Source organism: Escherichia sp. E4736, from assembly GCF_005781225.1.
Taxonomy (GTDB): Bacteria; Pseudomonadota; Gammaproteobacteria; order Enterobacterales; family Enterobacteriaceae; genus Escherichia.
In genome coordinates this window covers 173,015-230,685 of sequence record NZ_VATT01000018.1, presented here as the reverse complement: position 1 = coordinate 230,685, position 57,671 = coordinate 173,015, and the positions used below count along the sequence as shown (strand labels likewise).

General features: G+C 51.6%; 55 protein-coding genes, 1 tRNA gene and 2 pseudogenes (2 of these 58 running past the window's edge). 34 read left to right on the top strand and 24 right to left on the bottom strand.

The features are described 5' to 3' along the window. Positions 1–932, top strand: partial view of a hydroxycarboxylate dehydrogenase HcxA gene (gene hcxA, locus FEK46_RS14705; protein WP_135559954.1) — the 3' portion only. The gene continues 157 nt to the left of window position 1, outside the view; 932 of the gene's 1,089 nt are visible here — the last part of the coding sequence; the start codon falls outside the window, past its left edge; it ends in the stop codon at positions 930–932. 9 nt (positions 933–941) lie between these two features. Here the strand turns inward: hcxA and FEK46_RS14700 are convergent, their stop codons facing one another. The 7 genes from FEK46_RS14700 to entC form a co-directional block, all read right to left on the bottom strand. Beyond that, complete coding sequence (locus tag FEK46_RS14700) at positions 942–1,139, bottom strand: YbdD/YjiX family protein (protein ID WP_000460431.1); 198 nt, start codon at positions 1,137–1,139, stop codon at positions 942–944. Positions 1,140–1,251: 112 nt separating this feature from the next. Beyond that, positions 1,252–3,357, bottom strand: a complete 2,106-nt coding sequence (cstA, locus tag FEK46_RS14695; protein ID WP_135559955.1) for a pyruvate/proton symporter CstA — start codon at positions 3,355–3,357, stop codon at positions 1,252–1,254. Between the two features lie 180 nt (positions 3,358–3,537). Then, positions 3,538–3,951, bottom strand: a complete 414-nt coding sequence (gene entH / locus FEK46_RS14690; protein WP_135559956.1) for a proofreading thioesterase EntH — start codon at positions 3,949–3,951, stop codon at positions 3,538–3,540. A 2-nt stretch (positions 3,952–3,953) separates the two neighbouring features. Next, positions 3,954–4,700: a 2,3-dihydro-2,3-dihydroxybenzoate dehydrogenase EntA gene (gene entA / locus FEK46_RS14685; protein ID WP_000347633.1), complete on the bottom strand. Its 747-nt coding sequence runs from the start codon at positions 4,698–4,700 to the stop codon at positions 3,954–3,956. Then, positions 4,700–5,557: an enterobactin biosynthesis bifunctional isochorismatase/aryl carrier protein EntB gene (gene entB / locus FEK46_RS14680; RefSeq protein WP_135559957.1), complete on the bottom strand. Its 858-nt coding sequence runs from the start codon at positions 5,555–5,557 to the stop codon at positions 4,700–4,702. Before entB ends, entA begins: the two co-directional genes overlap by 1 nt. A 13-nt stretch (positions 5,558–5,570) precedes the next feature. Next, the gene (gene entE, locus FEK46_RS14675) at positions 5,571–7,181 is read right to left on the bottom strand and encodes a (2,3-dihydroxybenzoyl)adenylate synthase EntE (RefSeq protein ID WP_130206435.1); all 1,611 of its coding nucleotides are present in this window, start codon (positions 7,179–7,181) and stop codon (positions 5,571–5,573) included. A gap of 9 nt (positions 7,182–7,190) precedes the next feature. Continuing rightward, the gene (entC, locus tag FEK46_RS14670) at positions 7,191–8,366 is read right to left on the bottom strand and encodes an isochorismate synthase EntC (protein ID WP_135559958.1); all 1,176 of its coding nucleotides are present in this window, start codon (positions 8,364–8,366) and stop codon (positions 7,191–7,193) included. A 188-nt stretch (positions 8,367–8,554) separates the two neighbouring features. Between entC and fepB the strand changes: the two genes are divergently transcribed. Then, complete coding sequence (gene fepB, locus FEK46_RS14665) at positions 8,555–9,511, top strand: Fe2+-enterobactin ABC transporter substrate-binding protein (RefSeq protein ID WP_130258593.1); 957 nt, start codon at positions 8,555–8,557, stop codon at positions 9,509–9,511. Between the two features lie 3 nt (positions 9,512–9,514). Here the strand turns inward: fepB and entS are convergent, their stop codons facing one another. Next, the gene (entS, locus tag FEK46_RS14660) at positions 9,515–10,765 is read right to left on the bottom strand and encodes an enterobactin transporter EntS (protein WP_135559959.1); all 1,251 of its coding nucleotides are present in this window, start codon (positions 10,763–10,765) and stop codon (positions 9,515–9,517) included. Between the two features lie 110 nt (positions 10,766–10,875). Here entS and fepD point away from each other — a divergent pair, with 110 nt between their 5' ends. The 3 genes from fepD to fepC are packed head-to-tail and all read left to right on the top strand — an operon-like array spanning position 10,876 to position 13,681. Further along, on the top strand, positions 10,876–11,880 hold the full coding sequence (gene fepD, locus FEK46_RS14655) for a Fe(3+)-siderophore ABC transporter permease (RefSeq protein ID WP_130206427.1): 1,005 nt from the start codon (positions 10,876–10,878) through the stop codon (positions 11,878–11,880). Beyond that, positions 11,877–12,869 carry an iron-enterobactin ABC transporter permease gene (gene fepG, locus FEK46_RS14650; RefSeq protein ID WP_130206425.1) on the top strand — a complete coding sequence of 331 codons (993 nt, stop codon included), beginning with the start codon at positions 11,877–11,879 and terminating at the stop codon, positions 12,867–12,869. The genes fepD and fepG overlap by 4 nt, the downstream gene beginning before the upstream one ends. Continuing rightward, entirely contained in the window at positions 12,866–13,681 is an 816-nt protein-coding gene (gene fepC / locus FEK46_RS14645) for an iron-enterobactin ABC transporter ATP-binding protein (protein ID WP_130260253.1), read from the top strand. The genes fepG and fepC overlap by 4 nt, the downstream gene beginning before the upstream one ends. Here fepC and wzz(fepE) read toward each other — a convergent pair. The 4 genes from wzz(fepE) to fes form a co-directional block, all read right to left on the bottom strand. Next, complete coding sequence (wzz(fepE), locus tag FEK46_RS14640) at positions 13,678–14,811, bottom strand: LPS O-antigen length regulator Wzz(fepE) (RefSeq protein ID WP_135559960.1); 1,134 nt, start codon at positions 14,809–14,811, stop codon at positions 13,678–13,680. The two genes, fepC and wzz(fepE), sit on opposite strands and share 4 nt — an antisense overlap. A gap of 216 nt (positions 14,812–15,027) precedes the next feature. After that, complete coding sequence (entF, locus tag FEK46_RS14635) at positions 15,028–18,909, bottom strand: enterobactin non-ribosomal peptide synthetase EntF (protein WP_135559961.1); 3,882 nt, start codon at positions 18,907–18,909, stop codon at positions 15,028–15,030. Next, positions 18,906–19,124, bottom strand: coding sequence for an enterobactin biosynthesis protein YbdZ (ybdZ, locus tag FEK46_RS14630; protein ID WP_000885787.1), 219 nt, complete (start codon positions 19,122–19,124; stop codon positions 18,906–18,908). Before ybdZ ends, entF begins: the two co-directional genes overlap by 4 nt. A gap of 2 nt (positions 19,125–19,126) precedes the next feature. Then, positions 19,127–20,329, bottom strand: a complete 1,203-nt coding sequence (gene fes, locus FEK46_RS14625; protein ID WP_135559962.1) for an enterochelin esterase — start codon at positions 20,327–20,329, stop codon at positions 19,127–19,129. Positions 20,330–20,571: 242 nt separating this feature from the next. Between fes and fepA the strand changes: the two genes are divergently transcribed. After that, on the top strand, positions 20,572–22,812 hold the full coding sequence (gene fepA / locus FEK46_RS14620) for a siderophore enterobactin receptor FepA (RefSeq protein ID WP_130260257.1): 2,241 nt from the start codon (positions 20,572–20,574) through the stop codon (positions 22,810–22,812). Positions 22,813–22,985: 173 nt separating this feature from the next. Further along, positions 22,986–23,606, top strand: coding sequence for an enterobactin synthase subunit EntD (gene entD, locus FEK46_RS14615; protein WP_135559963.1), 621 nt, complete (start codon positions 22,986–22,988; stop codon positions 23,604–23,606). Between the two features lie 121 nt (positions 23,607–23,727). Here the strand turns inward: entD and hokE (FEK46_RS23410) are convergent, their stop codons facing one another. Beyond that, positions 23,728–23,880: a type I toxin-antitoxin system toxin HokE gene (gene hokE, locus FEK46_RS23410; protein ID WP_000956465.1), complete on the bottom strand. Its 153-nt coding sequence runs from the start codon at positions 23,878–23,880 to the stop codon at positions 23,728–23,730. A gap of 350 nt (positions 23,881–24,230) precedes the next feature. Next, positions 24,231–24,383: a type I toxin-antitoxin system toxin HokE gene (hokE, locus tag FEK46_RS14605; protein WP_000956465.1), complete on the bottom strand. Its 153-nt coding sequence runs from the start codon at positions 24,381–24,383 to the stop codon at positions 24,231–24,233. Here hokE (FEK46_RS14605) and FEK46_RS23990 point away from each other — a divergent pair. Next, positions 24,352–24,603, top strand: a pseudogene (locus FEK46_RS23990) (hypothetical protein); the annotation flags it as partial. The gene hokE (FEK46_RS14605) and the pseudogene FEK46_RS23990 sit on opposite strands and share 32 nt — an antisense overlap. Before the next feature lie 4 nt (positions 24,604–24,607). Here the strand turns inward: FEK46_RS23990 and FEK46_RS14595 are convergent. Beyond that, on the bottom strand, positions 24,608–25,312 hold the full coding sequence (locus FEK46_RS14595) for a GNAT family protein (RefSeq protein WP_135559964.1): 705 nt from the start codon (positions 25,310–25,312) through the stop codon (positions 24,608–24,610). A gap of 141 nt (positions 25,313–25,453) precedes the next feature. On the opposite strand from FEK46_RS14595, the gene FEK46_RS14590 reads away from it, so the two are divergent. The 5 genes from FEK46_RS14590 (at position 25,454) to ybdG (ending at position 29,572) form a co-directional block, all read left to right on the top strand. After that, positions 25,454–26,572 (top strand): YbdK family carboxylate-amine ligase, encoded by a 1,119-nt coding sequence (locus FEK46_RS14590; protein ID WP_135559965.1) that lies wholly within the window; start codon positions 25,454–25,456, stop codon positions 26,570–26,572. A 65-nt stretch (positions 26,573–26,637) separates the two neighbouring features. Continuing rightward, positions 26,638–26,868: a DUF1158 domain-containing protein gene (locus FEK46_RS14585; RefSeq protein ID WP_135559966.1), complete on the top strand. Its 231-nt coding sequence runs from the start codon at positions 26,638–26,640 to the stop codon at positions 26,866–26,868. 82 nt (positions 26,869–26,950) lie between these two features. Further along, positions 26,951–27,319, top strand: a complete 369-nt coding sequence (locus tag FEK46_RS14580; RefSeq protein ID WP_135559967.1) for an MmcQ/YjbR family DNA-binding protein — start codon at positions 26,951–26,953, stop codon at positions 27,317–27,319. A 93-nt stretch (positions 27,320–27,412) separates the two neighbouring features. Beyond that, on the top strand, positions 27,413–28,066 hold the full coding sequence (nfsB, locus tag FEK46_RS14575; RefSeq protein WP_135559968.1) for an oxygen-insensitive NAD(P)H nitroreductase: 654 nt from the start codon (positions 27,413–27,415) through the stop codon (positions 28,064–28,066). 258 nt (positions 28,067–28,324) lie between these two features. Further along, positions 28,325–29,572, top strand: coding sequence for a mechanosensitive ion channel YbdG (ybdG, locus tag FEK46_RS14570; RefSeq protein ID WP_130206401.1), 1,248 nt, complete (start codon positions 28,325–28,327; stop codon positions 29,570–29,572). A gap of 96 nt (positions 29,573–29,668) precedes the next feature. Here the strand turns inward: ybdG and pheP are convergent, their stop codons facing one another. From pheP to cusC, 5 genes are all read right to left on the bottom strand, one after another. Beyond that, complete coding sequence (gene pheP, locus FEK46_RS14565) at positions 29,669–31,051, bottom strand: phenylalanine transporter (protein WP_112006421.1); 1,383 nt, start codon at positions 31,049–31,051, stop codon at positions 29,669–29,671. Between the two features lie 112 nt (positions 31,052–31,163). Next, a complete protein-coding gene (gene cusA / locus FEK46_RS14560; RefSeq protein WP_135559969.1) occupies positions 31,164–34,307 on the bottom strand; it encodes a Cu(+)/Ag(+) efflux RND transporter permease subunit CusA in 3,144 nt (1,047 codons plus the stop codon). Positions 34,308–34,318: 11 nt separating this feature from the next. Next, the gene (gene cusB, locus FEK46_RS14555; protein WP_135559970.1) at positions 34,319–35,542 is read right to left on the bottom strand and encodes a Cu(+)/Ag(+) efflux RND transporter periplasmic adaptor subunit CusB; all 1,224 of its coding nucleotides are present in this window, start codon (positions 35,540–35,542) and stop codon (positions 34,319–34,321) included. A 15-nt stretch (positions 35,543–35,557) separates the two neighbouring features. Beyond that, a complete protein-coding gene (gene cusF, locus FEK46_RS14550; RefSeq protein WP_000709870.1) occupies positions 35,558–35,890 on the bottom strand; it encodes a Cu(+)/Ag(+) efflux RND transporter periplasmic metallochaperone CusF in 333 nt (110 codons plus the stop codon). 157 nt (positions 35,891–36,047) lie between these two features. Continuing rightward, a complete protein-coding gene (gene cusC / locus FEK46_RS14545) occupies positions 36,048–37,421 on the bottom strand; it encodes a Cu(+)/Ag(+) efflux RND transporter outer membrane channel CusC (protein WP_135559971.1) in 1,374 nt (457 codons plus the stop codon). A 156-nt stretch (positions 37,422–37,577) separates the two neighbouring features. Between cusC and cusR the strand changes: the two genes are divergently transcribed. The 7 genes from cusR (at position 37,578) to FEK46_RS14510 (ending at position 42,583) form a co-directional block, all read left to right on the top strand. Then, entirely contained in the window at positions 37,578–38,261 is a 684-nt protein-coding gene (gene cusR, locus FEK46_RS14540; RefSeq protein WP_000770953.1) for a copper response regulator transcription factor CusR, read from the top strand. After that, positions 38,251–39,699 (top strand): Cu(+)/Ag(+) sensor histidine kinase CusS, encoded by a 1,449-nt coding sequence (gene cusS / locus FEK46_RS14535; RefSeq protein WP_135559972.1) that lies wholly within the window; start codon positions 38,251–38,253, stop codon positions 39,697–39,699. Before cusR ends, cusS begins: the two co-directional genes overlap by 11 nt. Positions 39,700–39,927: 228 nt before the next feature. Beyond that, positions 39,928–40,404 (top strand): hypothetical protein, encoded by a 477-nt coding sequence (locus FEK46_RS14530; protein WP_135559973.1) that lies wholly within the window; start codon positions 39,928–39,930, stop codon positions 40,402–40,404. Positions 40,405–40,557: 153 nt separating this feature from the next. Beyond that, on the top strand, positions 40,558–41,013 hold the full coding sequence (locus tag FEK46_RS23725) for a hypothetical protein (RefSeq protein WP_240731122.1): 456 nt from the start codon (positions 40,558–40,560) through the stop codon (positions 41,011–41,013). Between the two features lie 94 nt (positions 41,014–41,107). Continuing rightward, positions 41,108–41,653, top strand: coding sequence for a hypothetical protein (locus tag FEK46_RS23720; protein ID WP_240731121.1), 546 nt, complete (start codon positions 41,108–41,110; stop codon positions 41,651–41,653). A 27-nt stretch (positions 41,654–41,680) separates the two neighbouring features. Then, positions 41,681–42,127 carry a hypothetical protein gene (locus FEK46_RS14515; RefSeq protein ID WP_135559974.1) on the top strand — a complete coding sequence of 149 codons (447 nt, stop codon included), beginning with the start codon at positions 41,681–41,683 and terminating at the stop codon, positions 42,125–42,127. Between the two features lie 27 nt (positions 42,128–42,154). Then, on the top strand, positions 42,155–42,583 hold the full coding sequence (locus FEK46_RS14510; protein WP_135559975.1) for a hypothetical protein: 429 nt from the start codon (positions 42,155–42,157) through the stop codon (positions 42,581–42,583). A 219-nt stretch (positions 42,584–42,802) separates the two neighbouring features. Here the strand turns inward: FEK46_RS14510 and FEK46_RS23405 are convergent, their stop codons facing one another. Further along, positions 42,803–42,973 (bottom strand): hypothetical protein, encoded by a 171-nt coding sequence (locus tag FEK46_RS23405; RefSeq protein ID WP_165488979.1) that lies wholly within the window; start codon positions 42,971–42,973, stop codon positions 42,803–42,805. 541 nt (positions 42,974–43,514) lie between these two features. Here FEK46_RS23405 and nrfB point away from each other — a divergent pair. The 4 genes from nrfB (at position 43,515) to FEK46_RS14485 (ending at position 50,507) form a co-directional block, all read left to right on the top strand. Further along, positions 43,515–45,752: a cyclic di-3',5'-guanylate-activated glycosyltransferase NrfB gene (gene nrfB, locus FEK46_RS14500; protein WP_130206385.1), complete on the top strand. Its 2,238-nt coding sequence runs from the start codon at positions 43,515–43,517 to the stop codon at positions 45,750–45,752. Beyond that, positions 45,739–48,711, top strand: a complete 2,973-nt coding sequence (gene nfrA, locus FEK46_RS14495; RefSeq protein WP_135559976.1) for a bacteriophage adsorption protein NfrA — start codon at positions 45,739–45,741, stop codon at positions 48,709–48,711. Before nrfB ends, nfrA begins: the two co-directional genes overlap by 14 nt. Continuing rightward, positions 48,712–49,602, top strand: a complete 891-nt coding sequence (locus tag FEK46_RS14490) for a DUF4434 family protein (RefSeq protein ID WP_131161009.1) — start codon at positions 48,712–48,714, stop codon at positions 49,600–49,602. A 227-nt stretch (positions 49,603–49,829) separates the two neighbouring features. Further along, positions 49,830–50,507, top strand: a complete 678-nt coding sequence (locus FEK46_RS14485) for a hypothetical protein (protein ID WP_131161008.1) — start codon at positions 49,830–49,832, stop codon at positions 50,505–50,507. A gap of 103 nt (positions 50,508–50,610) precedes the next feature. On the opposite strand, the gene emrE is transcribed toward FEK46_RS14485, so the two are convergent. After that, the gene (emrE, locus tag FEK46_RS14480; protein WP_001070440.1) at positions 50,611–50,943 is read right to left on the bottom strand and encodes a multidrug efflux SMR transporter EmrE; all 333 of its coding nucleotides are present in this window, start codon (positions 50,941–50,943) and stop codon (positions 50,611–50,613) included. 93 nt (positions 50,944–51,036) lie between these two features. On the opposite strand from emrE, the pseudogene FEK46_RS14475 reads away from it, so the two are divergent. Then, positions 51,037–51,180: pseudogene (locus FEK46_RS14475) on the top strand (integrase); the annotation flags it as partial. 42 nt (positions 51,181–51,222) lie between these two features. On the opposite strand, the gene FEK46_RS14470 reads toward FEK46_RS14475, so the two are convergent. Next, positions 51,223–51,299 (bottom strand) — tRNA-Arg (locus tag FEK46_RS14470). Between the two features lie 57 nt (positions 51,300–51,356). On the opposite strand from FEK46_RS14470, the gene FEK46_RS14465 reads away from it, so the two are divergent. The 4 genes from FEK46_RS14465 to FEK46_RS14450 all read left to right on the top strand — a co-directional run bounded on the left by FEK46_RS14465 (position 51,357) and on the right by FEK46_RS14450 (position 53,380). Next, entirely contained in the window at positions 51,357–51,599 is a 243-nt protein-coding gene (locus FEK46_RS14465; protein ID WP_130206377.1) for a hypothetical protein, read from the top strand. Positions 51,600–51,670: 71 nt separating this feature from the next. Then, positions 51,671–52,537: a bifunctional methylenetetrahydrofolate dehydrogenase/methenyltetrahydrofolate cyclohydrolase FolD gene (gene folD / locus FEK46_RS14460; RefSeq protein WP_135559977.1), complete on the top strand. Its 867-nt coding sequence runs from the start codon at positions 51,671–51,673 to the stop codon at positions 52,535–52,537. Position 52,538: 1 nt separating this feature from the next. After that, the gene (ybcJ, locus tag FEK46_RS14455) at positions 52,539–52,751 is read left to right on the top strand and encodes a ribosome-associated protein YbcJ (RefSeq protein ID WP_000190288.1); all 213 of its coding nucleotides are present in this window, start codon (positions 52,539–52,541) and stop codon (positions 52,749–52,751) included. 107 nt (positions 52,752–52,858) lie between these two features. Then, entirely contained in the window at positions 52,859–53,380 is a 522-nt protein-coding gene (locus FEK46_RS14450; protein WP_131161007.1) for a metal-dependent hydrolase, read from the top strand. A 35-nt stretch (positions 53,381–53,415) separates the two neighbouring features. Here FEK46_RS14450 and cysS read toward each other — a convergent pair whose 3' ends face one another. Continuing rightward, entirely contained in the window at positions 53,416–54,801 is a 1,386-nt protein-coding gene (cysS, locus tag FEK46_RS14445) for a cysteine--tRNA ligase (RefSeq protein ID WP_000912345.1), read from the bottom strand. A gap of 173 nt (positions 54,802–54,974) precedes the next feature. Between cysS and ppiB the strand changes: the two genes are divergently transcribed. The 5 genes from ppiB to purK all read left to right on the top strand — a co-directional run. Continuing rightward, entirely contained in the window at positions 54,975–55,469 is a 495-nt protein-coding gene (gene ppiB / locus FEK46_RS14440) for a peptidylprolyl isomerase B (RefSeq protein ID WP_000256002.1), read from the top strand. A 2-nt stretch (positions 55,470–55,471) separates the two neighbouring features. After that, a complete protein-coding gene (gene lpxH, locus FEK46_RS14435; RefSeq protein WP_135559978.1) occupies positions 55,472–56,194 on the top strand; it encodes a UDP-2,3-diacylglucosamine diphosphatase in 723 nt (240 codons plus the stop codon). 111 nt (positions 56,195–56,305) lie between these two features. After that, on the top strand, positions 56,306–56,635 hold the full coding sequence (locus FEK46_RS14430) for a hypothetical protein (protein WP_135559979.1): 330 nt from the start codon (positions 56,306–56,308) through the stop codon (positions 56,633–56,635). A 95-nt stretch (positions 56,636–56,730) separates the two neighbouring features. Then, a complete protein-coding gene (gene purE / locus FEK46_RS14425; protein WP_001295318.1) occupies positions 56,731–57,240 on the top strand; it encodes a 5-(carboxyamino)imidazole ribonucleotide mutase in 510 nt (169 codons plus the stop codon). Next, positions 57,237–57,671, top strand: the 5' end (the start) of a protein-coding gene (purK, locus tag FEK46_RS14420) for a 5-(carboxyamino)imidazole ribonucleotide synthase (protein ID WP_000815528.1). Its footprint extends 633 nt past the window's final position; 435 of the gene's 1,068 nt are visible here — the first part of the coding sequence; the start codon lies at positions 57,237–57,239; its stop codon lies off the right edge, out of view. The genes purE and purK overlap by 4 nt, the downstream gene beginning before the upstream one ends.

The following is a 57,671-nucleotide window of genomic DNA, read 5'->3' as shown; positions in this document are numbered from 1 at the left end:
TTCCGCCAGCGTTTGGGCTGCCAGGGGCAAAGCATATTTTGTTTCGCGGTCATTGCAGCGAAAGCGATGTACAACAACTGGCGGCTGAGTCCGGTGACGATCGCAGCGTGGTGATTGGCGTCGGGGGCGGTGCACTGCTCGACACCGCGAAAGCCCTCGCCCGCCGTCTCGGTCTGCCGTTTGTTGCCGTTCCGACGATCGCCACTACCTGCGCAGCCTGGACACCGCTCTCCGTCTGGTATAACGATGCCGGACAGGCGCTGCATTATGAGATTTTCGACGACGCCAATTTTATGGTGCTGGTGGAACCGGAGATTATCCTCAATGCACCGCAACAATATCTGCTGGCGGGGATCGGTGACACGCTGGCGAAATGGTATGAAGCGGTAGTACTGGCCCCGCAACCAGAAACGTTGCCGCTAACCGTGCGTCTGGGGATTAATAACGCGCAGGCCATTCGCGACGTCTTGTTAAACAGTAGCGAGCAGGCGCTTGCCGATCAGCAAAATCAGCAGTTAACACAATCATTTTGCGATGTGGTGGATGCCATTATTGCCGGAGGCGGAATGGTCGGTGGTCTGGGCGATCGTTTTACGCGTGTGGCGGCGGCCCATGCCGCGCACAACGGTCTGACTGTACTGCCGCAAACCGAGAAGTTTCTCCACGGCACCAAAGTTGCCTACGGTATTCTGGTGCAAAGCGCCTTGCTGGGCCAGGATGATGTGCTGGCGCAATTAACCGGGGCGTATCAGCGTTTTCATCTGCCGACTACGCTGGCGGAGTTGGAAGTGGATATCAATAATCAGGCGGAGATCGACAAAGTGATTACCCACACCTTACGTCCGGTGGAATCCATTCATTACCTGCCAGTCACGCTGACACCTGATACCTTGCGTGCAGCGTTCGAAAAAGTGGAATCGTTTAAAGCCTGACATACAAATTTAGCAGCAGCGCGCGCCGCCTTTTCCACCGTAGCGCGCGTCCTGCCGCTCACGGAAAAACTCCTCGTAGGTCATCGGCGTTTGATCAGGATGGTTAACCCGCATATGTTCGACATAGTTGTCGTAATCAGGCATACCGATCATCAGCTTCGCCGCCTGACCTAAATATTTTCCGGCTTTTGCCAGTGAATCAAACATCTAAACCTCCGGTAATACAAATGCCCTCCTGAATTATGAGGGCTTAATTGCTTTCAACACGCTCGGGCTGAGAGTAAGGGGAACGCTCGGCACATCCCCCCTCACTCTGACTTTAGTGCGCGCCTTTTGCCTGCGCCACGATCTCTTCGATATTTTCCGGCATTGGCTCATACGGCGTTTCTTTCGCCGTTGGCTTCGGATCTTTCAATGCCGCCAGTGCCGTCTTAATCGAGAACAGTGCCAGAACCACCACGACCACCATAAAGAAGATGGTTAACCCAGCATCCAGACGGTTGTTGAACACCAGTTGCGCCAGTTGTGACTCAGTATACTGCGACGGAATATTGCCGCTGTCGATCATTGCCTGGAACTTGTTAGCAATCGCCAGGAAGCCGACTTTCGCATCCGGGCTAAACGCTTTCTGCCAGCCTGCGGTCAGGGTACAAATCAGCAACCAGGCCGTTGGTACCAGCGCCACCCAGGCGTAACGTTGACGTTTCATTTTGAACAGCACTACGGCACAGAGCATCAGCGCCATCCCTGCCAGCATCTGGTTGGCTATACCAAACAGCGGCCACAGAGTGTTAATACCGCCCAGCGGATCGACCACCCCTTGATGGAGGAAGTAGCCCCACGCCAGCACGCACAGCGCCGTTGCCAGCAGGTTAGCAGGCAGTGAATCGGTCCGTTTCAGGCCCGGAGAAACTACGCCCAGCAGATCCTGCAACATAAAGCGCGCAGCACGCGTACCTGCATCTACTGCAGTCAGAATAAACAGTGCTTCAAACAGAATGGCGAAGTGATACCAGAACGCCACATCCATCATGCCGCCCAGCGCGCCGTGCAGAATGTAGGCCATCCCCACCGCCAACGTCGGCGCACCGCCCGCACGGGAAATGATCGACTGTTCACCCACTTCGCTGGCAATCTGGTTTAGCGTATCCGGGGTAATCGCAAAGCCCCAGCTACTCACCACCTGCGCCGCAGAAGCGACCACATCCGTCGTTCCTGCCGGAGCCAGCACCGCCATCGGGCTGTTCATGGCGAAGTACACACCTGGATCGATGATACAGGCAGAAACCAGCGCCATAATCGCCACGAAGGATTCCATTAACATTCCGCCGTAGCCGATAAAACACGCCTGCCCTTCGTTCGCCAGCATCTTCGGCGTGGTACCGGAAGAGATCAGCGCATGGAAGCCAGACACCGCGCCACAGGCGATGGTGATAAACAGGAACGGGAACAGGTTACCAGTCCATACCGGGCCAGTACCATCAACAAATTTAGTCAACGCAGGCATGGTCAGCGTCGGGCGCATAATCAAAATGCCTACCGCCAGACCGACGATAGTCCCGATTTTCAGGAAGGTAGAGAGGTAGTCACGCGGAGCCAGCAGCAACCACACCGGCAGCACCGCCGCCACAAAACCGTAACCCACCAGCATCCAGGTCAGCTGCACGCCGGTAAAGTCAAAGTACGGTGCCCAGGTCGGGCTTTCTGCCACCCAGCCGCCAGAGATAATGGCGAAAATCAGGAACACCAGGCCAATCACCGACACTTCGCCAATACGCCCCGGACGCAGATAGCGCAGGTAGATCCCCATAAACAGCGCCAGCGGAATGGTGAACGCAACGGTATACGTTCCCCACGGGCTATGAGTCAGGGCTTTCACCACGATCATCGCCAGCACCGCCAGGATAATGACCATGATCATAAAGCAGGCTACCAGCGCAATCACCCCAGCAGTTGGTCCCATCTCTTCTTTGACCAGTTCACCCAGCGAGCGACCGTCGCGGCGCGTGGAAACAAACAGCACCATAAAGTCCTGCACTGCACCAGCGAGAACCACCCCGGCTAGCAGCCAGATCATCCCTGGCAGGTAACCCATTTGCGCCGCCAGTACCGGCCCCACCAGCGGGCCAGCTCCGGCAATGGCCGCAAAATGGTGACCGAACAGCACTTTTTTATCTGTCGGTACATAGTCCAGCCCGTCGTTATGGCGCACCGCTGGCGTCATACGCGTCGGGTCAACCGCCAGCACATTTTTGGCGATATACAGACCATAAAAACGGTAAGCGATCAGATAGACACAGACCGACGCCACCACAATCCACAGTGCGTTGATCTGTTCCCCACGATTTAAAGCAATGTATCCCAGAGCAAATGCTCCCATTACAGAGAGCACTGTCGAGACGAGGTATTTCCCTGATTTGTTCATAGTTGTTATCCGTGTGCGTGTCCATAGAGATGTTACATTTTGTTTCTATAACATCTTTGTGCAATTTAACAACACAGCAACCATGTAAATCGGAGTTGAAACCAATATTTAACTTCACAATGTTAACTCGATCACTCCGTTAACTGAGTTTTCCAACAATCTCATTTAATTCTGTCGGGCTCATCCCAAAACTGCCGTACCCAGCCGACAAGTGCAGCAACGCCGCCCCTGTTCATCGAAAACGACGATTTCCCAACTCTGATTTTGCCGCCCAAGATGCAACGGCTGGCAGACGCCGCGTACCTTGCCTTCAGACACCGGGCGATGATGGGTGGCGTTAAGTTCCGTGCCCACCACACACTGTCCGTCGCGGGTCATCATAAATCCGGCCATCGATCCCAGCGTTTCCGCCAGCGCTGCCGACGCGCCGCCATGCAGCAGGCCAAACGGCTGATGAGTATGGGTATCAACCGGCATTTCGGCTTCCAGCACATCATCGCCCAGACGGGTATACACAATTCCCAGATGCGCCACCATTGTGTTATCGCTGGTGGCGTTCAGTTCGTCGAGCGTTAAATGGCGTTTCCAGATCATGCTTATGCCCCCAGCGTTGAGCCGCCATCTACCACGATATCCTGTAGGGTGATATGGCTGGCGAGATCGGAAGCGAGGAACAAAATCGTGTTGGCGATCTCTTGTGGACGGGCGATTTTCCCCAGCGGAATGCCGAGTTTAAACTGCTCGCCAAAGCCGCGAATACGCTGCTCTTCGGCGTCATCGCTCACCCACAGCGTGCGTTGCATATCGGTGTCGGTTGAACCCGGCGAAACCACATTACAGCGCACACCGCTACCCGCCAGTTCCAGTCCGACGCTCAACGCCAGGCTTTTCAGCGCCGCTTTCGACGCGCCATAAGCACTCATGCCAATACGCGGCGTGTGCGCAGCGTCGGACGCCACAGTGACAATCGCCCCGCCCCGTTGGCGACGAAACTGATTCATGGTCTGCTGGAACAGGTTAAACGCACCGCCGACATTGACCGCAAAAGTCTGTTGCCAGTCTTCCTTACTGAGCTGATCGGTCGCGCCCATGCGCAAAATTCCCGCCGCATTAACCAGCACGTCCAGTCGCTCCGTTTCAGCTAACAGTCGCTGACATACCTGCGCCACCTGCGCAGCATCGGCAACATCCATTACTTCGGTCGCAAAGGGATATTGCTCCTGAGCGAACGCTTGATCAAAACCTGTAACTTTTGCTCCCGCTTCAACAAACGCCAGCGCCGTGGCGTAGCCGATACCTTTCCCCGCGCCGGTTACCCAAACATTTTTACCGCTGAAATCCATTATTTCACCTCGCGGGAGAGTAGCTTCCACCAGGCGTCGATGGTCGGGTTTTTCGCCAGCATGACAAAATCGATATCGCCATGCACTTTGCGCCAGCGCGCCGCCAGCGCCATCATGCGCACCGAATCCAGACCGTAGTCGATCAAGTTGTCGTCATCGAACGGCTCGTCGGACTCGTCCAGCAACGGCAGGATCACCTCACGCAGCGCCGCTTTGCTGGCGGGGATAGGTGCTGGCAGTAATTCTTCGGTCATCACCACCCGGCCAGAACGTCCGGCCACATATTTCAGCGACATCAAATGCTCGTCACGGCTGAAATCGGCCAGCGCATCCGCCACCATAAACGGTTTAATATCGCGCATAAATGCGTCGGTTGCGGTGGTCATACAGCCAATGTGGGCATATACCCCGGTAATAATCAGCTGGTTACGCTCACTCTCTTTGAGCATTTGCTCCAGCGGAGAACGATGAAACGCGCTGTAGCGCCACTTCACCAGCACCGTGTCGTCGGCATCTGGCGTCAGGCGATCCACCACCTTTTGCTGTTCCGGCGAGCGGGTCAGGCCCGGCCCCCACATATCATTCAACAGCGCCCGATCTTCATCGCTCTGATCTTTCGGCTGGGCAGTGTAATAAACCGGAATATTGTGCTGTTTGCAGTAGTCGCGCAGCGCCGCAATATTGGCGATCACCTGCTCCATCATCGGGCAGTTCTCACCCCAGAAGCTGACAAAATAGTCCTGCATATCATGGATTAACAACGCGGCACGTTGCGGTTCAAAGGCCCAGTCGACTTTATTCTGCGGAATATCGTGAGACTCCGGCAGCGCGTAAGCCTGTAATTTTGGAATAGCCATCGTGTTCTCTCCTTCAGGCTGAAGCGCGTGACGCCAGCCACTGACGTAATTGTTTTTTATCGACTTTCCCGACCGCCGTCAGCGGAAGTGAATCTACACACTCCACGCGATCCGGTAATTTAAATTCGGCAATACCCTGTTCGCGCAGGAAACGACGCACCTGCACCGCGCGCAGCGGCTCTTTTACCACCAGATAAGCACAGCTTTTTTCGCCCATCAGCTCATCTTCCATACTGACCAGTGCGGCGTAGATCACCGCCGGATGGCGCAGCAGCAGGTTTTCGATCTCTTCGGCAGCGATCTTCTCGCCGCCACGGTTGATCTGATCTTTCTCGCGCCCCTGCACGGTGATGTAACCCTCTGGATCAATAGAGATCAGATCTCCGGAACAGTAAAAACCGTTGGCATCAAAGGCGCTGGCATTGTGCTGCGGGCTTTTGTAATAACCGCGGAAGGTATACGGCCCGCGCGTCATCAGGCGTCCAACTTCCCCTTGCGGCAGTGGATTTCCATCGGCATCGGCAACCCACACTTCATCGTCCGGGCACATTGGGTAGCCCTGGGTATGGATAATTTTCTCCGCGCTATCATCAAGTCGGGTGTAGTTCACCAGCCCTTCCGCCATGCCGAATACCTGCTGTAACTGGCAGCCAATCTCTGCGGGAATACGCGCCGCAAGCGTGGCAGAAAGACGTGCGCCACCAACCTGTAACAGTTTCAGCGAGGCAAGCTGCGCCCGGCTTTCGCCTTCAGCCAGTGCCTGCAACCACAGGCTGACTGCCGGTGGCACCAGCGCGGTGACGTTAACCTGATGTTTTTCAATCAATGGAAAGCAAAGCGTGGCGCTGGGATCGGCCGCCAGAACGACAGTGCCGCCAGCAAGAAATACCCCCAGCGATCCCGGCGAACTCATGGCGTAGTTATGAGCCGCCGGGATCGCGCACAGGTAGCGCGTCTGTTGTGTGAACTGACAAATCTCGACGCTACGGCGCACGCTGTAGTAGTAGTCGTTATGGGTACGCGGGATCAGTTTCGGTGTGCCGGTAGTGCCGCCGGAAAGCTGGAAATAGGCCACTTCATCAGCAGGTGATGGCGTGGCAGTAAAATCCTCTGCCGGATGGTTAATCGCATCCTGCAAGTTATGCTCACCGCTGTCGTTGTGCAGTTGCACCACGCGAATGGAGGAATGTTCTGTGACGAAAGTATTGAGGAAATCATCCCCGCTAAACAGCGCATGTTGGCGATCGGCAATCAGCAATGTGGGTTCAATCTGGCTGGCATAGGCGTTCAGTTCACTACGCTGATGGCTGAACAGCGCCAGCACCGGCGCAACGCCCAGTTTCAGCAGCGCGAAAAAGGTAATATAAAGTTCAGCGACGTTACCCAGTTGTACCAGCGCGGTTTCACCAGGTTTAATGCCCTGACGGCGCAAACTACAGGCGAGGTTATCCGCCGCCTGATTCAGCTCCCGGTAACTCAACTGCCGCTCGCCGTCGATAACCGCGATGCTGTCACTCGCAGCGTGGCGAGTCAGAATGTCGGTCAGCGGCAAATCCTGCCAGTAACCTTTTTCCCGATAGCGACGGGCAAACTCTTCCGGCCAGCGGGTGAATGGAATGCTCATCCTCGCTCCTTAATGCAATCCAAAAACGTTCAACATGGTAGAAAGTTTGACGCCTGTTTCGCGCCACTCACCCAACGGTGACGACGCAGGCACAATCCCCGCTCCGGCAAACAGACGCACCTGATTTTCCCGCAGCTTCGCGCAGCGGATAGTCACCACCCACTCGCCGTTACCTTCGCTGTCACACCAACCCACAATGCCGCCAAACAGCTCGCGGTCGAACGGCTCCAGATCAGCAATAACCTGGGTCGCGGCCTGATGAGGGAAACCACTCAGCGCGGGGGTCGGATGCAGCAGGCAGGCCAGAGTCAGTGCGTTTTCTTGCGAATTCGCTTTACCTTCAAAGGGAGTTGCGAGATGCCACAGCGTCGGCGTGGTGATCAATTGTGGAGAGGAGGGAACGTGTAACTCACTACTGCGTTCGCGCAGTACCTCTTTCATCGCCTGAGTCACTAGTTCATGTTCATGGCGATCTTTTTCTGACGCCAGCAGACGATTACCCGCTTCGCGATCGAGCACGTCATCCGGCTGACGACGCGCGGAACCGGCTAACGGAATAGAGCTAAAACGCTCGCCGTCTTTGCGCAGCAGCAGTTCCGGGCTGGCCCCGAGCAGAACGCCACCATCAGCCAACGGCACATGAAAGTTGTAACTAACCGGGTTTTGCGCAATCAACCGTTCCAGCAATACGCCGCTATCAATGGCGGCGTCAGTGGTGATATCAATCAACCGTGACAACACCACTTTGTCGACCTGCGGCGTGGCGGTAAGTGCGGCGGCGCGGGCAACCATCTGTTCAAACGTGGCTTGTTCCGGAATTGCCTGGCGTTCCACCACATTCAGCGACTGGCTGCGGGTGAAACGGCGTGCGGAAGCTTGTTTTTCCTGACGGGAGAACGACTGCCAGGATTCGGGAATATACAGCGATGAAGGCTGACGTGGATCGAAGGGAATCGCCCCGACCATCACCGGATTTTTGATGCCCTGCGCTTTGGCATCGGCAAACAGCGCGGCGAGTTTTTGCTGGAAGGGACTGTCGGGCGAATCCCCATTCACAGCCGGTTCATCGAAGCGGGCGAAACATCCTGACGTCGTAAAACTGCGGTACGGCGACATAAAGAAAAAGCGATTGGGCGCAAGTGTTGCCATGGTCTGCTGTACTTCCTCAGCCAGTGACGTATCCATATCATCCTCCACAAAATGATAAAGGCTTTAATAATGATTATCATTTATATTTTCGGTCGCTAACCTAAAAGCAAACGCGCACTATGTCAACTCTTGAGGTAACGCAATCTGCAACTCGGGGTTGCATCTGGTTGTCGTTACAATGAAAATGAGAAGCATTAACTTCATTAATAACAGGACGCTGATTTGTGAGACTCGCCCCGCTCTACCGCACCGCTCTTCTACTAACAGGCTTTTTACTTTCAGGAATATCCGCAGTGCAGGCCGCCGACTGGCCGCGTCAGGTGACTGACAGCCGCGGCACTCATATGCTGGAAAGCCAGCCACAGCGCATCGTCTCAACCAGCGTCACGCTGACGGGTTCGTTGCTGGCGATTGATGCCCCAGTGATTGCCAGCGGCGCGACCACGCCAAATAACCGCGTCGCGGATGACCAGGGCTTTTTACGCCAGTGGAGCAAGGTGGCGAAAGAACGCAAACTGCAACGGCTCTATATCGGCGAACCGAGCGCCGAAGCCGTTGCCGCGCAAATGCCGGATCTGATTTTAATTAGCGCAACAGGCGGGGATTCGGCGCTGGCGCTGTATGATCAGCTTTCCACCATCGCCCCGACATTAATCATCAATTACGACGACAAAAGCTGGCAGTCGCTGTTAACGCAACTTGGCGAAATTACCGGGCATGAGAAGCAAGCGGCAGAGCGGATTGCACAGTTTGATAAGCAACTGGCGGCGGCGAAAGAGCAAATCAAATTACCGCCGCAGCCGGTCACTGCCATTGTCTATACCGCCGCTGCACACAGTGCCAATCTCTGGACGCCGGAATCAGCACAAGGGCAGATGCTGGAACAACTCGGCTTTACGCTGGCGAAGTTGCCCGCAGGGTTAAACGCCAGCCAAAGCCAGGGCAAACGCCATGACATCATTCAGCTTGGTGGGGAAAATCTGGCTGCTGGGTTAAACGGTGAATCGCTATTCCTGTTCGCCGGAGATCAGAAAGACGCCGATGCGATTTATGCTAATCCGCTGCTCGCGCACCTGCCTGCAGTACAAAACAAGCAAGTTTATGCGCTGGGAACCGAGACGTTCCGTCTGGATTACTACAGCGCCATGCAAGTGCTGGAACGACTTAAGGCGCTGTTTTAAGCATTAACTGTCGGACGCTGTCACCTGCGGCGGCGTCTGGCGAAAACGTCGCAACTCCACCAGCACCAGCAATAACAACACGCCGATAATCAACAAACCAAAACCGCTCGCGCTTGCGGAAGCAACCGGTGTCATCATCGCTCCCAAACCGCCCAGCAGCGCCGCGCCTATGGCATCGCCCGTCACGTTTTGCGCCGTCCACAAACCGTTAATCCGCCCTAACATCGCTTCCGGGGTTTGCGTTTGCAGCATTGTATATTGCAGCAACGAACTAACCGCGCTCAGCCAGCCGAACAGCGCCAGACAAACCACGCCTAAAATCCACATCGGCATCAGGCCAAACAGACCAATGGCGAGGAACGATCCCAGCGTGGAGAGCAGCATCAATAACCCTGGTCGCGCGCTATGCGCCAGCTTCCCGCTGGTTAATGCGCCGATAGCCGCGCCGAGCGGGATCGCCGCATAGAGAAAACCAATCTGTGCCGCCGACATCTGCCAGTTGGTAGCCAGCGCCGGATACAGTACCCGCACCGCGCTCGCCATCGTCAATAAACCACCCAGCAGCGCAATGCCGCCCACCAGCGGACTGGCGAGCAGAAAACGAAATCCTGCCAGTAATGATTTCAACGGATGCTCACGCGGCTGCGGTGGCGGTGGCAACGCCGGAAGGCTTAACAACGGTAGCAAGGTAATAAACGTGCCCGCCGCCGCCAGCCCGTAGTTCCAGGCTACGCCGCCAGTCGCCAGCAGTAAACCGCCCATCATGGGCGAAATCACCGATCCCAGCCGCACGGTCAACATGGTGATCGCCCCGGCCTGCATTAAATTTTCACGCCCTACCAGTGCAGGTGTCGCCGCCAGTAGCGCCGTAACGCCAAGTGACGCGAAAAAGCCATCCCATAATCCGAGTAAATAGATTGCCAGCAAAGACGGCTCCGGCAGCAGCGCGTTCAGGCACAGTCCAATGAAGCCAATGCCACAGGTGCCGCGCGCCAGCAGAATCACTTTTTTGCGCTCATAGCGATCCGCCAGCACGCCGCCGACCATCAAACCGACAAACATCGCGCCGCCGGTCAGCGTCACCGAAAGCCCCACCTGCCAGGTAGAATGCGTCATCATCTGGATCTGCACCGGCACCGCGACGCCGAGCAAACCCAGAGAAACAATAGAGATAAAACGAGCGAGGAATACTGCGCGAAACGCCGGGTGCGTTTTCAACAGGCTGAGGTTAAGCAGCCAGGATTGTTTATTCATTACAATGCCTTGCCATCAAATATTTTAAATACCTATTCTTAGGCTGCACATGCTAACATATCCAAATAAGATCGATAACGATAATTAATTTCATTATCATGGAAGTTCGTATGTCTGGTTCTGTTGCCGTGACACGCGCCATTGCCGTGCCCGGATTGCTGTTATTACTGATTATCGCGACGGCATTAAGCCTGCTCATTGGGGCAAAATCACTCCCCGCTTCCGTAGTGCTGGAGGCCCTCTCCGGCACCTGCCAGAGCGCCGACTGCACTATCGTGCTCGACGCGCGACTGCCGCGTACCCTGGCCGGATTGCTGGCGGGCAGTGCGCTTGGGCTTGCCGGGGCGTTAATGCAAACCCTCACCCGAAACCCACTTGCCGACCCCGGTTTACTTGGCGTGAATGCCGGAGCCAGCTTTGCCATTGTGCTGGGTGCGGCGCTGTTTGGTTACTCATCCGCGCAGGAACAACTGGCGATGGCCTTCGCCGGGGCGTTGGTGGCCTCGTTGATTGTAGCCTTTACCGGCAGCCAGGGCGGCGGGCAATTAAGTCCGGTGCGTTTAACCCTGGCGGGCGTGGCGCTGGCGGCGGTACTGGAAGGACTGACCAGCGGCATCGCCCTGCTTAATCCTGACGTCTACGATCAACTGCGTTTCTGGCAAGCCGGTTCGCTGGATATTCGTAATCTACACACTTTAAAAGTGGTGCTGATCCCGGTGCTGATCGCCGGAGCAACTGCGCTATTACTGAGTCGCGCACTGAACAGTTTAAGCCTTGGCAGCGACACCGCGACGGCGCTGGGCAGTCGCGTGGCACGCACACAGTTGATTGGTCTGCTGGCGATTACCGTGCTTTGTGGTAGTGCGACGGCGGTAGTTGGCCCGATTGCCTTTATTGGCCTGATGATGCCGCATATGGCGCGTTGGCTGGTAGGTGCCGATCATCGCTGGTCGCTGCCCGTCACGCTACTCGCTACCCCTGCCCTGTTGCTGTTTGCCGATATCATCGGGCGTGTGATTGTGCCCGGCGAGCTGCGCGTTTCTGTGGTCAGTGCCTTTATTGGTGCTCCGGTGCTGATCTTCCTCGTGCGACGTAAAACACGAGGTGGCGCATGATTTACGTCTCTCGCCGATTAATCATCACCTGCTTACTGCTGATTACCGCCTGCGTGGTGGCGAGTGTCTGGGGATTACGCAGCGGTGCCGTCACGCTGGAAACCTCGCAGGTATTCGCCGCGCTGATGGGTGATGCGCCGCGCAGTATGACGATGGTGGTCACCGAATGGCGTTTACCACGCGTGCTGATGGCGTTGTTAATTGGCGCGGCGCTGGGCGTCAGCGGCGCGATTTTTCAGTCGTTGATGCGTAACCCACTCGGCAGCCCTGACGTAATGGGCTTTAACACCGGAGCGTGGAGCGGCGTGCTGGTGGCGATGGTGCTGTTTGGTCAGGACCTGACGGCTATCGCGCTGGCAGCAATGGCAGGGGGTATTGTCACGTCACTGCTGGTCTGGCTGCTTGCCTGGCGTAACGGCATCGACACCTTTCGGTTGATTATTATCGGCATCGGCGTCCGCGCCATGTTGGTGGCCTTTAATACCTGGCTGCTGCTGAAAGCGTCTTTAGAAACGGCGCTAACCGCAGGATTATGGAATGCCGGATCGCTCAACGGCCTGACGTGGGCAAAAACCTCGCCTTCCGCGCCCATCATTATATTGATGCTCATTGCCGCCGCCTTACTGGTACGGCGAATGCGCTTGCTGGAGATGGGCGATGACACCGCCTGCGCGCTGGGCGTCAGTGTCGAACGTTCGCGTCTGTTAATGATGCTGGTGGCGGTGGTGCTTACCGCTGCGGCAACGGCGCTTGCCGGGCCGATTTCCTTTATTGCTTTAGTCGCGCCGCACATTGCCCGACGCATTAGCGGCACCGCTCGCTGGGGGCTGACCCAGGCGGCGCTGTGCGGGGCGTTGTTACTGCTGGCGGCCGATCTCTGCGCTCAACAACTGTTTATGCCGTATCAACTTCCGGTTGGTGTCGTTACCGTCAGCCTCGGCGGTATTTACCTTATCGTCTTGTTAATTCAGGAGTCTCGCAAAAAATGACCGAATCAGTAGCCCGTTTGCGCGGCGAACAGTTAACCCTCGGATATGGCAAATATACCGTTGCGGAAAATTTGACTGTAGAAATTCCTGATGGTCACTTCACGGCAATTATCGGGCCAAATGGCTGCGGTAAATCCACGTTACTGCGTACCCTAAGCCGCCTGATGACACCTGCTCACGGGCATGTCTGGCTGGATGGCGAGCACATTCAACATTACGCCAGTAAAGAAGTTGCACGCCGGATTGGTCTACTAGCGCAAAATGCTACCACGCCGGGAGATATCACCGTGCAGGAGCTGGTAGCACGCGGGCGTTACCCGCATCAACCGCTGTTTACCCGCTGGCGCAAAGAAGATGAAGAAGCGGTAACGAATGCGATGCAGGCCACGGGAATAACTCATCTGGCGGATCAAAGCGTGGATACCCTCTCCGGCGGACAACGCCAGCGAGCGTGGATCGCGATGGTGCTGGCCCAGGAAACGGCGATTATGCTGCTCGATGAACCCACGACCTGGCTGGATATCAGTCATCAGATTGATTTGTTGGAACTGTTAAGCGAACTGAACCGTGAGAAAGGCTATACCCTGGCGGCAGTGCTGCACGATCTTAATCAGGCCTGTCGTTACGCCAGCCATTTGATTGCATTGCGGGAAGGGAAAATTGTTGCTCAGGGAGCGCCGAAGGAGATTGTCACTGCTGAATTGATCGAGCGCATTTACGGTCTGCGCTGCATGATTATTGACGATCCGGTAGCCGGAACGCCGCTCGTGGTGCCGCTCGGACGAACGGCACCTTCAACCGCGAAGATTTAAACTAAGTGGTCTGCCATCATGGCATCCTGTTTTCTGGATGCCATCGCATGGCGCAACAGCACGCCACTACAAGCCACCATACCGCCGATCAACGCGGAAAGGATCACAATAATCACCTTACCCGGACCGTCTTTTTTCACCGGCAATGACGGACGCAACTGATATTTAAACGGCGTAAAATCAACATCGTTGACATTTGCTTTTGTTAATTGTTCTACAAGATACTGACGATTACGTAATTCACCGTTCAGTTCCGCAACGTCAGTAACCGCTTTTTCAATTTCCAGTTTGCGTTCAATACCGTCTGCGCCGAGAGAAATAGAAAAATCAGGGTCATCTTTTACTGCCTGACCATTACTGTAAACAGGTTTTTTAATGCCTGCTGCATTAGCAATATCGAGTGAATAATTGAGCCGCTGAATGTTTGCGTCAAGTTGGTTTTTCGTTTTAATGCGATCCTGCGCCAGCTTTTCTTTTTCAAACTGGGTTCTGATTTCCAGCTTATTACGCACATTTTCTAGCGACTCTTTCACCACCAACGCAGAGATATAATCGATATACCCGGCCAACACTTTCTGTGCCTCTTCACTGGTTGGCGCGGTAAAACTTAGCGTCCAGGAGGTATACAATGACGGTTCATCTTTTTTCTTACTGGCATTGTCATCCACCGCTTTCATTTTTTCGCTCAATGCGACAATTGCGCGATGCAAATCTAGTTCGTCGATTTTCGCCTCTTTCAATTGGTCCATCACATAAGGTGATGAACGCAAGTATTCTTCCAGCAAGCTAACAGACTGAAACTTCTTGATAAACAGGTTAAATGCTTCTGTACGATCAATTTTGATATCCAGATCCAGTACCCGAAGGTTAGTAAATGTTTTCTCCAGATCTTGCCATTGCACAGGTTCTGCCGGCGTTATAACCGCCGCACTGGTCCATTTTTGCGGTAGGATAAATGACACCAGCAACCCGATACAGGCAAAGGCAAAAACGACAGCCATGATCTGTTTTTTTGCGTGCCATAAAACTTCGATAAGATTAAGTAAATCAATTTCATTATTACCGGCTGGTGCCAGATGATAATCGGGAAAATGCGAGTCGCTTTCCTGCTTAATATTCAGTGTTGACATACGGTATAACCTGAAAATGAGTCCAATGAGGGTAAATTTCCACGGCGCACACTTTACCAGTTGGTGAGAATTATCCGAAGCTGAACTTTGTAAATTCCACGCAGCAAACGCAATGTTTGGCGCATTTTCAGACAAGCCACTCAGTAAATATTAATACGATAAATAACAAAATCCATAATTATTTATCGTAATTATGGATTTGCATTTAAGATAAAGTTATTTATTTAGCGCAGCACGAATAATTGGTCCAATTTTTTCAAATGCGATTGGAGAAATAATATCCACATGCGCGCAATCCTGGCGATAAATATCCAGCTTTGCTATCCACGGCGACCAGGCGCGTTCGGGGCTCATACCTTCCTGAAGTGTACGCTCCGCAACAAACAGCGTCGCTTTGCCATCAAACGGTTCACTATGGGCGGTGGTTAATAGCCGCACTGCATCGGCATAATTGCCTTCAATGGTGGTAAACAACTCCGTTGACGCGCCTCCCTGCTGGGCCGCCAGAAAGGCTTCGCGCTCGCGGTTAATCTCCGCCAGCACTTCCGGATCCAGACCATTGGCTTCTTTTTCCTGCCAGTTTTGCGTTTCTGGCGGCCAGGTATCCAGCAAGCCAAGAAATGCCACCTGTTCGCCACGGGCACGCAGCCGCGCCGCAATACCCTGCGCCAGCGTACCGCCCAGCGAATACCCCAGCAGGTAATAAGGACCGTGCGGTTGTTGCTCAAGTAACGTTGCCAGATGCGCTTCGCAGACTTCATCCAGATTTTCCGCCGTCTGCATGGGTCCATAAGGGCGCGGCGACTGAATACCGATAATCGACCATTGTGGATCGAGATAACGCGAGAGCACGCTAAACTGCCAGGCAAAACCGGATGCCGGATGGAAACAAAACAGCGTCGGGCCATTACCTTCACGCAACGGCAGAATGGTTTCAAATCCCATGCGCCAGGAGCTGTCTTCTTCACCATCAATAATCGTTGCCAGTTTGGCGACGGTTGACGCGACCATCACCTGCCCCGGCGTCACCTGGCGAGCAAACTGCCGACTTAACTGCGCTGCCAGTTTCATTGCCAGTAGTGAATGACCGCCAAGCGCAAAGAAATCAGCATCGGCATCCTGCACGTCACAACCCAGCAACGACGCGAATGCCGCGGCGATAATCGTTTCACTGCCCGCTTTCGGTGTGCGTCCCGGCGCTTGTGCCTTCAGTTCAGGCAACGGTAAGGCTTTGCGATCCAGTTTGCCATTGGCGTTAAGTGGTAACTTTGGAAGTTGCAGCAGAACCACGGGCACCATATGCGGTGGCAATGTTTCGCGAAGCTGCGCCTGCAATGCGCTGGTATCCAGCGGCAGGCCTGATTGCGACACCAGATAGCCCACCAGTTGACGCGCATCACCACCAGTGGCTGCCGCCTGGTTAATCACACAGGCATGAGTAACGGCCTGTTCGACATCCGGCAGCGCCTGCATCACGCGGTCGATTTCGCCCAGTTCGATACGCTGCCCGCGAATTTTTAGCTGATCGTCACTGCGCCCGAGGTACTCCACCGCGCCGTTATCCAGCCAGCGGGCAACGTCTCCAGTACGGTACATCCGTTCACCTGGGGCAAAAGGATCGGCAATAAAGCGGCTGGCGGTCAGATCGGGTCGCCCAAGATACCCCTGCGCCAGTTGAATGCCGGTGAGATAGAGATCTCCTGCCACACCCGGCGGCACCGGATGCATCATCGCATCGAGAATGCGCAGGCCCGTGTTCCACACCGGATAACCAATCGGCACGCTGCTGCCGCGCACCTGTGCCAGTTCCTCGCCAAAAGCCGGATACCAGCTGACATCTACCGCCGCTTCCGTCGGGCCATACAGATTATGTAACGGCGCACCGGTTAACTGCTGCCATTCGCGGCATAAATCAGCCGGTAAGGCTTCACCGCTACAGAAAACCTGTTTCAACGTCGCGCAACTTTGGCGAGCGGTTTGTGGTGTCAGCGAAGCAACAAACGCCGCCAGCATCGACGGCACAAAGTGCGTGGTCGTTACGCCATATTGGGCAAAGAATTGCTGCATAGCGAGCGGGTCGCGGTGCGCTTCCGGTTCAGCCATCACCAGTTTCGCCCCGGCAATAAACGGCCAGAAAAACTCCCACACCGAGACATCAAAACTGCACGGCGTTTTTTGGGCAACGACATCTTCGCCCGTGAGCGGGTAATGATTTTGCATCCAAAGCAGGCGGTTAACGATAGCCGTCTGCCCGACCATTACCCCTTTTGGCCTGCCAGTGGAACCGGAGGTGAAGATGATATAAGCCGTGTGGTGCGGTTGTGAAAGTTGCAGCGGCGCACTGCTCTGTGCGGTAAGCGGGGCGTTATAGCAAAGGCTGGTTAAATCTGGAACATCAGCAAAGCGCGGCAGTTGATCGTCGGTGGTGATTAACAGCGACGGACGCGCATCTTCCAGCATCATTTTCAGGCGATCGTCCGGATAGCCGGTATCCAGCGGTAGCCAGGCTGCACCAGCCTCAACAATTGCATGTAGCGCCAGGGTCAAAAAGACCGAGCGCGGTAATGCCACCGCCACGCTGTCGCCTGGTTTAACGCCGCGCTTACGCAGCAGATTCGCCAGCGCCACCACCTGCTCGCGCATTTCCCGATAGCTAAACTGGTAACGCGCATCAACCAGCGCCGGAGCATCCGGTGTTTTTGCCGCTTGTTCTGCCACCAGCGCGCTCAGCGTGGTTTCTGGAATCTCAACCTGAGTGGCGTTGATCTGCGCCAGCTGCGCATACTCACCTGGCAGCATAATATCGACATCGCCGCACAACAGAGCTGGATCCGCGGCGAACTGGGCGATCAGCATTTTCAGGCGTTCAGCATGCTGGATTAACGTTGGCTCATCGTAACGCTGTTTATTGGCGAGGATCTCAATACTCAAATCACCGTGTTCATCCGGGAACAGCGCCAGTTCAAGGTCATTAACCGGACCGGTTGCCAGGGTATGGGTTTGCGCCTGAACACCAGGAATATCCAGTTGATAATCAAATACCTTGATATTGAGTACCGGACCGAACAACGGTTCCTCTCCCACCGCGCGTCCGCTGTCACGGACAATCTGTTCTGCATCGTAACGTTGATGGCGACGCATTTTTTTCAGTTGAGCCGCCAGTCGGGTTGCCAGTTCCGGCAGCGTTTCTTGCGCCGCAATGTGAATACCCAACGGCAAAACGTTGAGCACGGGTCCGGTCGCCGTCAACGCTGCCGATCCCAGGCGGCGCATAAAGATAAATCCGGCGGCGTAGTCCATGCGGTTGCACAATCGCCCCAGCCACAAAGCCGCCAGCGCAAGGGCTAAATCGGTACGCTGCACACCTGAAAGTTGCGTAGCCAGCTGGCGGAATTCCCCGTCGGTAAATTCCAGTTTCAGGCGTAAAATATCTGCCGAAGCGCTGCGCCCCGGTAAAGGTGCCGGAGAAAGTGACGCGGGCGGCGGCAGTTGACGACGCTGTTCCGCCCAGAATGCCGCATCACGCTGCCAGGCCTCGCTTTCACGGTATTGCTGGTACTCTTCCACCACATCAGCGAAAGGCGTAAACGGCGAAGCAGGCGTTGGTTCGCCACGCAGCCATGCGCGGTAAATGTTGGCGATCTGGCGGGTAATGGCCGGGAAACTGAAGCCATCGACCAGCAAATGGTGATAACGCTGATACCAGTACCAGCGGTTATACGCCACCTGTATCAGCTGATGAAAGACCAGTGGTTTGCCGCTATCGACGCGCAGATTTTGTTGCAAATCTGCCTGCATTAATGCCTGCGCAGTACCGTGCGGATCAATGTTGGTTCTCAGGTCGATAATTTCTGGCAGTTCGAACGTCAGCGCATCATCGACCCACTGCCAGACTTCGCCGTTATCTTCCGTAAAACGCATCCGCAACGTATCTGCTTGCGCTAATCCGGCAACCACCGCGCGGGCCAGTAATGACGCATCAACCTCTCCGGTTAACTCAACGTAATGCGCCACGCTCCAGGCGGAGGGTAAATCCGACAGTTTTTCTGCCATCCAGATGCCGGGCTGTGCAGCGACCAAAGGTAAATGCTGGCTCATTGCGCCTCCTGCAACTGGGTGAAATTCGCCGGTGTCAGAGTACGCCAGTGGGCTTCCAGCCACTGCTGGCAGGACGCCTGTGACTGCGGCTGACACACAACGTCCCAGCCTGCCGGTAACGCGCATTGTTGCGGCCACAGACTGAATTGCCCCTGCGCATTGCGCAAAATGTAAAACGCTCCCTGTGGATCATCGAAGGGATTACTGAATGCCATATTCAACTCCTGTCATGGAAAAGCGGTTGCCAGAGGTCGATTAGCCCCTGCATCAAGCCACCGCGCCAACAAAGCGCATCATGTCCGCCGTCAACCTGACGCCAGAAAATGGATTCTTTTATGGGGTGTAATTGCGCATACAGCGCCTGATTGGCCCGCATGATCATCGGCTCGCGAATACCCGCTTCCAGCACAATGCGCAGACCTTCGGCGCTAACTTCACCAGCTTTTAGCTGTTCAAGTAACACGCCCTCTTGCTGCCCGCCCCGATGCGGCCACCAGTACGATCCTGACTGGCTTAATACACAACCAAAGCGTTCAGGCCAGTGCAGTCCGGCATACAGCGCGGAAAGCCCACCAAAACTTTGCCCGGCGACCACGGTGCAATCGGCACGATCGCTAAAAGGGGCAATAGCTTTCACCAGGGGTAATAACTCTTGCTGTACTGCCAGCCAGAAATCGGCATTACACGGCAGTTCGTGGGCGCGGTGCGTGGTGTCGATAGCGTCGATCAACACATACACGGCGGGAGGAAGTTGCTGACGATGGGTCAGCGAAGTCAGCACAGGCCAGACAGGCATACTTTGCGCCCAAAATTCGCCATCAAGCAAAACTGCCAGCGGGCGTTCTCCTGCTGTTACATCTCCGGTGGTAAAAATCCATACACGGCGTGAATTTCCCAGACTTTCACTTTTCCAGATAATTTCTTTAGCAGGCGTTTCTGGCGCTTGCGGACAATCCCAACCCGGTTGCAGGGGCGCTTGCGGCATTTCGAGTGCAGAAACAGCGTGCCCTCGCCCGCCTTTCCAGCTTTGTGGATTCAGCGGATCGGCTATCGCCTGAGGTAATAGTTTTCGCCAGCCTTCACGCAATTCGAGGCGATCGGGGGATGGTGCAGAAAAAATGTCATCGCGTTCGCTGGGAACAAAACAGTAGCTGCCGCGCCATTCGGCATTGAGTTGTGTCGTCCACTGCCAGACATCGGTACCTGCAATTCGCTGCATCGACTGGGGGCGGCTATTTTGATGGTGATCGGTGACGCCAGTGATGTAGACCCATACGCGCTTTATCGTCGAGTAGTCTTCAGAACCTTGTGGATCACGCCACCAGAAAGTGACCTCAAACATTTCGTCATTAAGACGCTGCCATTCAGGGCCATGTTTCGACTGCCACCAGCTATCACTTCCCACTTTTAACGCCGCCACATCATAACCTTATGTTTATTGTGAGTTTTTTCATTGATTGCAGAAATATATTGATAATATTATTGATAACTATTTGCATTTGCAATAGCGTAATGGCGCGCCGTGGGAAGCGCGGACATTTATTAACCAACTGCACTGCGTGTCTTTCAGGATCAAAGGTTTTCGCGGTAGCGGGATGCGTCGTGTTGATGACGACCATGCTCGACAGTTGCAATTCGTGGCAAAAATGCAGGAATAAAACAATGAACAAGAAGATTCATTCCCTGGCCTTGTTGGTCAATCTGGGGATTTATGGGGTAGCACAGGCACAAGAGCCAACCGATACTCCTGTTTCACATGACGATACCATTGTCGTTACCGCCGCCGAGCAGAACTTGCAAGCGCCTGGCGTTTCGACCATCACCGCAGATGAAATCCGCAAAAACCCGGTTGCCCGCGATGTGTCGGAAATCATCCGTACCATGCCAGGCGTTAACCTGACCGGCAACTCCACCAGTGGTCAGCGTGGTAACAACCGCCAGATTGATATTCGCGGCATGGGGCCGGAAAACACGCTGATTTTGATTGACGGCAAGCCGGTCAGCAGCCGTAACTCGGTGCGTCAGGGCTGGCGTGGCGAACGCGATACCCGTGGTGATACCTCCTGGGTGCCGCCAGAGATGATTGAACGTATTGAAGTTCTGCGTGGTCCGGCAGCTGCGCGTTATGGTAACGGCGCGGCGGGCGGCGTGGTTAACATCATTACCAAAAAAGGCAGCGGTGAGTGGCATGGCTCCTGGGATGCTTATTTCAACGCCCCAGAACATAAAGAGGAAGGTGCCACCAAACGTACCAACTTCAGCCTGACCGGTCCGCTGGGAGATGAATTCAGCTTCCGTCTATATGGCAACCTCGACAAAACCCAGGCCGACGCGTGGGATATTAACCAGGGGCATCAGTCCGCGCGTGCCGGTACATATGCGGATACGCTGCCAGCTGGGCGCGAAGGGGTGATCAACAAGGATATTAATGGCGTAGTTCGCTGGGACTTCGCACCTCTGCAATCACTTGAACTGGAAGCGGGCTACAGCCGCCAGGGCAACCTGTATGCGGGCGACACACAGAACACCAACTCCGATTCCTATACCCGCTCGAAATATGGTGATGAAACCAACCGCTTGTATCGCCAGAACTACTCACTGACCTGGAACGGCGGCTGGGATAACGGTGTGACCACCAGCAACTGGGTACAGTACGAACACACGCGTAACTCGCGTATTCCGGAAGGTCTGGCGGGCGGCACCGAAGGGAAATTTAACGAAAAAGCGACACAGGATTTCGTCGATATCGATCTTGATGACGTGATGTTGCACAGCGAAGTTAACCTGCCGATTGATTTCCTTGTTAACCAAACGCTGACGCTGGGTACGGAGTGGAATCAGCAGCGGATGAAGGACTTGAGTTCCAACACACAGGCGCTGACCGGAACGAATACCGGTGGTGCTATTGATGGCGTGAGCGCCACCGACCGTAGCCCATATTCAAAAGCAGAAATTTTCTCGTTGTTTGCCGAAAACAACATGGAGCTGACTGACAGCACCATCGTAACGCCGGGGCTGCGTTTCGATCATCACAGCATTGTTGGCGATAACTGGAGTCCGGCGCTGAACATATCGCAAGGTTTAGGCGATGACTTCACGCTGAAAATGGGCATTGCCCGCGCCTATAAAGCGCCGAGCCTGTACCAGACCAACCCGAACTACATTCTCTACAGTAAAGGTCAGGGCTGTTACGCCAGCGCGGGCGGCTGCTATCTGCAGGGGAACGATGACCTGAAAGCGGAAACCAGTATCAACAAAGAGATTGGTCTGGAGTTCAAACGCGACGGCTGGCTGGCGGGCGTCACCTGGTTCCGTAACGATTATCGCAATAAGATTGAAGCGGGCTATGTGGCTGTAGGGCAAAATGCGGCTGGCACCGATCTCTATCAATGGGATAACGTGCCGAAAGCGGTAGTTGAAGGTCTGGAAGGATCGTTAAACGTACCGGTTAGCGAAACGGTCATGTGGACTAATAACATCACTTATATGCTGAAGAGTGAAAACAAAACCACGGGCGACCGTTTGTCGATCATCCCGGAATATACGTTGAACTCAACGCTGAGCTGGCAGGCACGGGAAGATTTGTCGATGCAAACGACCTTCACCTGGTACGGCAAGCAGCAACCGAAGAAGTACAACTATAAAGGTCAGCCAGCGGTTGGCCCGGAAACCAAAGAAATCAGTCCTTACAGCATTGTGGGTCTGAGCGCGACCTGGGATGTGACGAAAAACGTCAGTCTGACCGGCGGCGTGGATAACCTGTTCGACAAGCGTTTGTGGCGTGCGGGTAATGCCCAGACCACAGGCGATCTGGCAGGCGCCAACTATATCGCAGGTGCCGGAGCGTATACCTATAACGAGCCGGGACGTACGTGGTATATGAGCGTTAACACTCACTTCTGATGCTAACGTCAGATTGTTGACAAAGCGCGCGTCGTTCATGCCGGATGCGGCGTGAACGCCTTATCCGGCCTACAAAATCTTGCCAATTCAATATATTGCAGGACCACGTAGGCCTGATAAGCGTAGCGCATCAGGCAGTTTTGCGTTTGTCATCAGTCTCTAATATGGTCGACATGAAAACTACGCATACCTCCCTCCCCTTTGCCGGACATACGCTGCATTTTGTTGAGTTTGATCCGGCGAGTTTTCGCGAGCAGGATTTACTCTGGCTGCCGCACTACGCGCAACTGCAAAACGCTGGACGGAAACGCAAAGCCGAACATTTGGCCGGGCGGATCGCTGCTGTTTATGCGTTGCGGGAATATGGCTATAAAGGTGTACCCGCAATCGGCGAGCTACGCCAACCTGTGTGGCCTGCGGAGGTATACGGCAGTATTAGCCACTGCGGGACTACGGCATTAGCCGTGGTATCCCGTCAACCGATTGGCGTGGATATTGAAGAAATTTTTTCTGCGCAAACAGCGGCAGAATTGACAGACAACATTATTACGCCAGCGGAACACGAGCGACTCGCAGACTGCAGTTTAGCCTTTTCTCTGGCGCTGACACTGGCATTTTCCGCCAAAGAGAGTGCATTTAAGGCAAACAAGATACAGGCCGCTCCAGGTTTTCTGGATTATCAGATAATTAGCTGGAATAAACAGCGGATCATCATTCGACGAGAGGATGAGCAGTTTGCTGTGCACTGGCAGCTTAAACAAAAGATAGTCATAACGCTGTGCCAACACGATTAATTGACAACATCTGGTACGGTTCGCCCGCAGCCATCACTGACCGCGGGCGAAAGTGTAAAGCAGGTGCCTTACCACCCTGACCTGACAACCGGATATGCGGGGATTGCTCCCCGCACAACGGCTACTTCTTCGGTTCGTAAGCGAGAACAGCCTTAAACTCAATATTACGTTCCTTTACCGTGAACTCACACAGCGAGTCTCCGACCAGAAGCGTAAATCCCAGCACCGTTAAACACAGCACTATGACTGCCACAAGGGCATATTTCGTCAGCATGTTTATATTGCCTCCATGCGAAGAAGGGACTACCATCCGAGTTGTTGAGGTTCGGAGTGGCAGCCCCAGGGTTGATAGAAATATCTCCTGGGGCTTCATCTTTCCAGACCTCAGAGTAAACCTGAAACCGGAAAGCTTCAGGCACCCGCAGTTATCTTACCCTTCCTTAGCAAAATTACTGTTTATTTATACAGTAAGTTCTGTTTCGGACTTCTGTCGGCAAAACTGATCATTGCCCTTAAAACGAAATAGCCCGCAGCCATCACTGACCGCGGGCGAAAGTGTAAAGCAGGTGCCTTACCATCCTGACCTGACAACCGGATATGCGGGGATTGCTCCCCGCACAACGGCTACTTCTTCGGTTCGTAAGCGAGAACAGCCTTAAACTCAATATTACGTTCCTTTACGGTGAACTCACACAGCGAGTCTCCGACCAGAAGCGTAAATCCCAGCACCGTTAAACACAGCACTATGACTGCCACAAGGGCATATTTCGTCAGCATGTTTATATTGCCTCCATGCGAAGAAGGGACTACCATCCAAATTGTTCAGGTTTGGGTAGGTAGCCCCAGGGTTGATAGAAATATCGTCCTGGGGCTTCATCTTTCCAGACCTCAGAGTAAACCTGAAACCGGAAAGCTTCAGGCACCCGCAGTTATCTTACCCTTCCTTAGCAAAATAGCTGTTTATTTATACAGTAAATCCTGTTTCGGACTTCTGTCATTCATTATCCGATCCGCAACTGGGCCAGGCTTTTTTTCTGCCCTCCCAGCTCGTCAAAATTCTCCTCCGCCAGCCAGCTCTGCAGCACCTTGCCACATTGCGGCCATTCGCTATCAATAATCGATAACCAGTCGCTGTCACGGTTACGCCCTTTGCGCACGATTTTCTGCCGGAAACGACCTTCAAAAACAAAACCTAAACGTTCAGCAGCGCGGCGTGATGCCAGATTAAGCGAATCACATTTCCACTCCACGCGCCGATAATTATGAGCAAAGGCGCATTGCAAAAGTAACCAGATCGCTTCTGTACCGAGCACGCTATTTTTCATTAGCGGAGACCAGGTAACATGGCCGATTTCAACCGAACCATGTTCGCGTTCGATTGCCATAAAACAGACCAGCCCAACGGCCCGCGCAGAACGATTATCAACCACGGCAAAGGGCACCAGTGAAAGATCATTCACTTTGCCAGCAATCCATGACTCGGTAGCAACAACACTTGCCGGACGACTGCTGGCAAGCCACGTCCAGTCACGCTCGTCTGGCGCCTGAGCATATGCATCAAACAGATCGCCTGCGTGACGTTGCGCGTCTAGTGGCTCCAGTCGACACCATTGTCCTTCCAGTAAATGACGCGGTAAAACCGCTGCACCTTGCCAGTCCGGCAGCGCATCGCCGACCGTCTGTCCATATTGATTAATTTCCGGCACGACCTTCCCCTTTTGCTGATGTTTTAAACTGTTATATCAGTTCGCAATCACAACAAGAAAGAAACATTCCAGAACTTCCGCATCTCGCCCAGCCGCTCCCACTTCTATACTGAATAGAAAACGCCAACATAAGAGAAACCTATGCCATTACCCGATTTTCATGTTTCTGAACCTTTTACCCTCGGTATTGAACTGGAAATGCAGGTGGTTAATCCGCCGGGCTATGACTTAAGCCAGGACTCTTCAACGCTGATTGACGCGGTTAAAAATGAGATCACTGCCGGAGAGGTAAAGCACGATATCACCGAAAGTATGCTGGAGCTGGCGACGGATGTTTGCCGTGATATTAACCAGGCTGCCGGGCAATTTTCAGCGATGCAGAAAGTCGTATTGCAGGCAGCCGCAGACCATCATCTGGAAATTTGTGGCGGTGGCACGCACCCGTTTCAGAAATGGCAGCGTCAGGAGGTATGCGATAACGAACGCTATCAACGAACGCTGGAAAACTTTGGCTATCTCATCCAGCAAGCGACAGTTTTTGGTCAGCATGTCCATGTTGGCTGCGCCAGTGGCGATGACGCTATTTATTTGCTGCACGGCTTGTCACGGTTTGTGCCGCACTTCATCGCCCTTTCCGCCGCGTCGCCATATATGCAGGGAACGGATACGCGTTTTGCTTCCTCACGGCCCAATATTTTTTCCGCCTTTCCCGATAATGGCCCGATGCCGTGGGTCAGTAACTGGCAACAATTTGAAGCCCTGTTTCGCTGCCTGAGTTACACCACGATGATCGACAGCATTAAAGATTTGCACTGGGATATTCGCCCCAGTCCTCATTTTGGCACGGTGGAGGTTCGGGTGATGGATACTCCGTTAACCCTTAGCCATGCGGTAAATATGGCAGGATTGATTCAGGCTACCGCCCACTGGTTACTGACGGAACGCCCGTTCAAACATCAGGAGAAAGATTACCTGCTGTATAAATTCAACCGTTTCCAGGCCTGCCGTTATGGTCTGGAAGGCGTCATTACCGATCCGCACACCGGCGATCGTCGGCCTCTAACGGAAGACACCTTGCGTTTACTGGAAAAAATCGCCCCTTCCGCACATAAAATTGGCGCGTCGAGTGCGATTGAGGCCCTGCATCGCCAGGTTGCCAGCGGCCTGAATGAAGCACAATTGATGCGCGATTTCGTCGCCGATGGCGGCTCGCTGATTGGGTTGGTGAAAAAGCATTGTGAGATCTGGGCCGGTGACTAAGCCGGGAATTGCCTTACAGAAGAATATACCTGACAATGGTGTTTTAACTTACATTTAACAATGTTATGAAACACCCTTTAGAAACCTTGACCACCGCAGCAGGCATCTTGCTGATGGCTTTTCTCTCTTGCCTGCTGCTGCCCGCCCCCGCACTGGGGCTGACGCTGGCACAAAAACTGGTGACCTCGTTCCATTTGATGGATCTTAGCCAGCTTTACACTTTATTGTTTTGCCTGTGGTTTTTAGTGCTGGGCGCTATTGAGTATTTTGTTCTGCGCTTTATCTGGCGACGCTAGTTCTCGCTGGCGGATTAAACGTCGATTATCGTCGTGCTTCGCGGCATACTTTGCTTATTCTCCTTCGCCTAAAGGAACGTTTATGGATAAGCAATCACTGCACGAAACGGCGAAACGCCAGGCCCTTGAGTTACCCTTTGTCGAGCTTTGCTGGCCGTTTGGCCCGGAGTTTGATGTGTTTAAAATTGGCGGCAAGATTTTTATGTTGTCGTCAGAACTGCGCGGCGTTCCCTTTATCAATTTGAAGTCCGATCCACAAAAATCCCTGTTAAATCAGCAGATATATCCAAGCATTAAGCCTGGGTATCACATGAATAAAAAGCACTGGATTTCGGTCTATCCCGGCGAAGAAATCTCCGAAGCGTTACTTCGCGATCTGATCAACGATTCATGGAATTTAGTGGTTGATGGCTTAGCTAAACGCGATCAAAAAAGGCTGCGCCCTGGCTAAAACGTAAATCTATAGCGCATTTTTCTCGCTTACCATTTCTCGTTGAACCTTGTAATCTGCTGGCACGCAAAATTACTTACACATGGAGTCTTTATGGATATCATTTCTGTCGCCTTGAAGCGTCATTCCACTAAGGCATTTGATGCCAGCAAAAAACTTACCCCGGAACAGGCCGAGCAGATCAAAACTCTACTGCAATACAGCCCATCCAGCACCAACTCCCAGCCGTGGCATTTTATTGTTGCCAGCACTGAGGAAGGCAAAGCGCGTGTTGCCAAATCCGCCGCCGGTAATTACGTGTTCAACGAGCGTAAAATGCTTGATGCCTCGCACGTCGTGGTGTTCTGCGCGAAAACTGCGATGGACGATGCCTGGCTGAAGCTGGTTGTTGACCAGGAAGATGCCGATGGCCGCTTTGCGACGCCGGAAGCGAAAGCCGCGAACGATAAAGGTCGCAAATTCTTCGCCGATATGCATCGTAAAGATCTGCATGATGATGCAGAGTGGATGGCAAAACAGGTTTATCTCAACGTCGGTAATTTCCTGCTCGGCGTGGCGGCTCTGGGTCTGGACGCGGTACCCATCGAAGGTTTTGACGCCGCGATCCTCGATGATGAATTTGGTCTGAAAGAGAAAGGCTATACCAGTCTGGTGGTTGTTCCGGTAGGTCATCACAGCGTTGAAGATTTTAACGCGACGCTGCCGAAATCTCGTCTGCCACAAAGTATCACCGTAACCGAAGTGTAATTATCCTGACAGCCGGGAACCCATCCCGGCTCAGATTGCTAACAAAGTGCGCTTTGTTTATGCCGGATGCGGCGTGACCGCCTTATCCTGCCTACAAGTTCGTCCAGTTCATTCAAGGTAGGCATGATAAGCGTAGCGCATCAGGCAATTTTATATTTGCCATCAGCTCTCGCAGGAAATTCCCTCATCAGATTTTCCTGATTTGCATAACCCCCTTTCAGCCGTCATCATAGGCCGCTGTTGTATATAGGAGATGTTATGCAGGATTTAATATCCCAGGTTGAAGATTTAGCGGGTATTGAGTTTGATCACACCACCTCGATGGTGATGATTTTCGGTATTATTTTTCTGACCGCCGTTGTAGTGCATATTATTTTGCACTGGGTGGTACTACGTACCTTCGAAAAACGTGCCATCGCCAGCTCACGGCTGTGGCTGCAAATCATTACCCAAAATAAACTCTTCCACCGTTTAGCTTTTACCCTCCAGGGGATTATCGTCAATATTCAGGCGGTATTCTGGCTGCAAAAAGGCACTGAAGCAGCTGATATTCTGACCACCTGCGCGCAGTTGTGGATCATGATGTATGCGCTGCTTTCAGTCTTCTCGTTGCTGGATGTTATTTTGAATCTGGCGCAGAAATTCCCGGCGGCAAAGCAGTTGCCGTTAAAAGGGATATTTCAGGGGATTAAACTGATCGGCGCGATTCTGGTCGGCATTTTGATGATCTCACTGCTGATTGGTCAGTCACCGGCGATTCTGATCAGTGGTCTTGGCGCGATGGCCGCCGTGCTGATGTTAGTGTTTAAAGATCCGATTCTTGGTCTGGTTGCAGGTATTCAGCTTTCCGCGAACGATATGTTGAAACTGGGCGACTGGCTGGAAATGCCAAAATACGGCGCGGATGGCGCAGTAATTGATATTGGTTTAACCACCGTCAAAGTGCGCAACTGGGACAATACTATTACCACTATTCCCACCTGGTCGCTGGTATCTGACTCTTTTAAAAACTGGAGCGGGATGTCAGCATCCGGTGGGCGACGTATTAAGCGCAGTATCAGTATTGATGTCACCAGTATTCGTTTTCTTGATGAAACTGAAATGCAGCGGCTGAATAAAGCGCATTTGTTAAAGCCTTATTTAACCAGCCGCCATCAGGAAATTAATGAGTGGAATCGCCAGCAAGGTTCTACGGAGTCGGTATTAAACCTGCGCCGAATGACCAATATTGGAACCTTTCGTGCCTATCTGAACGAATATCTGCGTAACCATCCGCGGATTCGTAAAGATATGACCTTAATGGTGCGCCAGTTAGCTCCGGGCGATAACGGTTTACCGCTTGAGATCTACGCGTTTACTAATACCGTGGTATGGCTGGAATATGAAAGCATTCAGGCTGATATATTCGACCACATATTTGCGATCGTCGAAGAGTTTGGTCTGCGACTTCATCAGTCGCCAACCAGCAATGATATTCGCTCCCTGGCGGACGCATTTAAGCAGTAATTAAAAAACCGCTCTCATCGAATGGATGAGAGCGGCTTCAGATTGTTGTCATCGTGTTGTCGGATGCAGCGTGAATGCCTTATCCAATCGGCACTATTATTTCGCTTTCCGACGCAGCGTTTTAAACGCCACAAACAGGAATACAATCCACACCGGCAGCAGAATTGCCGACAAGCGCATATCATCCATCGTGCACATCAGCAGCAAAATCATGCCGAGAAAGGCAATGCAGAGATAGTTGCCGAACGGATAAAGCAGCGCCTTAAACTGTGTTTCACGCCCCTGACGTCGCATCGCCGCGCGAAAACGCAGATGCGCCAGACAGATCATAATCCAGTTCAACAGCAGCGTTGCCACCACCAGCGCCATCAGCAGACCAAACGCTTTTTGCGGCAGCAGATAGTTGATTAACACCACCAGCGAAGTGATCGCTCCGGAAAGCATCAGCGAGTTGATCGGCACGCCGCGACGGCTGACGCGAGTCAAAAACTTCGGCGCATTACCCTGCACAGAAAGACCAAACAGCATCCGGCTGTTAGAGTAAACCCCGCTGTTGTACACCGATAATGATGCCACCAGAATAACGAAGTTCAGCGCAGAAGCCACCACGTTGCTGTCAAGATTATGGAAAATCATCACAAACGGGCTACTGTTGGATTTCACTTCCACCCACGGATAGAGTGCCAGTAAAACCACCAGTGAACCGATATAAAACAGCAAGATGCGATACACCACCTGATTCACTGCTTTAGGGATGCTTTTTTCCGGATCGCGCGCTTCAGCGGCAGTAATACCAATCAGTTCCAGCCCTCCGAAGGAGAACATAATCACCGCCAGCGACAAAATCAGCCCATTCCAGCCGGTGGCAAAGAAACCACCGTAGCGCCAGAGGTTGTCGATACTGGCTTTCTCACCGCCATGACCAGAAAATAGCAGCCACAGGCCAAATCCGATCATGCCGATAATCGCCAGCACTTTAATCAGCGCAAACCAGAACTCAGTTTCACCATATAAGCGCACGTTCACCAGGTTAACGGCGTTGATGATAATAAAGAAGGCGGCAGCCCAGATCCAGGTGGGGACATCCGGGAACCAGTACTGCATATAGATGCCCGCAGCGGTCAGCTCTGCCATTCCCACCAGCACGAACATCACCCAGTAGTTCCAGCCAGAAAGGAAGCCCGCAAACGGTCCCCAGTATTTATAGGCAAAGTGGGCAAATGAACCGGATACCGGCTCTTCGACCACCATCTCGCCAAGCTGGCGCATAATCAGGAAAGCGATGATCCCGGCGACGCCGTAGCCCAGCAATACAGCCGGCCCCGCCATCTGAATCGCCGGGCCAATGCCAAGAAACAGACCAGTACCAATAGCGCCGCCCAGCGCAATCAGTTGAATATGACGGTTATGTAATCCGCGATGAAGCGTCGGCTCTTGATTCGACGCAGTATCTTCCGATACGGTTGACGCGTTTTTCACGCCTTTCCCCTGTGTGTCTTTTTTGTTGAGGGGCACCTTTTAACATTTAGTGCCCATCGTCGCAAGACACAATCCACACAGTTAAACCGGGTATCCTTCCCCGGCTCTACTTTTATTTCCAAACCCGATGCCGATGCAGCCACATCAGCTTATACGCCGCCGGGATAATAAACAGCGATAGCAGAGGTGCGGTGATCATGCCGCCAATCATCGGCGCGGCGATGCGGCTCATCACCTCTGAACCCGCTCCCGTTCCCCACAGAATCGGCAGCAGACCAGCGATAATCACCGCCACCGTCATCGCTTTCGGGCGCACGCGCAGTACCGCGCCGTGATATAACGCCTCATCCAGCTTCTGCTCGCTGAATGTTTGCGGATTATTCAACGACGGCTCGGCCTCTATGGCGTGACGTAAATACATCAGCATCACCACGCCAAATTCGGCGGCGACCCCGGCAAGGGCGATAAAGCCAGTGCCCGTTGCCACAGAAAGATGAAAACCCATCCACCACAGCAACCAGATGCCGCCCACCAGCGCAAAGGGTACGCTGCTGATAATCAGCAACGCTTCGCCCACCCGACGGAACGCCAGATACAACAGCACGAAGATGATCATCAGCGTCATCGGCACCATGAGTTTCAGCTTATGGTTGGCGCGCTCCAGCAACTCGAACTGCCCGGAAAACGCCACGCTGGTGCCTGGTTTCAACTGCACTTTCTCAGCAATTGCTTTTTGCAGATCGTGAACCACCGACACCATGTCACGATCGCGGGCATCGATATAAATCCAGCTCGTCGGGCGCGCATTCTCGGTTTTCAGCATCGACGGTCCGGTAGAGACTCTAACGTCGGCCACGTCTGCGAGGGTAATTTGCTGCTTCATCGGCGTCAGGATCGGCAGCTGACGCAGCGCCTGCGGACTATCGCGCCAGCTTTGCGGATAACGCAGATTAATTGGATAACGAGCAATCCCTTCCACCGTTTCGCCAACCATCGCCCCGCCCACTGCAGAAGTCACAAACAACTGCACATCAGCCACCGTCATACCGTAACGCGCGGCTTTTTCACGGTTAATCTCGACGTTGATATAGCGCCCACCTTCCAGACGCTCGGCAAGAGCAGAAGCCACGCCTGGTACCGTTCGCGCCACTTCTTCAATTTGCTCCGCCATCGCGTCGATATCCGCCAGCACAGTGCCGGAAACTTTAATGCCGATGGGGCTTTTAATGCCGGTTGAGAGCATATCGATACGGTTACGAATTGGCGGCACCCACAGATTCGCCAGCCCCGGCAGACGCACGGTGTTATCCAGTTCCTCAATGATTTTGTCCATCGTCATGCCTGGCCGCCACTGCTCCTGCGGCTTAAGCTGGATGGTCGTTTCGACCATCTCCAGCGGAGCAGAATCGGTGGCGGTTTCCGCTTTCCCAGTTTTGCCAAATACCCGCGCCACTTCAGGTACGCTCATAATCAGCTTGTCGGTTTTTTGCAGCATGCTCGCCGCCTCCGCTGCGGAAATCCCTGGCAGCGTCGATGGCATATACAACAAGTCGCCTTCATTGATCTGCGGTAAAAATTCCCCGCCAACTTTATTGAGCGGCCAGATAACCGTCAGCACCGAAAGTGCCGCCACCAGCAGCGTGGTTTTTGGCCAGTGCAATACTTTCAGCAACAGCGGATGATAAATACGAATCAAAAAGCGATTGAGCGGGTTACTGCTTTCTGGCGGAATTTTGCCACGGATCCAGTACCCCATCAGGATAGGGATCACTACGATCGCCAGCAGCGCCGCCCCCGCCATCGCATAAGTTTTGGTGAACGCCAGCGGGCCAAATAGACGCCCTTCCTGCCCTTCCAGGGTGAAGATCGGGATAAACGACAGCGTGATAATCAGCAGACTGATAAACAGCGCCGGACCTACTTCAACAGATGCATCGGTGATCACCTGCCAGCGCGTTTTATTATCCAGCGTGGCGTCAGGATGCTGGTGCTGCCACTCTTCGAGCCGTTTATGCGCATTCTCGATCATGACGATAGCGGCATCGACCATCGCCCCGACGGCAATCGCAATGCCGCCCAGCGACATAATATTGGCATTCAGCCCCTGGAAGTGCATGACAATAAAAGCAATACACAACCCCAGCGGCAACGAAATAATCGCCACCAGCGCCGAGCGCACATGCCAGAGAAACAGCGCGCAGACTACCGCCACCACAATAAACTCTTCCAGCAACTTGCCGCTGAGGTTGTCGATGGCGCGGTCAATGAGCTGGCTGCGATCGTATGTTGTAACTATCTCCACGCCTTCCGGCAGACTACTTTTCAGCGTTTCCAGTTTGTCCTTCACGGCAGCGATCACTTCACGGGCGTTTTTGCCGGAGCGCAGGATCACCACCCCGCCAGCCACTTCGCCTTCGCCGTTCAGTTCGGCAATGCCCCGGCGCATTTCCGGGCCAATCTGGACCTTGGCAACATCACGCAGATAAACAGGCACGCCATTTTCACTGGCTTTTAAAACGATATGATTAAAGTCGTCGAGCATTTGCAGATAGCCGCTGGCGCGCACCATATATTCCGCTTCCGCCAGTTCGATCGACGAACCGCCCGCTTCCTGGTTTGAAGCATCCAGCGCGCTTTTCACTTCGGCGAGACTGATGCCATACTGCGCCAGGCGCTGGGGATCGATAACCACCTGATACTCTTTCACCACACCGCCCACCGACGCCACTTCCGCAACGTCAGGGATGGTTTTTAGCTCATATTTGAGAAACCAGTCCTGCAATGAGCGTAAATCGGCCAGATCGTGCTTACCGCTGCGATCCACCAGTGCATATTCATAGATCCAGCCAACACCCGTGGCATCTGGCCCCAGCTCGGCGCTGACTCCCGCAGGCAGCTTACCCTGTACCTGGTTGAGGTACTCCAGCACCCGCGAGCGCGCCCAGTACGGATCGGTGCCATCTTCGAAAATGACATATACATAAGAGTCGCCAAACTGCGAGAAACCGCGCACCGTCTTCGCGCCAGGCACCGACAACATGGTGGTGGTTAGCGGATAAGTCACCTGATTTTCAACGATTTGCGGTGCCTGACCGGGATAGCTGGTTTTAATAATCACCTGCACATCGGAGAGATCCGGCAGCGCATCCACTGGCGTGTTAATGATGGTCCAGGTACCCCAGATACTTAGAAACAACGCGCCCATCAGCACCAGAAAACGGTTTGCCACCGAGCGACGAATAATCCATTCAATCATTGGTTATTCCCTCAATGCGCATGGGTAGCACTTTCAGAGCGCATCCGCTCCAGAGCGCCAGAAATATTGGCTTCAGAATCAATCAGGAACAGGCCGCTGGAAACCACCTTTTCACCTTCAGCCAGACCAGAGCGTAACGCGGTGACGCCTTCCGATGCCTGGAAAACAGCAACGCGTTTCGGTACAAAGCGCCCGTCGGCATCAACAGTAATCACCCGCTGTTCGCTGCCGGTATCTATCAGCGCCTGTGACGGAATGAGCAGCATCGGTTCGCTGGCAGTGTTGAGTTGCAACCAGGCGTTCATGCCCGGTTTTAGCGCCTCGTCGGCGTTGTCGACTTCCAGACGTAGCTGCAGCGTGCGGGTCGCAGCATCCACGCCGGGTAGCAGCGTCCATTTGCGGATAGTGAGTGTTTTATCCGGTCGCGCCGGAACGGTGAGCGTAAACTGCGAGGCATCTTTCACCAGCCAGGCGATGGATTCCGGGATCGCAGCAGTGACCCATACCGGGTCCATACCCTGAATTTTCGCGACCACGTTATCTTTGGCAATATTCATACCCGCGCGCAGATCAAACGCGGTGATCACGCCATCAATGGGCGCTTTGAGCGTAAAGCGAGTCTGGATTTTTTGCGTGGCAATCAGGCGGCGAATATCCGCCTCCGGCATTCCCGCCAGTCTCAGCCGCTCAAGAATGCCTTCAGTCTGGGTCGCCGTACCGCCGGTTTCGCGCAGCAGTAAATACTCACTCTGCGCTTCCACCCAGTCGGGAATGGTCAGGTCGAGAAGCGGTGTGCCCTTTTGCACTTTATCGCCCACGGTAAGCGGATACACCTTGTCGACAAACCCGGCGGCGCGAGCCTGCACAATGGCATACTGATACTCGTTGTAACTGACATTCGCCGGAAAACTCTGGGCAAAAGTCAGCGGCCCGCGCGTGACGGTAGCCGTTTTCACCCCCAGATTTTGCGTCTGGGTCGGGTCAATGCGCACACCAGACGCAGAACTCTCTTCATCGGCATATTTCGGCACCAGATCCATATCCATAAACGGCGATTTACCTGGTTTATCGAACCGCGTATTGGGATACATCGGGTCGTACCAGAATAAGACTTTACGTTCTGCGGTCGACGTTTTTTCTGCGGGCGGTTCAGCTTGGGCAAACCAGGTAAAACCTGCCGCAGAAATAATACCGCCCGTGATCATGCTGCCGATAATAAGCGCGATTTTTTTCATCTCATTAAACCTGGGTTACTGGCTGACTTTAATATCCTGTAATAAAGAAAGGTTGCCCTGCTGGACAAAATTAAACGCCACTTTGTCGCCGGTTTTAATTTCACTCATTTTCGTCTGCGGGGTGATAGTAAAGCGCATGGTCATCTCCGGCCAGTTCACGGCAGCAATCGGATCGTGATGGATGGTGATTTTTTTGCTTTCCAGATCAATACCTTTTACCACGCCAGTGGCGCTAATAACCTGTGGTTGTGCTTCGCTCATGGTTTCATGATGATGTTCGTTAGCCTGGGCATTAAAGCCAATAACGGTAAACAGACTGAACATTGCGACTTGCAGTGCTTTTTTCATTTATTCTCTCCTGGAGTTAAAAGTCATACTCTAAATAATTCGAGTTGCAGGAAGGCGACAAGCGAGTGAATCCCCAGGAGCTTACATAAGTAAGTGACTGGGGTGAGCGAATGCAGACGCAGCACATGCAACTTGAAGTATGACGAGTATATTGGTGTCAACCGCCACCAAGTGCGGTATATAAAGAAATTTCGTTAACCTGACGGGCATAATTCAGGTCAAGTAAAGTTTGTCGGGTTGCAAATAAAGAACGTTCGGCATCCAGCACTTCCAGATAGCTTACTGCGCCGTGCTGATATAATGCCCGCGCCCGTTGCAAAGTAATTTGCAGCGATGCCAGATAACGCTGCTGGGCGCTGATTTGATCGTTCAGGCTTTGACGTAATGCCAGCGCATCTGCCACTTCTTTAAAAGCATTCTGGATTTTCTGTTCATAATTCACCACCGACTGCTGTTGGCGAATTTCGGCGATATCCAGATTTGCCTGGTTGCGTCCGGCATTAAAAATAGGGATCTCAATTTTGGGTATAAAATTCCAAATCCCGCTGCTGGCGTTAAATAATGACGACAGATCGCTGTTGGCGGTCGATATTCCGCTGGTCAGGCTTATAGACGGGAAAAATGCCGCACGTGCAGCGCCAATATTGGCATTAGCCGCCATTAACGTGTGTTCAGCTTCCATAATATCCGGGCGCTGCAATAAGATTTGCGACGACAATCCCGCCGGTAATTGAACGCTTTGCAGGCTGTCGCTGTTTACTGTCTGCGCTTGCGGCAGCTTGCCGTAGCTTCCCAATAACAGTTGCAATGCATTATTCGCCTGCGCCAGTTCACCCTGACGTTTAGCGATGTCGCTGCGGGTACTTTCAATCACCCCGCGAGCCTGTTCCAGCGCCAGAACATTACTGCTACCGGTCAACAATTGTTTTTCGACAAACGCATATGATTGCTGATAATTACGCAGCGTTTCTTCGGCTATTTGCAATTGCGCATACGCCAGCTGCTGATTGAAATAGCTTTGCGCGACATTAGAAACCAGCAGTATATGCACCGCGCGTCGGGCTTCCTCAGTGGCTAAATAATTCTGTCGCTCGGCTTCACTCATGTTCTTTAAACGACCGAAAAAATCGAGGTCAAAGCTGGCGTTAAGGCCAGTCGAGAACTCCCGCGTCGTTGCGGAATCGCCTTTAAGATTGCCGCTCCAGCTGCCGCTGCCCTCGCCATTGAGCTGTGGGTAGCGGTCGGCATCAGTCAGACGATATTGCGCCCGCGCTTCCTGCACTTTCAGCGTCGCCATGCGCAAATCCCGGTTATTCACCAGCGCCTCGCTAATCAGCGTCTTCACCTGATTATCAACAAAAAAGGTGCGCCAGCCCGCGTTCTGGTAGTTATCCGCTGCGTTAACCAGGCCGTTCTGGCTGAGTGAGAACTGCTGCGGCACGGGCATTACCGGACGCTGATAATCCGGTGCCAGTGAGCAACCGCTTAGCGCAAGGGCCACACAAAGTGTCAGGAATTTACAATGAGACATAGGCGCATAATTTCTGGTGATTTTATGCAGCCAACTTTACTCGCCAAGCTCTGATTTTCCGGTGACAGGAAAATGACAAAATTGTCATTTTGCCAATAAGCGATTGCCATCTGATCCCGCTACTCTAGAATTGCCCGGGCAATATGCGGAGGAAATATGAAACTGTTGATTGTCGAAGATGAAAAGAAAACCGGAGAATACTTGACCAAAGGGTTAACCGAAGCCGGTTTTGTGGTCGATTTGGCCGACAACGGGCTGAATGGCTACCATCTGGCGATGACGGGTGATTATGACCTGATAATCCTCGATATTATGCTGCCGGACGTGAACGGCTGGGATATCGTGCGCATGTTGCGTTCCGCCAATAAAGGGATGCCGATTCTGTTGCTTACCGCGCTTGGCACCATTGAACATCGCGTCAAAGGGCTGGAGCTGGGAGCGGATGACTATCTGGTGAAGCCGTTCGCTTTTGCTGAACTGCTGGCGCGGGTGCGCACTCTACTGCGGCGCGGGGCGGCGGTGATTATCGAAAGTCAGTTTCAGGTTGCCGATTTGATGGTCGATCTCGTCAGCCGCAAAGTCACCCGCAGCGGCACGCGCATCACTCTGACCAGTAAAGAGTTTACTCTGCTGGAGTTTTTCCTTCGTCATCAGGGCGAAGTGCTGCCCCGCTCGCTTATCGCCTCGCAGGTGTGGGACATGAATTTCGACAGCGACACCAACGCCATTGATGTGGCGGTGAAGCGGCTGCGCGGCAAAATCGACAACGACTTTGAACCAAAGCTGATTCAAACCGTGCGCGGCGTAGGCTATATGCTTGAGGTGCCGGATGGCCAGTAAGCCGTTTCAGCGCCCATTTTCACTGGCAACCCGCCTGACCTTTTTTATCAGCCTTGCCACCATCGCGGCGTTTTTCGCCTTTGCCTGGATCATGATCCACTCGGTAAAAGTGCATTTTGCCGAGCAGGATATTAATGATTTAAAAGAGATTAGCGCTACCCTTGAACGGGTACTTAATCACCCTGACGAAACGCAAGCCCGACGCTTAATGACGCTGGAAGATATCGTCAGTGGTTATTCCAACGTGTTGATTTCCCTGGCAGATAGCCACGGTAAAACGGTGTATCACTCCCCCGGTGCGCCGGATATCCGCGAATTTGCTCGTGACGCAATACCCGATACAGATGCCCAAGGTGGCGAAGTGTTTCTCCTTTCCGGCCCGACGATGATGATGCCGGGCCACGGTCACGGGCATATGGAACACAGCAACTGGCGGATGATTAGCTTGCCGGTTGGCCCGCAGGCGGACGGCAAACCGATTTATACGCTCTACATCGCGCTTTCGATCGATTTTCATCTTCATTACATAAATGATTTGATGAATAAACTTATTATGACCGCATCGGTAATCAGCATCCTGATCGTCTTTATCGTGCTGTTGGCGGTACATAAAGGTCACGCGCCGATCCGCAGCGTCAGCCGTCAAATCCAGAATATCACCTCGAAAGATCTCGACGTTCGCCTTGACCCGCAGACCGTGCCGATTGAGCTGGAACAGTTGGTACTGTCGTTCAACCATATGATCGAGCGTATTGAGGATGTCTTTACCCGCCAGTCCAATTTCTCAGCGGACATCGCCCACGAAATTCGCACACCAATTACGAATCTCATTACGCAAACGGAAATCGCCCTCAGCCAGTCGCGCAGCCAGAAGGAGCTGGAAGATGTGCTCTACTCTAATCTCGAAGAGCTGACCCGAATGGCGAAAATGGTCAGCGATATGCTGTTTCTCGCCCAGGCCGATAACAACCAGTTAATCCCCGAAAAGAAAATGCTCAACCTGGTGGATGAAGTCGGCAAAGTGTTCGATTTTTTTGAGGCGTTAGCAGAAGATCGCGGCGTGGAGTTGCGGTTTGTTGGCGACAAGTGTCAGGTTGCGGGCGATCCGCTGATGCTGCGTCGGGCGTTAAGCAACCTGCTTTCTAACGCCCTGCGTTATACGCCAACCGGAAAGGCAATTGTAGTGCGCTGCCAGACGGTCGATCACCAGGTGCAAGTTTCCGTCGAAAACCCCGGAACGCCCATTGCGCCCGAGCACTTACCACGATTGTTTGACCGTTTCTATCGCGTTGACCCTTCCCGTCAGCGAAAAGGCGAAGGTAGCGGTATTGGCCTGGCGATAGTGAAATCGATTGTTGTCGCGCATAAAGGCACGGTTGCGGTAACGTCGGATGCGCGGGGGACAAGGTTTGTGATTGTGCTGCCGGAGAGGGAGTGATTGGTCGGATAACGCAATGGATATTATTTGAATTGAGAAATTTATATTTCGTCGACAGAAAAAGCGTAAAATCCGTTTCGTGCAGATGGTGAGTTTTATCAGGGTATGGCGGTAGCGCAACTGCCTTTGGATAATAGATATAACATGAATGTATTATCCAGATAACTTCACCAGCCAAATATATTATTTTTATAAAAACAACTTATATTATTTTTAATGGATAAACTCTTGTTAATAATTCGTATTACACTCGATTTATATGGTGATAATTTCTCCCCGCATAAATTATTACCACAACTTAAAGAATCATTCAAATTTATTGATTCAAACGAAAAGACCGATGTTGATAAAATACGGCACCGCCAATACGACTTTGGCGCACTATCACTTCAACATCCAGATTGTATTGGCATTGAATATAACTCAACCGAATACCAAAAATGGTATATCGATTTTATTTTAAAAAATCATATAGCATTTACCACGAACGGTGTCGACCGTGTAGATTTATTTTACAATGTATATTATTCACATCAATGCAATTTTGAAATTTTAGATAAAGAACTACTAAGTTCAATTTCAGGACTTGGCATATCATTTCCTATTAGTGTTTATCAACTAACAAAGGAAGAGCTTATTGAATTATTGGAAACCGAAGGATATTCAACTTTTGAAATTCGAGAAATATTTAGACATGAGCCGTAGGTAAAAATATATAACCAGTGGTTCTTTAGAGTAAAAATATAACTATTCCCATGATTACAAAATTGATTAAAAATAACATGCAAAAAAATCAAAATAATGAATTTCTCATTTAATGCTTTCGTAATCCCATCCATTTATCTTGAGTAAAAAGATATGGAAAAAGTTAATTATATATCGCTATCACTCATTCAAAAAATAGATGATCGCTCTCGTTTTGGCTCTAAATCTGAAGTCTGTACACATGGTAAAAATACAGGAATTACAATTCCTGCAGATTATCTTGAAACTGCAATTTTATTAGATGATGGGCGTTATTTACTATTTGTGACTGAAGACGTACCTTTTGAAGAATCTCTTGAATTGCTATTGATAGATATAAAACAGGATATTCAGGAACACGTTACTATTGCGATCCCTTATGGTAGCGGAACCTTACGTGAAATGAGATTATATGAAAACCATATCGAATTTAGTTATTTTTCAGATGAAATATGGAGAGTGGAAGTTTCGTCATCTCGTTTTTTCAGGCTTCCTTTTCAGGATGGTTTTTTAGTAACACGTCATCCATTTCGCTTTAGCTATTTTATTCATATCAAGTTATTTCGGTGATGTTCATACAATCACAATTAAAAATCATTTCAACCAATGATGTAAGCAAGTTTATAAGATGCGGATAAAAATCTTTATATAAAAAGGATTACGAATGGCAACTGCCAGGATAAATGTTTTTTGCACGAATGAAGAGTTGTCTGATTGGCTCGCTATTATAGCCTCAAAGTATCAATTACATACAATTTGGTTTGCACTACAAGATGAATACTCTAAGCAATTAGATATCTTAACAGAAAAAATCCCTGCTGTAGCACATCGAATTTATCTTATGCCCAGCATTAGACCTAACAATAGAAGAATAAAGTTTAGTAGCATTGATCGTTATTGTGGTTGGATTGAAATAAAGCCGGGGCATTTAGTTGAGTATAATGGGGAAAAGATTTTACAACTTACTGAAATTAATACTGCTGATTCTGAGGATAAATTAATATGCTTATGTAAAGTCATTCACTGGCTTAAACGACAGATTATAGCCAATGAATTCTCCGGTGTAACGGGAAAGAACATCATTTATGGTGGAGAAACTATTTATCCTCATATTATTTATACGCATCAAGCCAAATCTCTTTTTCATGATAAAGTTATCTGGAAACAAGACTTCCTATTTAATTCTGTCTATGAACCATTTTTACCTTAATTCTTCCAGCAAGCAATATTAACCATTATGAATATGACTAAAAAAGAAGCATTAGCATTCCTTGCTCTAAACCAACCTATGCCAAATGATTATGACATTACTCAGGAACTTATCAATAAATATAACAATGTAAGGCTTTATTTTGGTGCAAATCACGCTGAAGAAGCCATACCGTTATTTTTACAATCGTTTGGGGAAGGTGATGGCTTCGGTGTATATCAGTTGGTCGAATATTTTTTGTACAAGTGTGATAAAAACATTGTAGCTTCAAATATAGCCAACATACTGGAAAATCCTCTGACAATAAAAAGTGTCAGATATTGGTGTACATTATTAGCAATGGCTTTTCCCGATAACACCTTAATTAAAGGATTAAATATTTCTCTACAATCTGATGATGAAGATACCCGAGACATGGCTATGTTAAGTTTAAAGATGATTACAGAGGAATATAAAACATTTGAATTCCAATAATTCCCCCTTGCATAAAAGATCACCATCATGACAAAAACACAAGCAAAGTTGCTTATTTATAAAGCAAACAAATTTATGCAAAAGCTTGATGGAATTGACTCGTTTAGTATAACCCTGCTATATGATAACTCGTCATTAATGAGAAAAGAGTTTCATCAAACACATAATATTGATTGCCTCAACGACAGACTTTTTTTACCTCATCCGGTCAATATAAATCTTCTAATCAGTCAGATAGTGACATTATCTGGTACAGCTGAATGCTTCCGTTGCTGGCTTATCTATGAAGGTAAAGTAAAAATAGTTATAAATGGGAATAATTTCACCGCATTTGTGCAGAGTATTTTCAGAGAACAGGGAACCTATGATTTAACGTTATTTTTTGACATAACTCGTAGAGTAATAGTAGTCTGTGATAATGAGCATGACATTGATATTTACACCACCACCTATTAAAAGCATTGTTTTAGTCAACCAGGAAATGTTCCAATAAAATACACAACTTAAGAGCATAATAACCATGCAATCTACCAATAGCGAATCCCCTTATAAATTTGCAAACAAACTACTGATTGGCCTGTTAGCATGCATGCTATACAGAATAATTTCCATCATAATTACAATCATTTATACCTATTTTACTGTTCCTCATAAAGTACATATATCAACGAATATTTATATATTTTTTTCTTTCTTATTTATATCATTGATATTTTTTGTCGTCACCTTCACATCTAGTAAAAAAGTGGCAATTATAATTGCAACGCTATCGATAATATTATTAGGAGTCGAAACCTTTAATTCAGGATTGCCATATCGCGCTTTATCAATGATGTTTTCAGCCATGCTTTCATATTTCTTTATATTTTTATGTAATTTTAAAGATAAAGAAAATTCTAAACATAAAAACGTCCTGAAAGTTGCGTGCGCAATTTTGTACGTTTTTTATCTTTTTTATGAGCACGAATTTTTCAGGAATGTCTCTTTGATTATTTTTTCCTTTGTTATTTTAATGTTCTTTATTTCCTGGTTGAATATTAAACTTTAATAGTCGAAAGAGAAATGAAGTTAACCTTCCTGTACCCACAGCAACGCCGTCTTTTTGTTCAGCACGGGGAAAATGATCTCCCCTGCTCACCTCCTCCAGGCACTTCCACTACATGATGACCTGATCGGTGCCACCGCTCCTCTTCACTATGACGTTAACCTCCCCTCCTTGACACCACGCTTTTGTCTACATTCTACGCAAACGGCAGCTTTTATAACCAGTGTAAAAATAACGTGCCGCAATAGTCATACCTATTAACGGTAAAAAGCTGTCACAATTCATAAAAAACCTTAATATACGCCACCCTAAACATAACCAGCGTTAATGTAAGGTTTTTGTGTGGACTGGCTTCTTGATGTTTTTGCTACCTGGCTCTACGGCTTAAAAGTAATCGCGATAACGTTAGCGGTCATAATGTTCATCAGCGGGCTGGACGATTTTTTCATTGATGTCGTCTACTGGGTACGCCGCATTAAGCGCAAGTTGAGTGTTTATCGCCGCTACCCGCGAATGAGTTACCGCGAACTGTATAAGCCGGATGAAAAACCATTAGCGATTATGGTTCCGGCGTGGAACGAAACAGGCGTCATCGGCAATATGGCCGAGCTGGCAGCGACCACGCTCGACTACGAAAACTATCATATCTTTGTTGGCACTTACCCCAACGACCCTGACACTCAGCGTGATGTTGACGAAGTGTGCGCTCGCTTCCCGAACGTGCACAAGGTGGTCTGCGCGCGTCCTGGCCCCACCAGTAAAGCAGACTGTCTGAACAATGTGCTGGATGCCATTACCCAGTTTGAACGTAGCGCCAATTTCGCCTTTGCTGGTTTTATCCTGCATGATGCTGAAGACGTGATTTCGCCAATGGAATTGCGTCTATTCAACTATCTGGTCGAGCGTAAAGATCTGATTCAGATCCCGGTGTATCCGTTCGAACGCGAATGGACGCACTTCACCAGCATGACCTATATCGATGAGTTTTCAGAACTGCATGGCAAAGATGTTCCGGTGCGTGAAGCTCTCGCCGGACAGGTGCCTAGCGCAGGCGTCGGTACCTGCTTCAGCCGCCGCGCCGTGACCGCGCTGTTAGCCGACGGTGACGGTATCGCTTTCGACGTGCAGAGTCTTACTGAAGATTACGACATTGGTTTCCGCCTGAAAGAGAAAGGTATGACGGAAATTTTTGTCCGTTTTCCGGTGGTGGACGAAGCCAAAGAACGCGAGCAGCGTAAATTTTTACAGCACGCGCGGACATCAAACATGATCTGCGTGCGCGAATATTTCCCCGATACCTTTTCGACTGCGGTTCGGCAAAAGTCTCGCTGGATCATCGGCATTGTTTTCCAGGGTTTTAAAACTCACAAATGGACCTCCAGCCTGACGCTGAACTACTTTCTCTGGCGCGACCGCAAAGGGGCAATCAGTAACTTTGTCAGCTTCCTCGCGATGCTGGTAATGATCCAGCTTTTGCTGTTGCTGGCGTATGAAAGCTTGTGGCCTGATGCCTGGCATTTCCTTTCTATCTTCAGCGGCAGTGCATGGTTTATGACCCTGCTGTGGCTAAACTTTGGCTTGATGGTTAACCGCATTGTGCAGCGGGTGATTTTTGTCACCGGCTACTACGGTTTGACACAGGGCCTGCTTTCCATCCTGCGTCTGTTCTGGGGCAACCTGATTAACTTTATGGCTAACTGGCGCGCGCTGAAACAGGTTCTTCAGCACGGCGATCCGCGTCGCGTGGCGTGGGATAAAACGACGCACGATTTCCCCAGCGTGACTGGCGATACCCGTTCGTTGCGCCCATTAGGTCAAATTCTGCTGGAAAATCAGGTCATCACCGAAGAGCAACTCGATACAGCACTGCGTAATCGTGTCGAAGGTTTACGTCTCGGCGGTTCGATGCTAATGCAAGGATTGATCAGCGCCGAACAACTGGCGCAAGCGCTGGCTGAACAAAACGGCGTGGCGTGGGAATCCATCGATGCCTGGCAGATCCCTTCTTCGCTGATTGCCGAAATGCCGGCCTCCGTGGCGCTACATTATGCGGTGCTGCCGCTGCGTCTGGAAAATGATGAGTTAATTGTCGGTAGTGAAGACGGTATTGACCCGGTTTCTCTGGCGGCGCTGGCGCGTAAGGTCGGACGGAAAGTACGTTACGTCATTGTTCTGCGTGGACAAATTGTCACTGGATTACGTCACTGGTATGCACGTCGGCGCGGCCACGATCCACGGGCAATGTTGTACAATGCGGTTCAGCATCAGTGGCTCACGGAACAGCAGGCCGGTGAAATCTGGCGGCAATATGTGCCGCATCAATTCCTGTTCGCCGAAATACTGACCACGCTCGGTCATATTAATCGTTCAGCCATTAACGTGTTGTTATTGCGCCATGAACGCAGTTCTCTGCCGCTCGGCAAGTTTTTGGTCACCGAAGGCGTTATCAGCCAGGAAACGTTGGATCGCGTACTGTCAATTCAACGCGAATTACAAGTTTCGATGCAATCATTATTACTTAAAGCAGGTTTAAACACAGAACAGGTTGCGCAACTGGAGTCCGAAAATGAAGGAGAATAACCTTAATCGCGTCATCGGATGGTCTGGTTTACTGCTGACGTCTTTATTGAGTACCAGCGCACTCGCAGACAATATCGGCACCAGCGCAAAAGAGCTGGGGCTGAGCGACTATCGCCATTTTGTTATTTATCCCCGTCTCGATAAGGCGCTGAAGGCACAGAAAAATAACGACGAAGCAACCGCCATCCGCGAATTTGAGTATATACACCAGCAGGTGCCGGATAATATTCCGTTGACGTTATATCTGGCGGAAGCTTATCGCCATTTTGGTCATGATGACCGCGCGCGATTATTGCTTGAGGATCAACTGAAACGTCACCCAGGGGATGCCCGGCTTGAGCGAAATCTGGCGGCAATTCCAGTGGAAGTGAAAAGCGTCACTACTGTTGAAGAGTTGCTCGCCCAGCAAAAAGCGTGCGATGCTGCACCGACCCTGCGTTGTCGCAGTGAAGTCGGGCAGAATGCGCTGCGGCTGGCGCAGTTGCCTGTCGCCAGAGCGCAACTGAACGATGCAACGTTTGCCGCATCGCCGGAAGGAAAAACGCTGCGAACCGATCTACTGCAACGGGCAATCTACCTGAAACAATGGTCGCAGGCAGATACGCTATACAATGAAGCACGCCAGCAGAATACATTAAACGCGGCAGAGCGCCGTCAGTGGTTTGACGTTCTTCTTGCCGGAGAACTGGACGATCGGATCCTTGCTCTGCAATCAGTGGGGATCTTCACCGATCCACAGTCATACATTACTTACGCGACCGCGCTGGCTTATCGTGGCGAAAAAGCACGTCTCCAGCGTTATCTCGCTGAAAACACGCCGCTGTTTACCACGGACGCACAAGAGAAAAGCTGGCTCTATCTGTTATCGAAATACAGCGCCAATCCCGTGCAGGCATTGGCGAATCATCAGGTACAGTTTGCCGATAACCGCCAGTATGTTGTTGGCGCAACGCTACCGGTGCTGTTAAAAGAAGGTCAGTACGACGCGGCGCAAAGACTGCTCGCTACCCTCCCCGCCGATGAAATGCTTGAAGAGCGTTATACCATCAGCGTGGCGACCCATAATAAAGCAGAAGCGCTGCGTCTGGCACGATTGTTGTATCAGCGAGAACCGGCAAATCTTACCCGACTGGATCAACTCACCTGGCAACTGATGCAGGCCGGGCAGTCACGCGAAGCTGCCGATTTATTATTGCAACGCTATCCCTTCCAGGGCGATGCGCGTGTCAGCCAGACTTTAATGACACGGCTGGCTTCTCTGCTGGAAAGTCATCCTTACCTGGCGACGCCTGCAAAAGTGGCGATTTTATCGAAACCCTTGCCGCTGGCGGCGCAACGTCAGTGGCAAAGCCAGTTACCGGGTATTGCGGATAATTGCCCGGCAATCGTTAGTTTGCTTGGGGATATGTCACCTTCTTACGATGCTGCCGCCTGGAACCGCCTGGCGAAGTGTTATCGGGAAACACTTCCCGGCGTGGCGTTATATGCATGGCTTCAGGCGGAAAAAAGGCAACCGAACGCCTGGCAACATCGCGCCGTGGCTTATCAGGCTTACCAGGTGGAAGATTACAGCACCGCCCTGGCGGCCTGGGAGAAAATCAGACTTCACGAAATGAGCAATGAGGATCTGCTCGCCGCCGCCAATACCGCTCAGGCGGCGGGAAATGGCGCGGCTCGCGATCGCTGGCTTCAACAGGCAGAACAACGCGGGCTGGGAAACAATGCCCAATACTGGTGGCTGCATGCGCAACGTTATATCCCAGCTCAGCCAGAACTCGCACTGAACGATCTCACTCGCTCAATTAACATTGCGCCTTCTGCCAATGCTTACGTCGCGCGGGCAACGATTTATCGGCAACGTCATAATGTCTCAGCGGCAGTGAGCGATCTGCGCGCCGCGCTTGAACTGGAGCCCAATAACAGCAACACCCAGGCGGCGCTCGGCTACGCCCTGTGGGATAGTGGTGATATCGCGCAGTCGCGGGAGATGCTGGAACAGGCGCATAAAGGACTACCGGACGATCCGGCACTGATCCGACAACTGGCCTACGTGAATCAACGTCTGGATGATATGCCTGCGACGCAGCACTACGCACGGCAGGTGATTGATGACATTGATAATCAGGCGCTGATTACACCGCTAACGCCGGAACAAAATCAACAACGCTTTAATTTCCGTCGTTTGCATGAGGATACCGGTCGCCGCTGGAGTTTTAATTTTGATTCCTCTATCGGGTTACGCTCAGGGGCAATAAGCTCGGCAAGCAATAATGTCGGCGGTTCGGCGCCAGGTAAAAGCTATCGCAGTTACGGGCAGCTGGAAGCGGAGTACCGCATCGGGCGCAATATGCTGCTGGAAGGCGACCTGCTCTCGGTTTATAGCCGCGTCTTTGCCGATACCGGAGAAAACGGAGTGATGATGCCGGTGAAAAATCCGATGTCAGGCACCGGATTGCGCTGGAAGCCGCTGCGCGATCAGATCTTTTTCCTCGCCGTTGAACAGCAGTTCCCACTAAACGGGCAAAATGGCGCCTCCGACACCATGCTGCGTGCCAGCGCCTCGTTCTTTAACGGCGGAAAATACAGCGATGAGTGGCACCCGAACGGTTCTGGCTGGTTTGCGCAAAACCTGTATCTCGATGCGGCGCAATATTTTCGTCAGGATATTCAGGCGTGGACGGCAGATTATCGAGTTAGCTGGCACCAGAAGGTAGCGAACGGGCAGACTATTGAACCTTACGCTCACGTACAAGGTAACGGCTATCGGGATAAAGGTACTCAGGGCGCGCAGGTGGGCGGCGTCGGCGTTCGCTGGAACATCTGGACCGGCGAGACGCACTACGACGCCTGGCCGCACAAAGTCAGTCTCGGCGTCGAATATCAACATACCTTTAAGGCGATTAATCAACGTACAGGGGAGCGCAACAACGCGTTTCTCACCATTGGAGTGCACTGGTAAATGCGTAAGTTAATTTTCGTATTGCTGACACTTTTGTTGGTCAGTCCTTTTTCCTTTGCGATGAAAGGTATTATCTGGCAGCCACAAAACCGCGATAGTCAGGTCACCGACGCCCAGTGGCGTGGGTTGATGAGTCAGTTGCATTTGCAAGGATTCGACACCCTGATTCTGCAATGGACCCGTTACGGCGATGCGTTCACCCAGCCAGAACAGCGGGCATTATTGTTTAAGCGTGCCGCAGCTGCGCAACAAGCTGGCCTGAAGCTGATTGTTGGTTTGCATGCCGATCCGGAATTTTTTCTGCATCAGAAGCAGTCGTCCGCGGCGCTGGAGAGCTATCTTAATCGCCTGCTGGTCGCCGATCTCCAGCAGGCCAGATTATGGAGCGCCGCACCCGGCGTTACGCCGGATGGCTGGTATATCAGCGCAGAAATTGACGACCTGAACTGGCGCAGCGAAGCCGCTCGCCAGCCATTGCTGAAGTGGTTAAACAACTCACAACGGCTGATCAGTGATGTTTCGGCGAAACCGGTTTATATCAGTAGCTTTTTCGCCGGAAACATGTCGCCCGATGGCTATCGGCAAATGCTTGAACAAGTGAAATCTACTGGTATCCACGTCTGGGTTCAGGATGGTAGCGGCGTCGATAAACTTACTGCCGAACAGCGTGAGCGTTATCTGCAGGCCAGTGCCGATTGCCAAACTTTCTCCCCCGCCAGCGGCGTTGTTTATGAACTGTTTGTCGCCGGTAAAGGTAAAACCTTTGAAGCAAAACCAAAACCGGATGCAGAAATTGCTTCGCTGTTAGCGAAACGTTCCTCCTGCGGCAAAGACACGCTCTATTTCTCCCTGCGCTATTTGCCTGTCGCGCACGGCATTCTCGAGTATTAATGATTTAAGGGAGCAACTTTGCTTGCTCCTTTCCTTTTCACTTTCCTGGTCAGAATCCTGTAAATATTAATTGGACACAAATAATCGGTGTAGCCACTACTCAGAGGCATTATATAATCATATTCATGCCACCATATAATCTTTAAATAAGAACAATTACTCATCAGTTGCATTAGTATATTCCTTTACACGGAAATATACTTTTATCTAATACACAAAGAGAGTCAATGATGAGTAAAATTACAGGTGTTTTAGTTGATAACCATATCTATGATATTAAAAATGATATGAAGGGTGGTTACAATTTTCCTAATAGCCTGTTCCCAGGCGCCACCTTCAAGATGGTCATTGATAATGACCCCGTTAATAATGACAAGGTAATATGGAGCTGTAGCACTGATGCAGGCAATAATGCTCTGGCGGTTAGTCAGGATGGCACAGTGACTTTTCCGAATGTAGATGAAAGGTGCGTTTGGAAGATTTTTGCTATTTTTGCCACTGATAAAATAACGAATAAATCCGCCGGCGCTTATACTTTTCTCGTGAAGCGTTTTTTCAAATACAGCATTGAAAATTATAAATCAGTTAAAAATATTTTACCGTGGATTGAAAACATGAACGGAGAATTTCCTGAAGCGCAGGATATCGACAGTTACGATTATAATGATCATAATTCAGGACATATTATCAAGCGAGAAGTTAACGCAGGACTTTTCCAGGAATGGGGCAATGTAGCTAATAGTGGATGGAACACAAATAGTGAGTATGCAGGTATTTGTAGAATTTACGCTTTTAATAAAGAAAATAATACTTATTATTGGCTGAAAAATGATGGGGTCAGACAGGAATTGAGCGGGGGGTTCACTGCTCAGGCAGTTGCATCCTACAGTGAACCCATCGACTGATTGTGCTTTTTGTCCACTATCACTTGAATTATTGCAGCGTAAAAAAGCAGCCCATATAAACATACGGGCTGATGCATTTTATTAAACTCGAACGAAACTATTTTTAATGTGGTGCGCTTCGTGACAATAAGTTAATCACCAACACTCCGGCACAAATCAACATCATGCCTATAATGGCTGGCAGATCCAACCGTTGGCCGAAAAATCCCCAGGAAAGTAAACTAATCAGGACGATACCGACTCCTGACCAGATAGCATAAGCAATCCCTGTAGGAATATAAGCCAGCGTCTGAGCTAATAACCAGAATGATGCACAGTAACAAATAATTGTACCAACAGAGGGCCATAACCGTGTAAACCCCTCTGAAAACTTCATTAAGGTTGTACCAATGACCTCTGCAAGTATTGCACCACCAAGATAAATATAAGGGTTCATAGCCTATTCTTTCCTGTTAATACCGAAGAGAATTGTACTACAGTTTGAACTTAACTCACTGGTTTCTGCTGGTGCATTCATTGACGTTCTTCATCAGTGCTTCAGGAAATGGGCGGATGGAAATCCATAGAAATAGTGCGTAGATATGCTCACCTTGCGCCTAATCATTTGACGGAGCACGCGAGGAAAACTGACGACATTTTTGGTGATGATGTCCCAAAGATGTTCCATTTCTGAAATTATGGGGAAATAAAGAAGGCGTAACTGATTGAATTGTAATGGCGCGCCCTGCAGGATTCGAACCTGCGGCCCACGACTTAGAAGGTCGTTGCTCTATCCAACTGAGCTAAGGGCGCATTACACCGCGAGATGCTGTAATCGCGTGAATTATACGGTCAACCCTTGCTGAGTCAATGGCTTTTGAACCGGTTGCTGAACAAGTGTACGGCGGTGTCTATTTATCTCACCATGAGAGCAAGGAAACACATATCCGCCCTCAGTCTGGGACAGGTAAACCTGTTTTCATTGATAAAGAGTACAATTTTCTTACGTTACGAAAAATTGTGCGTTTATATGAGCCGGGTAACTATCAAACCAGCAACTCTCTGTTGCCAAAAAAACAGCGGATTACAGATAGTCCAGAAAACGAAACCTGACAGCGCGCCTCGCTTCTGACAAAATAGGCGCATCCCCTTCGACCTACGTAACAGATGGAATCCTCTCTCTGATGGCAGCAAAGATTATAGATGGTAAAACGATTGCGCAGCAGGTGCGCTCTGAGATTGCTCAAAAAGTTCAGGCGCGTATTGCAGCCGGACTGCGGGCGCCGGGACTGGCCGTTGTGCTGGTGGGTAGCAACCCTGCATCGCAAATTTATGTCGCAAGCAAACGCAAAGCTTGCGAAGAGGTGGGATTCATCTCCCGCTCATACGACCTTCCGGAAACCACCAGCGAAGCAGAGCTGCTGGAGCTTATCGATGTACTGAATGCCGACAACACCATCGATGGCATTCTGGTACAACTGCCATTACCGGCAGGTATTGATAACGTCAAAGTGCTGGAACGTATTCACCCGGACAAAGACGTGGACGGTTTCCATCCTTACAACGTCGGTCGTCTGTGCCAGCGCGCGCCGCGTCTACGTCCCTGCACTCCGCGCGGTATCGTCACGCTGCTTGAGCGTTACAACATTGATACTTTCGGCCTCAACGCCGTGGTGATTGGCGCATCGAATATCGTTGGTCGCCCGATGAGCATGGAACTGCTGCTGGCAGGTTGCACCACCACCGTGACTCACCGCTTCACTAAAAATCTGCGTCATCATGTAGAAAACGCCGATCTGTTGATCGTTGCCGTCGGTAAGCCGGGCTTTATTCCAGGTGACTGGATCAAAGAAGGCGCAATTGTGATTGATGTCGGCATCAACCGTCTGGAAAATGGCAAAGTTGTGGGCGACGTAGTGTTTGAAGACGCGGCTAAACGCGCCTCCTGGATTACGCCTGTCCCCGGCGGCGTTGGCCCGATGACGGTTGCCACGCTGATTGAAAACACGCTACAGGCGTGCGTTGAATATCATGATCCACAGGGTGAGTAACATGGCGACATTTTCTTTAGGTAAACATCCGCACGTTGAACTGTGCGACTTGCTGAAACTGGAAGGCTGGAGCGAAAGCGGCGCGCAGGCGAAAATCGCGATTGCCGAAGGCCAGGTGAAAGTCGACGGTGCGGTTGAAACGCGCAAACGCTGCAAAATCGTCGCCGGTCAGACAGTGAGTTTTGCAGGTCACAGCGTACAGGTTGTTGCCTGATCCCTTTCCCGGCCTGTATCAACAGGCCGGTTCTCTTTTCAGACTTTTGCCCTCTACGCCCCGTTCATCCATGCTGATAGCATCGACATTTTGCCGAAGCGACCATCATGCCAACCGTTATTACGCACGCAGCCGTTCCCCTATGCATTGGTTTAGGGTTGGGTTCGAAAGTCATCCCTCCGCGTCTGTTATTTGCCGGAATCGTCCTGGCGATGCTGCCCGATGCCGATGTATTGTCGTTTAAATTTGGCGTTGCTTACGGCAATGTTTTTGGTCATCGCGGGTTTACCCATTCGCTGGTGTTTGCGTTTGTTGTCCCGCTGTTATGTGTGCTGATTGGACGTCGATGGTTCAGGGCTGGGCTGATTCGCTGCTGGCTGTTTTTAACCGTCTCATTGCTATCGCACAGCTTGCTGGATTCGGTAACCACTGGCGGTAAGGGCGTTGGCTGGCTGTGGCCGTGGTCAGATGAACGCTTTTTCGCTCCCTGGCAGGTGATTCAAGTCGCGCCGTTTGCGTTGTCTCGTTACACCACGCCGTACGGACATCAGGTGATAATTTCTGAATTGATGTGGGTGTGGTTGCCGGGGATGGTGCTGATGGGAATGTTGTGGTGGCGCAGGCGATAACCGGATGCGAGAACTCGCATCCGGCAATAGCGCAATTACTTACGACGCCAGGTGGTCCCTTGCGGGCCATCTTCCAGCACGATCCCCATCTCATTCAGACGGTCACGCGCCGCATCTGCCGCCGCCCAGTCTTTCGCTTTACGGGCATCCAGACGCTGTTGAATTAACGCTTCAATCTCAGCCACTTCGCTGTCGTCTGCCTGCGCACCGCTTTGCAGGAACGCTTCCGGTTCTTGCTCCAGCAGGCCCAATACAGCGGAAAGTTTACGCAGGTGAGATGCCATTGCGTTCGCCGCTGCCATATCTTCTGCTTTCAGACGGTTCACTTCACGCGCCATATCAAACAGCACGGAATAGGCTTCCGGGGTGTTGAAATCATCGTCCATCGCTTCAATAAAGCGCGCTTCAAACGCTTCGCCACCAGCAGGAGCAACGGTTTTGTCTGTACCGCGCAGCGCAGTGTAGAGACGCTCCAGCGCCGCACGCGCCTGCTTCAGGTTCTCTTCGCTGTAGTTCAGCTGGCTGCGATAGTGGCCCGACATCAGGAAGTAACGCACGGTTTCCGCGTCGTAGTATTTCAGCACATCGCGCACGGTAAAGAAGTTACCCAGCGATTTGGACATCTTCTCGCGGTCAACCATCACCATCCCGGAGTGCATCCAGTAGTTCACATACTGCCCATCATGGGCACAGGTGGACTGAGCGATTTCGTTTTCGTGGTGCGGGAACATCAGGTCAGAACCGCCGCCGTGGATATCAAAGTGGTTACCCAGCTGCTTGCAGTTCATTGCCGAACATTCAATGTGCCAGCCAGGACGGCCCGCGCCCCACGGAGACGGCCAGCTCGGTTCGCCCTCTTTCGACATCTTCCACAGAACGAAGTCCATCGGGTTGCGTTTGTCGTCGACCACGTCAACGCGCGCGCCTGCCTGCAGCTGGTCGAGATCCTGACGTGACAGCACGCCATAAGTCGGATCGGTCGGGACGTCGAACATCACGTCGCCGTTGTCAGCCACATAAGCGTGACCTTTGGCGATCAGTTGTTCAGTGAGTTCAATAATTTCTGCGATATGGTGCGTCGCGCGCGGCTCCATATCCGGGCGCAGAATGTTCAAAGCATCAAAATCTTTGTGCATTTCGGCGATCATGCGATCCACCAGCGCCACAAAGCTTTCGCCATTTTCATTGGCGCGCTTGATGATTTTGTCGTCGATATCGGTAATGTTACGCACATACTTCAACTTATAGCCGAGGAAACGCAGGTAACGCGCAACCACGTCAAAGGCAACAAAGGTACGCCCGTGACCGATATGACAGAGATCGTAAACGGTGATTCCACACACGTACATGCCGACTTCCCCGGCGTGAATAGGCTTAAATTCCTCTTTTTGGCGTGTCAGAGTATTGAAGATTTTTAGCATCGAAGATTCCGTTTAGACATGTGTGGGTAATTGAGTTGCGTATAATACCCATATTTCCCGCGCGAATCAGCATACATTGCGAGATGATCCGATCGTGCGGTTATGCTATAACACCACCCTATATATGACCCGAACCGGGTTGAAGAACCAATCAAACGGAACAGGATGCAAAAATGGTTACTTTCCACACCAATCACGGCGATATTGTCATCAAAACTTTTGACGATAAAGCACCTGAAACAGTTAAAAACTTCCTGGACTACTGCCGCGAAGGTTTTTACAACAACACCATTTTCCACCGTGTTATCAACGGTTTTATGATTCAGGGCGGCGGTTTTGAGCCGGGCATGAAACAAAAAGCCACCAAAGAGCCGATCAAAAACGAAGCCAACAACGGTCTGAAAAACACCCGTGGGACGCTGGCAATGGCCCGTACTCAGGCACCGCACTCTGCAACTGCCCAGTTCTTCATCAACGTGGTTGATAACGACTTCCTGAACTTCTCCGGCGAGAGCCTGCAAGGTTGGGGTTACTGCGTGTTTGCTGAAGTGGTTGAAGGCATGGACGTAGTCGACAAAATCAAAGGTGTCGCTACCGGTCGTAGCGGTATGCACCAGGACGTGCCAAAAGAAGACGTCATCATTGAAAGCGTGACCGTTAGCGAGTAATCGTGGCGACACTCTTTATTGCAGATCTTCATCTCTGCGTGGAAGAACCGGCGATCACCGCCGGTTTTCTGCGTTTTTTAGCGGGAGAAGCCCGCAAGGCCGACGCGCTGTATATTCTTGGCGATCTGTTTGAAGCCTGGATTGGCGACGACGATCCCAGCCCGTTTCATCGCCAGATAGCGGCTGCGATCAAAGCGGTATCCGATTCCGGCGTTCCCTGTTATTTCATTCATGGCAACCGTGATTTTCTGCTCGGCAAACGCTTTGCCCGTGAAAGCGGCATGACGTTATTGCCGGAAGAAAAAGTGCTCGAACTTTATGGCCGTCGGGTGCTGATTATGCATGGCGACACGCTGTGCACCGATGACGTCGGTTATCAGGCATTTCGCGCTAAAGTCCACAAACCCTGGCTGCAAACGCTATTCCTCGCCCTACCGTTGTTTGTGCGCAAACGTATTGCCGCGCGAATGCGAGCGAACAGTAAAGAAGCCAACAGCAGTAAATCGCTGGCAATCATGGACGTTAACCAAAACGCGGTGGTCAGTGCGATGGAAAAACATCAGGTGCAATGGCTGATTCACGGGCATACCCATCGCCCGGCAGTGCATGAGCTCATCGCCAATGCGCAACCGGCTTTTCGCGTGGTACTCGGTGCCTGGCATACGAAAGGTTCAATGGTGAAAGTCACGGCAGATGACGTTGAATTAATTCATTTTCCCTTCTGAACACGAATGAATAGATTCTGAAAAAGCGCCGGACTAACGCAACCTGTATATCTTTTTCTGAGCCAGCAAGGTAATAAATCCCTGAGTGAAATAACAACAGGGAATATTATTATGCAACGCTGCAACGGATTTTTTATTTCTGGCATCGCCCTTACGGCAGGTGCACCTCTGTGTATTAGCTGGTTCGGTCTTGTCGGCTTCTATTTTGGCGTATTGTCACTGGTAGCTGCGGCGGTCATTTCGTGGATAGTCTATTTCTGGCTCATTTATTTAGTACTCACCCGCCCTCACAACCAACGCTTTGTAGAAAGATTTATATTGATTGTTGGTATTTGCTTTTTTCCGTGGAGCATTGTGCTGATATGGGCATTCTTTGCCAGTTCAGCCAGAGCGCATAATCAACACGCAGAGCAGACTAAAAACTCAACAACTGACGGTTAATTCCGCCTACGCAACCGTTTTCCTTGCTCTCTTTCCGTGCTATTCTCTGTGCCCTCTAAAGCCGAGAGTTGTGCACCACAGGAGTTTTAAGACGCATGTCTTCCCGCAATAATCCGGCGCGTGTCGCCATCGTGATGGGGTCCAAAAGCGACTGGGCTACCATGCAGTTCGCCGCCGAAATCTTCGAAATCCTGAATGTCCCGCACCACGTTGAAGTGGTTTCTGCTCACCGTACCCCCGATAAACTGTTCAGCTTCGCCGAAAGCGCCGAAGAGAACGGTTATCAGGTGATTATTGCGGGCGCAGGCGGCGCTGCACACCTGCCGGGCATGATTGCCGCCAAAACGCTGGTGCCAGTGCTGGGCGTGCCCGTACAGAGCGCCGCACTGAGCGGTGTCGATAGCCTCTACTCCATCGTACAAATGCCGCGCGGCATTCCGGTGGGTACACTGGCGATTGGTAAAGCGGGCGCGGCAAACGCGGCGTTACTGGCAGCACAAATTCTTGCGACTCATGATAAAGAACTGCACCAGCGTCTGAATGACTGGCGCAAAGCCCAGACTGACGAAGTGCTGGAAAACCCGGACCCGCGAGGTGCGGCATGAAACAGGTTTGCGTCCTCGGGAACGGGCAGTTAGGCCGTATGCTGCGCCAGGCTGGCGAACCGTTAGGCATTGCTGTCTGGCCGGTCGGGCTGGACGCTGAACCGGCGGCGGTGCCTTTTCAACAAAGCGTGATTACCGCTGAAATCGAACGCTGGCCGGAAACCGCATTAACCCGCGAGCTGGCGCGCCATCCGGCATTTGTGAACCGCGATGTGTTCCCGATTATTGCCGACCGTCTGACTCAGAAGCAGCTTTTCGACAAGCTTCACCTGCCGACCGCGCCGTGGCAGTTACTTGCCGATCGTAGCGAGTGGCCTGCGGTGTTTGATCGTTTAGGTGAGCTGGCGATTGTTAAGCGTCGCACTGGTGGCTATGACGGTCGCGGTCAATGGCGTTTACGCGCCGATGAAACCGAACAGTTACCAGCAGAG

Bases quoted from the DNA above. Each gene is read 5' to 3' on its own strand.
- cusR (WP_000770953.1), top strand. From the start codon at position 37,578: ATGAAACTGTTGATTGTCGAAGATGAAAAGAAAACCGGAGAATACTTG.
- entE (WP_130206435.1), bottom strand. From the start codon at position 7,181: ATGAGCATTCCATTCACCCGCTGGCCGGAAGAGTTTGCCCGTCGCTAT.
- fepC (WP_130260253.1), top strand. From the start codon at position 12,866: ATGACCGAATCAGTAGCCCGTTTGCGCGGCGAACAGTTAACCCTCGGA.
- cstA (WP_135559955.1), bottom strand. From the start codon at position 3,357: ATGAACAAATCAGGGAAATACCTCGTCTCGACAGTGCTCTCTGTAATG.
- FEK46_RS14485 (WP_131161008.1), top strand. From the start codon at position 49,830: ATGATGAGTAAAATTACAGGTGTTTTAGTTGATAACCATATCTATGAT.
- FEK46_RS23720 (WP_240731121.1), top strand. From the start codon at position 41,108: ATGGCAACTGCCAGGATAAATGTTTTTTGCACGAATGAAGAGTTGTCT.
- FEK46_RS14585 (WP_135559966.1), top strand. From the start codon at position 26,638: ATGAAACACCCTTTAGAAACCTTGACCACCGCAGCAGGCATCTTGCTG.
- cusC (WP_135559971.1), bottom strand. From the start codon at position 37,421: ATGTCTCATTGTAAATTCCTGACACTTTGTGTGGCCCTTGCGCTAAGC.
- entS (WP_135559959.1), bottom strand. From the start codon at position 10,765: ATGAATAAACAATCCTGGCTGCTTAACCTCAGCCTGTTGAAAACGCAC.
- purE (WP_001295318.1), top strand. From the start codon at position 56,731: ATGTCTTCCCGCAATAATCCGGCGCGTGTCGCCATCGTGATGGGGTCC.
- FEK46_RS23725 (WP_240731122.1), top strand. From the start codon at position 40,558: ATGGAAAAAGTTAATTATATATCGCTATCACTCATTCAAAAAATAGAT.
- fepG (WP_130206425.1), top strand. From the start codon at position 11,877: ATGATTTACGTCTCTCGCCGATTAATCATCACCTGCTTACTGCTGATT.
- cusA (WP_135559969.1), bottom strand. From the start codon at position 34,307: ATGATTGAATGGATTATTCGTCGCTCGGTGGCAAACCGTTTTCTGGTG.
- FEK46_RS14465 (WP_130206377.1), top strand. From the start codon at position 51,357: ATGGCTTTTGAACCGGTTGCTGAACAAGTGTACGGCGGTGTCTATTTA.
- FEK46_RS14450 (WP_131161007.1), top strand. From the start codon at position 52,859: ATGCCAACCGTTATTACGCACGCAGCCGTTCCCCTATGCATTGGTTTA.
- ybcJ (WP_000190288.1), top strand. From the start codon at position 52,539: ATGGCGACATTTTCTTTAGGTAAACATCCGCACGTTGAACTGTGCGAC.
- entF (WP_135559961.1), bottom strand. From the start codon at position 18,909: ATGAGCCAGCATTTACCTTTGGTCGCTGCACAGCCCGGCATCTGGATG.
- FEK46_RS14510 (WP_135559975.1), top strand. From the start codon at position 42,155: ATGACAAAAACACAAGCAAAGTTGCTTATTTATAAAGCAAACAAATTT.
- cusB (WP_135559970.1), bottom strand. From the start codon at position 35,542: ATGAAAAAAATCGCGCTTATTATCGGCAGCATGATCACGGGCGGTATT.
- FEK46_RS14490 (WP_131161009.1), top strand. From the start codon at position 48,712: ATGCGTAAGTTAATTTTCGTATTGCTGACACTTTTGTTGGTCAGTCCT.
- ybdG (WP_130206401.1), top strand. From the start codon at position 28,325: ATGCAGGATTTAATATCCCAGGTTGAAGATTTAGCGGGTATTGAGTTT.
- ybdZ (WP_000885787.1), bottom strand. From the start codon at position 19,124: ATGGCATTCAGTAATCCCTTCGATGATCCACAGGGAGCGTTTTACATT.
- cysS (WP_000912345.1), bottom strand. From the start codon at position 54,801: ATGCTAAAAATCTTCAATACTCTGACACGCCAAAAAGAGGAATTTAAG.
- entD (WP_135559963.1), top strand. From the start codon at position 22,986: ATGAAAACTACGCATACCTCCCTCCCCTTTGCCGGACATACGCTGCAT.
- cusS (WP_135559972.1), top strand. From the start codon at position 38,251: ATGGCCAGTAAGCCGTTTCAGCGCCCATTTTCACTGGCAACCCGCCTG.
- FEK46_RS14590 (WP_135559965.1), top strand. From the start codon at position 25,454: ATGCCATTACCCGATTTTCATGTTTCTGAACCTTTTACCCTCGGTATT.
- entB (WP_135559957.1), bottom strand. From the start codon at position 5,557: ATGGCTATTCCAAAATTACAGGCTTACGCGCTGCCGGAGTCTCACGAT.
- emrE (WP_001070440.1), bottom strand. From the start codon at position 50,943: ATGAACCCTTATATTTATCTTGGTGGTGCAATACTTGCAGAGGTCATT.
- FEK46_RS14700 (WP_000460431.1), bottom strand. From the start codon at position 1,139: ATGTTTGATTCACTGGCAAAAGCCGGAAAATATTTAGGTCAGGCGGCG.
- cusF (WP_000709870.1), bottom strand. From the start codon at position 35,890: ATGAAAAAAGCACTGCAAGTCGCAATGTTCAGTCTGTTTACCGTTATT.
- fepA (WP_130260257.1), top strand. From the start codon at position 20,572: ATGAACAAGAAGATTCATTCCCTGGCCTTGTTGGTCAATCTGGGGATT.
- FEK46_RS14580 (WP_135559967.1), top strand. From the start codon at position 26,951: ATGGATAAGCAATCACTGCACGAAACGGCGAAACGCCAGGCCCTTGAG.
- folD (WP_135559977.1), top strand. From the start codon at position 51,671: ATGGCAGCAAAGATTATAGATGGTAAAACGATTGCGCAGCAGGTGCGC.
- FEK46_RS14515 (WP_135559974.1), top strand. From the start codon at position 41,681: ATGAATATGACTAAAAAAGAAGCATTAGCATTCCTTGCTCTAAACCAA.
- FEK46_RS14430 (WP_135559979.1), top strand. From the start codon at position 56,306: ATGCAACGCTGCAACGGATTTTTTATTTCTGGCATCGCCCTTACGGCA.
- entC (WP_135559958.1), bottom strand. From the start codon at position 8,366: ATGGATACGTCACTGGCTGAGGAAGTACAGCAGACCATGGCAACACTT.
- entA (WP_000347633.1), bottom strand. From the start codon at position 4,700: ATGGATTTCAGCGGTAAAAATGTTTGGGTAACCGGCGCGGGGAAAGGT.
- fepD (WP_130206427.1), top strand. From the start codon at position 10,876: ATGTCTGGTTCTGTTGCCGTGACACGCGCCATTGCCGTGCCCGGATTG.
- hokE (WP_000956465.1), bottom strand. From the start codon at position 24,383: ATGCTGACGAAATATGCCCTTGTGGCAGTCATAGTGCTGTGTTTAACG.
- nfsB (WP_135559968.1), top strand. From the start codon at position 27,413: ATGGATATCATTTCTGTCGCCTTGAAGCGTCATTCCACTAAGGCATTT.
- ppiB (WP_000256002.1), top strand. From the start codon at position 54,975: ATGGTTACTTTCCACACCAATCACGGCGATATTGTCATCAAAACTTTT.
- FEK46_RS23405 (WP_165488979.1), bottom strand. From the start codon at position 42,973: ATGGCTGAAAACATCATTGATAAAGCGCGATATGGCAATCCTGAATTA.
- hokE (WP_000956465.1), bottom strand. From the start codon at position 23,880: ATGCTGACGAAATATGCCCTTGTGGCAGTCATAGTGCTGTGTTTAACG.
- nfrA (WP_135559976.1), top strand. From the start codon at position 45,739: ATGAAGGAGAATAACCTTAATCGCGTCATCGGATGGTCTGGTTTACTG.
- entH (WP_135559956.1), bottom strand. From the start codon at position 3,951: ATGATCTGGAAACGCCATTTAACGCTCGACGAACTGAACGCCACCAGC.